A 56,939-nucleotide genomic window follows, 5' to 3' on the forward strand; every position below is an offset into this window, starting at 1 on the left:
GCGCAGCAACACCTCGGTGAATTTGTCGTTTTTCATATTTCCCAGGGCGCAGATGGTGTCCTGGCCTGCGGAATCCTGGACGGTTCCCCACGGCAATTCGAGACCGCGCGAGGCGAGCATGGCTTGCACCGCGTCATAGCGTGGACGCCCGTCGAGCAGGTTGAAATAATCCTGCTCGGTGTAACTGGCCACGCCCGGGATTTGCTCAAAATAGGCAGTGAAAAGTTCTTGCCAGGCTCTGCGATGCAGCAGCGCCGTTGGTGTAATCACACCATCCAGATCAAAGAGGACGGCTTTGTAATCACGATGTCGGTACTCAGGTCGATAAGCGTTCACGATCGAAATCCTTCGAAAGGGGAGCAAATTACTAGCCGTAGTCCATACGGTAGCAACTGAACGCGTTTGCATCGACATACTACGATAAGAACGTGGCACAGTGGATAGATTTGTTCAACAGCGATAACTGGCGTGAGTCGACCGCCGAATGGATCGACGCGGCCTGCGAGGCCTACGGCATCCAGCGCACCTCGGGTCCTGACTTCTGGCCTGCCCAATTGCACCAGATCCAGGCATCGGTGCGAACCGACGCCGCGGACCTGATTTTCAGCGCCAACGCCCCGGGACTAGCCGCTGAAGCTGCCACCACCGTGGTGGCCGGACAGCTTTTGCCTGACCGCGTGGTGATGCCGCTGGCGGTGGATCGCCGCGCTGGCTACATGCTGAGCCCAGACTTCGGGCATACCATGGCGGACCTCGGGGATTCCGTGGAAAACTGGGAGCTGGCGCTGGCCTCGCTGGGTTCCTTGCAAGTGGCATTGATGGGTAGTGAAGACCAGTTCTTCGATGCCGGTGTCACCGTCGTTGACCCCCAGTTCCTGCCCGAACAGTTCGAGCAGGCGCTGATGATGCACGTTTCCCTGCCAGCAGAACACCCGCTGCACATCGACGGCGCGCAGGCCGATCATCTAGCTGCGCATATCGACGAGCTGATCAAAGCCAGCGCCGCCCTGCATCAGGGTACGGTTCCGCTGAGCCTGGAGCACGGAAACTTTGACCTCTCCCAGGTTGTCGTGCCGGCGGAAGCTGGCATCCACGGTCGAATTTTGAATCTTTCCTCGGCTCACTGGGCCCACCCCTTTTCTTCGCTGAACAACGCCTTGGCGGCCATGACCGAAGCCTGGAATTGTGAGACCAGTGATGAGCGGGTCATGCAGGTGCTTTTCGCATATCTGGATCAATTTGCCGCCTATGGTTCACCTGACGAGCTCTATGACCTGATCAATCCAGCCTGCCTGGTAGCTCCGCTCTCCCAGCATGAAACATGGTTGCGCTTGCTGCTGGATGCCGATGACGAGCACTTGCGCGAAAACGCGCCGAATGTCTTGAGCACATTGGATCTTCAGTAGCATTAACGACGCATGGGCCCCTGAAGGGGCCCATGCGTTCGTTTGCTACTGGGCTACTGCGGCTTCGATTTCCTTGAACGCGTTTTGCGCGGCGTCTTGAACGCTCTGGCGGTCAAAGAAGACTTCCATTTCGTATCGATAAAGGATGTCTTGAACAGCACTGAATCCCATCGGAGGAATTGCTTCGGTTCCTTGCAGCTCCGGCTCCAGACTGGTCACGAACTCAGCTGAAGCAGTTTCGATCGAGTCCAGATCGGCAACAACCTTCTCACGGACATCGAGATTCGCTGGCAAGCCCCGGTCCATCTGGTTAAGCGCACCAGCTTCTGGCGAATTCACCATGAAGTCGATGAACTTCTTGACCTCGTCCGGGTGCTTGCTGCCACCGTAGCCGGACATCATCATTGAAGACTTGTACCACAGGCCGTTGTCTTCAGCCTTGCCGGTGCTGCTGGGCAAGCGTAATGGAACCAGATCAGATCCAACTGCTGCTGACAATCCACCCAGCTGGTTGCTCCACCACATGCCGAAGGCTGCAGTTCCAGTGCCAGTCATGGAACGGTCAGGCCCGGCGTTCTGGTTTTCCGCCAGGACCGAAGCCTCAGGGTAGGATCCACCGCTCAAGAGGTCCCTGTGGTGCTGGAAGTACCCGGTGAGATCTTCTGCAGTGAACCCCAAAGCTCCGTCGTTGCCGGTCAGATGCTTCCCGTCCTGCCTCAACCAGGTCTGCAATCCCGCAGGCTCGTTGGGAGCTTCGGCACCGTATTTTCCATCGAGTTTTTCGCTGACGGTTTCAGTGATTTTCCGATAGTCGTCCCAAGTCCAGGTCTTGTCATCTGGAACTTCGAGTCCGGCCTCTTCGAGGACTTTGGGGTTGGCTGTCAGCGTGAATGAATTGATACCCGTAGTAATTCCGACAAGGCCATCGTCGGTGGTCCCGTTTTGGATGGACACCTCTTCGAACTTGGAGACGTCCACGCCGGTCAGGTCAAGCAGTGCGCCGCGGTCTGCATATTCGCGAAGGTACTTATCGTCCATCTGGATGACGTCGGGGGCATCATTGGAGGCAACCTGAGTGGCCAGCTTGTCCCAGTAGCCGCTCCAATCGGAGTATTCGCCCTGCACGTCGATATCCGGATTCTCGGCCTCGAAAGCTTCGATGATCTTATTAGTTGCTTGGGCCCGCGCATCGGAACCCCACCAGGAAAATCGAAGTACCGTCTTGCCGTCTGCGCTTTCGGCACCTCCGTTGCCACCACACCCGGTCAACGCCAGAGCAGCAACCGCGGCAACGGCTACGGACTTGCTCAGACGTGCACCGAACTTCTTTCGACTTTTTCTCGAGTTGTCCTGCTGATCCATGGGGCTCCTCCTTGAGTGGGCCGGTAAGTGCGAGGTTTCTCGACTGACCATCATTGCCAGTCTTTCGGAAAGCGCTTCCCAAACAATCTAAGTGTGACTCCAGTCACGAGTCAAGAGGAGGGTGCAAATCAGTCGATAACATTTGAACATGGCGTGATGCATGTTCGGTATCACCCTTTTGCAGAGCGCAGTTCGGAGGATTCGCGCAGAATAGGTGTCCCGGTAACCACCATTTTGCGGGCTTCGCCATGGCTGAGGACCATTTCTCCGGCCCATCGGCCGATTTCTTCCAACGGCAATCGAGCAGTGCTAACTGTTGGAGTGACGTCCTCAAGGGTCGGAATATCATCAAAACCCGCCACGGCGATGTCTTCGGGGACCTGGAGCCCTCTCTCCCGGATCGCGCGCATGGCCCCCAGGGCCATTACATCAGAAACGCAAAAAACGCATATCTGGCCCGACACGCCTGGCTTTCGGTCCCCCAGATAATCACTCATGGCCATGTAGGCGCCTTCGCGCGAAAACGCTCCGTGAATAACATCGACGGCCGATAGGCCAGTACGCTTCAGCTTGGCAAGGAAGCCCTGCGCACGATGGCGAGAGGTCAGCAGGTTTTCGTCGCCAGCGAGAATAACAAACTTGCGATGACCCGCTCTAATAAGTTCTCCTGCAAGATGCTCCGAGGTGGTCCGATTATCCACCTGAATGCCTCCGGTACTAGCCAGCGGCTGGCCAATGACCACAACCTGGCCGCCGTTGTCTTGATAATTTTCGATTAGCTTCAGCAATCCATCGTCTTCAGATTCGCCGCGGGATCCGGAAAGAATAATTGCGTCCGTCCTTTGCGACATGAACGCCCTCACGGCCTCAATTTCTCGCTCCGGTTCAGAATCGGTACTTGCCAAGAGCAACTGCGTGCCGCTATCCCCCAATCCACGCTGGACACCACGAGCAATTGTTGAGAAATACGGGTCCGCGATATCACGGACCACCAAACCAACGAGCTTCGTTGTTGCGCGGGCAAGCGCTTGCGCTTGGGCGTTGGGAAAGTAGCCGAGTTTCTCCGCAGCCGCGCGGACCTTGTCGGAAATTTCGGCAGCGGGCTTACGTGCGGAACCGTTGAGCACGCGCGAAGCGGTTGCCAATGAAACTCCGGCCTCATTAGCGACGTCAGTTAGTCGAATAGCCATCTGAAATCCTTTTCGTCCACTACAAGCTGGGACAAGCTTATCTTTCAAATACCGTGATGGTTGACACCCCAATTCTGCATCACTATCGTGGAAAGCGCATTCCCAAGATTTTTTCCTTTTACTTCAGCCGAGGAGCATCTCGTGACAGATACCAAAGTTCTCCGAATTGCCATGAACGGCATTACCGGCCGCATGGGCTACCGGCAGCACCTGCTGCGTTCGATTTTGCCCATTCGCGATCAAGGCGGCATCACGCTTGCCGATGGTTCCAAGCTCACCGTCGAGCCGTTCCTCGTTGGCCGCAATGAAGACAAGCTGCGCGAGCTCGCGCAGAAACACCAAGTAGAGCACTACACCACGGATCTGGACTCACTGATCGACGATCCAAGCATCGATATCATCTTTGATGCATCAATGACCTCATTGAGGTACAGCACCCTCTCGAAGGCCATCTCATCCGGAAAGCACATCTTCACTGAAAAGCCGACCGCTGAAACCTTGAGCGACGCCATCGACCTAGCCCGGCAGGCCAAGGCCAAGGGAATTACCGCTGGCGTGGTCCACGACAAGCTCTACCTCCCCGGACTGGTCAAGCTACGACGTCTGGTCGATGAAGGATTCTTCGGAAGAATCCTCTCCCTCCGCGGAGAGTTCGGCTACTGGGTTTTTGAAGGCGAAATCCAGGAAGCCCAGCGCCCTTCATGGAACTACCGCCTCGCGGACGGTGGATCCATGACCACCGACATGTACTGCCACTGGAACTATGTGCTGGAAGGAATCATCGGCCAAGTCAAGACCGTGACATCAACAACGGCCACCCACATTCCAACCCGCTGGGACGAGCACGGTGAACCGTATGCCGCCACCGCAGACGACGCTGCCTATGGAATTTTTGAACTTGAAACACCGCAGGGTGATCCCGTCATTGCGCAGATCAACTCCTCCTGGGCGGTACGTGTATACCGTGATGAGCTGGTTGAATTCCAGATTGATGGAACCCACGGATCGGCTGTGGCAGGGCTGAACAAGTGCGTGGCGCAGCAACGCGCACACACCCCTAAACCAGTATGGAACCCCGATCTGCCAGTTACCGAGTCCTTCCGTGACCAGTGGCTGGAAGTCCCGGCCAACGCGGATCTGGACAATGGCTTCAAACTACAGTGGGAAGACTTCCTCGCAGACGTCGCTGCAGGAAGGGAACACAAGTACGGCCTGCTTTCGGCGGCCCGCGGAGTACAGCTGGCAACTCTGGGTCTGCAGTCCGCTGCCGAGCGCCGGACCCTGGATATTCCGGAGATCACGCTATGAGCGGGAACAGCTTCCCGGAACTCAGCCTGATCGATGAGCACGGGCAGTCTTTCACCTATAAGATGCAGGGTCCCGGAGACTTCCGTCGTCCGAACGCCCCGATATCCTCACGCAAGGTCTATGCTGCAGCCCACGTGATTCCGCACATGGGAGCAGACAATACACCGGGTTCATTAGCGGTAGTCGACTGGGACGCTACCTTGGCCTATCGTCACGAGCTCTGGTCCTATGGGCTGGGTGTTGCCGATGCAATGGATACCGCACAGCGCGGCATGGGATTGGACTATGCCGCCACTTGCGAACTAATTAATCGGTCGGCACAAGAGGCAGCGACGGTCATCTCGGAGAACCGGTACCCTGCCCTCACTGGACTGACGGTTCGCGACATAGTCGCCTGCGGTGTGGGAACCGATCAGCTGACTGCATCGGCAGTTGAATCCGGCCAGTTGCAGCTGGTCATTGACGCCTACCTCGAAATGCTGCACCTGGTAGAAGACTCTGGAGCTAAATCCATCTTGATGTGCTCGCGTGCCTTGGCCAAGGCCGCGCGCACTCCCGAAGATTACGTTCAGGTTTATGGCACCTTGTTGGAAGCAGCGAAAGAACCGGTCATCCTCCATTGGCTAGGCGAGATGTTTGATCCCCAGCTGGCCGGCTACTGGGGAACCAGCGACATTGCCGAAGCAACCTCGGTATTTCAGTCCATCTTGAAGAAATACTCGGAAAAGATTGATGGTGTCAAGGTTTCCCTGCTCAATGCGGAACACGAGAAGCAACTTCGTGCGGCTCTCCCTTCCGGGGTCAGGCTTTATACCGGAGACGACTTCAACTATCCAGAACTCATTGATGGTGATGGCGAGCTTCATTCGGATGCCTTGTTGGGAATATTTGCGGCTATTTACCCTGCAGCATCGACAGCACTGCAAGCATTCGATGCCGCAGATTCCACACGGGGACGCACCATCTTGGACTCCACCCGAGAGCTGGGACTGCATATCTTCAGCGCCCCAACCTTCTACTACAAGACTGGAATCGCCTTCCTCTCCTGGCTCAACGGTCATCAGAGCGGCTTCCAGATGGTTGGCGGCTTGCAAGCCGGTCGCTCGGTACCTCACCTGATCCGCACCTTCGTATTAGCCGACTCCGCCGGCCTGCTACTGAACCCAGAGCTAGCTGCCGAACGCATGAAACAGCTCCTCGCTGTTTGCGGCGTCCAGGCGTCTACCCAAACATTGACAGGAGTGTCATGAGCTTCGAACTGTCGCTGAACACCGGCACCACCCCCAACCTCAACCTGCAGCAAGCTGTCGAAGCTGCCGCACAGGCCGGGTTAACCCATATCGGTCCCTGGCGCCACCTGATTGAACAAGCTGGTGGGGCACAACGCGCCGCAGCCATTATCAAGGAAGGCGGGCTCAAAGCCAGCACCCTCTGCCGTGGCGGGTTCCTCACGGCAACATCAAAACAAGCGCAGAAGGAAGCCTTCGAATCCAACCGGAAAGCCATCGAAGAAGCAGCCACGATAGATGCACCAAACCTGATCATGGTCGTTGGTGGCTTGCCTTCGGCAGCCCACATTCTCGGAGGCAGCGGGGATCCAAGCGATAAGGATATCGTCGGGGCGCGCGACCGAGTCGCCCGCGCGCTAGATCAGCTGGTTCCACTCGCAATGGACTACGGAGTATGCCTGGTTCTTGAAGCACTGCACCCGATGTATGCCGTTGACCGGGCCGTGTTATCGACTCTGGGCCAGGCATTGGACTTGGCCACTGCGCATCCCTCCGAAGCAGTAGGTGTTGTCGTTGACACGTTCCACGTTTTCTGGGATCCACAATTGCAGCAGCAGATCCAGCGTGCCGGCCACGAACGCCGCTTGGTCAGTTATCAAATCTGCGACTTCAACCTGCCCATAGCCAGCAATGCCTTGCAATCGCGCGGAATGATGGGTGACGGACACATTGATTTCGCGGCCATATCCAGGTGGGTCGCCAAAGCCGGGTATCGCGGTCCGGTTGAAGTTGAAATTTTTAACGATGAGATCAACGGACAGGCCGCGGATCTGACCCTTGGCACCATGTCTGAACGCTACAAGTCGCTAGTCTTGCCGCATCTTGAAGTAGCTGCAGGCATCCAGCAGGCCAGCGCCATAAACTGATCTGACCTCGACGATTCCAAGAAGGACACCATGAACCAGCAAACCACCGCAACGGCTGCCCACGACGACCGTACTGCTTCGCCGTCAACAGCGCCAGCGGTGGTGCTGGTTGGCCTCAATGGTTTCGGGCGGCAGCATCTGACGAACATCCAACGACTAGTCGACGAGAACAAGATCAGTTTCCTCGCCGGGATCGACCCCAAGGATCCGGGCAGCCAGATTCGCGGGGAAAACACGCGAATCTTCAACACCTTCGAAGAGTTTCTTGAGTCGAGGCTGAAGCCAAACATCATCATTATTTCGACTCCAATAAGCACCCATGCAGATTTGGCCATGAAAGCCTTGGCAACCGGAGCCGACCTGTATCTGGAAAAGCCGCCGACGGCCACCTTGGAACAGTACGAGACGCTGCTCAGCGCCGCGCAAGCGGCTGGAGTCAATGTCCAGGTAGGGTTCCAAGCTTTGGGTTCCCTGGCGCTCAAGGCGGTGGAGGAGCTCTTCGAGGCTGAGGCAGAAAATTCTCCCATTGGCGCCCTGCGTGCGGTGGGAGCCAGCGGAAATTGGCTGCGCACCACGGGCTACTACAATCGTTCGCCCTGGGCTGGGCACCGGCAACTCAACGGAGTTGAAATCGCAGACGGTGTGGTTACGAACCCGCTGGCCCATGCCGTAGCCAGCGCACTCCGGATTGCCGGGGCAGAGCGCTCTGGCGACGTGGTCTCAGTAACCACGGATTTGTATCATGCCCACCAAATCGAAGCGGACGACACGTCAGTGGTGAAGGTGCAAACGAACACCGGCATTCCGCTCACTGCCGCTTTGACTGTCTGCGCGAAGGAGCAGCAGGATCCCTGGATCACCATCTATGGGACCGAAGGTTCAGCCATCCTGTACTACACCCGCGATGAGCTGGTCATTCGCCCCAATCCTGAATTTGGCGGCCCTGAGACATCCCAGACTTTCAACCGCGTGAACCTGCTGGAAAATCTTGTGGATGTCCGTAGTGGAACCGCGCCCCAACTGCTCAGCTCGCTGGAATCTGCCGGAGCCTTCATGCGGGTTCTCGAGGAAATTCGCACCGGTTCCGAACCAGCTGGCATCCATGAAGAACAAGTGATCCCGGCCGGTGAAGGCGAGGAATTTCACCCTGTCATCCCGAATATCGAGCATTTCATCGATCGTTCCGTGGCCGCGCAGTCTGACTTCTCCTCACTCGGCGCTCCGTGGGCGGCCAAACCGGAGTCCAGTGGAAAATTCACACTGGAGAATCCATCCACCGGGCAGAAACTAACCGTTGCGAGGCTGCGCACCGGCCAGGATATTTCCGTCACCAACTCGCCGCGGCCATTCCTTGATGAAGTCAAGACAATGGGTGGAGTGCACATCAGCGATCAGCAACCGCTGGACCACACCTGGCATCTGGGGGTGGGAGTGGCACTGCAAGACGTCAATGGAAATAACTTCTGGGGCGGACGAACCTATACGCGTGCCGACTCGCGCTACGTGTGGCGCCAAGACCATGGGCACATCCGGACTGTCACGAATTCGTTTGCCCCCAGCGGAGATTCCCTCAGCTCCCGTCTGGAGTGGGTAAGCCATCAGCAGCACGTCTTGCTGGACGAACAACGCACAGTAGATTTCCATGCTTTCACCCACCAATCCACTGGGGCCAAGGGTTGGATCATGGATTTCACCTTCAGCCTTTCAGCACGCGACGAATCAGTTTCCATCGGCTCGCCAGGATCTAATGGCCGGCTCAATGGCGGATATGGCGGTTTTTTCTGGAGACTGCCCAAGGCGAATAACGCGGACATCTTTACCGAGACGGCGGCAGGCGAAGAACAGGTCCACGGCACGCGCAGTCCTTGGCTAGCGTTCGCCGCGTCATTTTCGTCAGATGCGGTCAGCTTGGCTCAACGAGATACAGGACATGGCGAGGCTACGCTCATCTTCTGCAGCGGCGATGGCGACCCGTGGTTTGTCCGCAGCTCTGGTTATCCAGGCGTGGGAAGCTCTTTGGCATGGGATGCTCCATGCATATTGGAGCCCAGAGCCTCGCTGGCTCGCCACGTCCGCGTTCTGGTGGCTGATGGCCGCTGGAGCGGGCCAGCAGCCTCGGCGATTGCCCAGGAATTCAGTTCAGATCATCAGGAAGATGGAACATGCCCACAGCCTTAACAAGCGAGTACACGAAAAAGCATACTCAGCTCATGGAAATCGTCCGGGCGCGGGGTGCGCAAGCGGTGTTGCTCTCCACGCCCGCCTCGCTAGCGTGGCTCCTCGGTGGCGCGCGCACGCATGTTTCACTTGCAGCGCCTCCCGTCGCCCGGGTTTTGATTCACGCTGAAGGCTGCGAGCTTGCTACTTCAATCAGCGAAGCGCAACGGCTGCAGGACGAAGAACTCAATGATCAGAATCCGGTGAATCTGCACGTCACCAATTGGTACGAGCCGCTGGACGAGATCAGTGCCTGGTTCCCCGAAGCCGCAGAATGGAAGATTCTCGCAGAGTCCGAGCTCGGCCCGGAGCTCCGTGCCATGCGCACGGCCTTAACTGCAACAGAAGTGGACCGCTACCGCCAGCTGTGCCAGGACACTGCCTCAGTGATGACCGAGGTTTTGTCCGCCGCTTCCAGCGATGACACCGAATTTGAGGTCGCGGCCAAGCTTGCTGCCGGTGCCATGACGCTGGGGGGAGAAGTGCTGGTGGCTCTGGTGAGCGGTTCCACCCGCGCCGAATACCGGCATCCACTACCGACAAAGGCACCGCTGGGCCGCAAGGCCATGGCGGTGCTATGCGTAAGGCGGAACGGACTGATTGCCAATCTCACGCGCTGGGTTCGTTTCGAGCCGCCCACAGAGCAAGAAATCGCCGGGGAAAATGACATTCTTGGCGTCGAGGCAGACATTATTTCCGGCATCGTGGAAGACAGGGCCCTCGGTGAACTGCTGCCTATCATCCAGCAAGCCTATCCAGATCACGGTTTTGACGAGCTGGAGTGGACGCGACACCATCAGGGCGGAATTGCCGGGTTCAACGGCCGGGATCCACGTCTGGCTCCCGGAGCAACAGACCGATTCCAGGCAAACCAGGTCTTCGCGTTCAACCCGAGCGCACAACGCAATGGGCAGACTTTTAAAGTCGAGGACACCATGCTGTTGACTGAATCCGGTGCCATCGAAGTTCTTAGCGTGGACCCTCATTGGCCAACGACTGTGGTCAACGGATTGCCCCGGCCCCGGGTACTACAACGATAAAAGAGCCTGGAAAAATTCGTGGGTGAGGGGAATTCGATTCCCCTCACCCACCAGTTTTCTCTGTGCGAAGGCCCTAGACCTTGGCTTTGAGCTCGGATCTCCAGCTTCTCTTCGGTTCCCAACCGATCACTTCGCGTGCTTTATCAATGCTGAAGGCGGGGCTATCTCCGGTCAGGCCTGTAGCCAGCGACGCGAGCTCCGGGTAGATCTCTGGAATGATCTCCGAGAGTGGTCGAGTAGCCATGGCGTCCTTGGCTCCCACGAAGAACACCGCACCATTGTCCACGCGGTCAAATCGCTCGAGCAGCAGCAGCAGAAAGTCTGCAACGTCGCGGGCATCTACATAATTGAATAACGCCGGTGCTGATAGCTTCGGATCCCGCAAACGCTCAGCTACCGTGTGACCCTGCTGGGTCGGTGATCCGTCCCATTCTTCTTCCGCAATCACAAAGCAGGGACGGAACGAAGCAAATTTGACCGGGCTCTCCGGCCCCATCTTGGCGGCGAACATGGCCGCGATCTGTTCAGCGACATACTTGGACAATCCGTAGGCATGCCACGGCCGCGGTGTTTCGTTTTCGTCCAGCGGGAGCTTTTCCGGAACCCAGCCACCGGGTGATCCGTAGCCCATGATCGATGGGCTGGAGGCCAGGACCACACGCGTCGCGCCAGACTCCACAGCGGCCGAGGTGACGTTGTGCGCGATAGTCGCATTGGTCCGAAGCAGAACTTCTTCCGGAGCCATAAATGGTACGGCCATGGCAGCTAGCGAGACGACGGCCTGAGGAGAAATTTCTTTGAATGCTGTGTGCGTGGCTTCGGCATTCATCAGGTCGATGCTGCGATAGTCAACGCCGGCCACTGGTTCTTCGGGTAGCCCTCGGTCCAGTGAAACGACATCGTGTCCTGCAGCCGCGAAACCTTCGACAACCGCCCGTCCCAACCGGCCAGAACCTCCGGTAATAATAACTTTCTCACTCATGAATTCAATTACACCTGAACCTGTTCAGCTGACGACAAATTAACACCAAGTCCGGCGTGTGCTACATCCATTGACTCGCCGGTTTCCAAAGATTTGTTCCCGCAGATTCCCACGGCGATAGCACGCACTCCGTCCAAGAATCCGGCCTGTCGCGAGTAGGCATCAACTTGGCGGCCTTCGAAGAGTTCTTGAAGCAGCAGCTTGTCACCTCCACCATGCGATCCTTCCGAATTGATAATCGGAATTTCTTGCGCTTCCTGCCAATGTCGCTGCACTACAAGTCGCTCACCTTTGGAGCGCACTTTGCTGCTCTGGCCATCGTCGCTGTAGGACGGATCGACGGGACGCCCACCCGAAGCCGGCAGGACTGCTGCCCGTTCGACAACATCCAGTTCAAGCCGGCCTTCGGTTCCGTTAATAGCCACTCGATATCCTTCCCAAGGGCTGTGCGCATTAAGCGAATAGGAGAGAATTGGCCCCTTCTCGTACTGAACGGTCAGGCTCAGATTATCCTCAATGGAAATTTGCCCATTAAAAACGCCTTGATCTCTCCGGTAGCCATCAAAATGCTCATTGGCCAAATACAGTTTTTCCAACCGTTCATCGCTGCGCAGATCAAGGTCAAAAGGTTCTTGGTCACTGAGATCATGAGTACCTCGTTCGTGCGTTTCAAAGCCCCTGGCCGCAGCATTTTTTGGCCCGTAGAATTTCAGTCCGCCAGCGGCGAAGACGCTGTGCGGCGAGTCTTCGAGCCACCAGTTAACGAGGTCAAAGTGATGACTTGATTTATGGATCAGCAGCCCGCCGGAATTCTCTTTGAGTCGGTGCCAGCGGCGGAAGTAGTCCGCGCCGTGAACAGTATCGAGCATCCAACTGAAGTCGATGGATGTCACCCGACCAATTAGTCCCTCGTCAATGGCTTTTTTCAAGGCCGTGTTTCTCGGAGAGTAGCGATAGTTAAAGGCCACAATCACTTCGCGTCCAGTATCGGCCACGGCCTGTGCGATGCGGGCGGTGCTCTCAGCATCGATGGTCAACGGCTTTTCCACGATGACGTCGGCTCCGGCATACATGGAGGTGCAAATCAGTGAAGCATGGGTATAGTCCGGTGTCGTGATGATAACCCGGTCGATGGAGTTTTCCTGGATGAAGGGCTCCAGGTCTTCGGGGTCGAAGGAGCCTAGGCGTTCTCCAAAGGTCTGCTCGACAACATCTTGGTAGTACTCGATGCGCCCCGGGTTCGTATCCGCCAAGGCGACCAATTCAGCGACGCCGTTGTGATCTCCGAGCATGGAAGTGATGTACATTTCGCATCTGTTTCCGGCGCCGATCAATACGTAGCGCGTGCGCTTGGTTGTTTCCATGTGTTTACTCCTTAGCTATGAACCGCAGTGATTGCGTAGGTATCAAACATGCCAATGGCCCGGGCTCTGAAGCTCCGGGCCATTGGCATCTGTTTATTTGATGCCGGTCGTGGCGATGCCCTTGACCAGATACTTCTGGCCGAAAAGGAAGGCCAGGAAGACCGGGATGAGGGTAATGATCGACATGGCGAAAAGTGCACCCCAGTTGGATTCACCTGTGGAGTCGATGAACGCGTTCAATGCCACCTGCACGGTGTAATTGCTCGGGTTCGTCAGGTAGATCAGAGAGGTGAAGAAGTCGCTCCAGGTCCAGATGAAGGTGAAGATCGCTGTCGTGGCCAATGCTGGAACCATGAGCGGCAAGATCACCTGCAGGAAGATCCGGGGATGCCCCGCGCCATCGATACGGGCAGCTTCGTCCATATCCTTGGGAATACCGCGAATGAACTGGATCATGAGGAAAATGAAGAACCCGTCGGTTGCCAACAGCTTCGGGACAATAATCGGCCAGAAGGTGTTGACCCACCCGATCTGCGAGAACATCACGTACTGGGGCACGATGATCACGTGGATCGGAAGCATGATCGTCATGAGCATGAGCACGAACATGATTTTCTTGAACTTGAATTCAAGCCGGGCAAACGCGTATGCCGCCATGGAACATGAGACCAAGTTTCCGATAATGCAGCCAAGGACCAGGACGGCCGAGTTCAGCAGGTACTTGCTGAACGGCTCGGACAAGGCATCCCACCCGTTGGGGTAGTTGTTCCAGTCCACCTGCGAAATGACAAGGCCTGCTTCACGGAAAATCAAATCATTGGGCCGGAAGGAACTTGCTACCATCCACAGCAGCGGGTAGATCATCACACCCGCCGCCAGAATCAATAAGGCGTGCTTCAGCACTGAACGCCATGGTGTACGCATCTTGGGTTTGTGCCCCTTGACCCTGCGGCCCTTGGCGTCGGTTCCACCGGCTGGTGGTTTCTGGCCTAGCATCTTCTCCTCGTCGAGAATATGGCCTTGCTTTGCCTGGTCAAGATCCCCAGACCTCGGCACCGAAGTTTGATTAGTCATCGTAGAACACCCAATACTTTGAAACGAAGAAGTTCACGGCAGTGAAAGCTCCGACTATGAGGACCAGAAGCCAGGCCATTGCCGAGGCATATCCCATGTCGAATTGCTTGAAGCCTTGCTGATACAGATACAGAGTGAAGAACATCGTGGAGTCAGCCGGTCCACCCGAACCATTGGAAACGATGAAGGCTTGGGTGAAGTTCTGGAATGCACCGATGATCTGCAACACGAGGTTGAAGAAGATGATCGGGCTAATCATTGGAAGTGTAATGCTGCGGAACTGTCGCCATTTGGTGGCCCCGTCAATTGACGCGGCTTCGTAGTACATCGCGGGTACCTGGCGCAGGCCTGCCAAGAAGATCACCATCGGTGAACCGAAAGTCCAGACATTGAGCAGGATCAGGCTTCCAAGAGAAGTATTGGGATCGGAAATCCAGCCAATACCTTGAATTCCTACAAGGTCCAGCATCTGGTTGACCAGACCGGTGGTTCCGAAGATCTGCTTCCATAGCACTGCGATAGCTACGGACGAACCGAGCATTGAAGGCAAGTAGAAAACGGATCGGTAGAACGAGAGTCCGCGCATTCCCCTGTCGAGCAGGATGGCGACGCCGAGTGCTACTGCCAGCTGCAGCGGTACGCCAATCAAGACGTAAGTGAAGGTCACTCGTAGTGAGTTGTGAAGTCGCTGGTCATCAAGCATCCGCTGGATGTTGTCAAAACCGGTAAACTCCGGTGATTGCAACAGGTTGTAATCCGTAAAGGCGAGGTACAGCGACATCGCCATCGGCCCCAGGGTGACCAGGAAGAGCCCTATCGTCCACGGGATGAGGAAGATATGAGCTGCCTTGTTGTCTTTTGCAGAAACCTTCCGACCCTTGGTCTTATTTAGGCTTTGCAACTCGGCAATGGCACTCACTGGCCATCACCTCCTTTCAACAGAACGCTAAGGTGCCCCTTGCGAATCGGGACCGACATGACTGACTCCTTGCTTCGAAAAATGCTTCGCCAAAATGCTTTGGAATGCGCTTTCCAATCTCTATTCCACAACGCTAAACTAAAGACCAACGTGAGGTCAACCACATTCCCAAGATGACTAGCCGAAGGCTCGTTGGCATCCTTGATGCCAGCCCGCAAACCCAATATGCACTCTTGGAGTGCATCCGAAGTTCATAGAAGGATTCATAAATTGCCACAAGTCAGAGACGGTTTTAAAGACGCCATTGAGTCCATAGAACTGTATCTAGTTTCACTGCCATTTGACGCGGCGCGTCGCGAAACCGAAGATTCCAATGCGGAATCAATCGATGCTTTCAATGCATCATCAAGAACCTTCACCCAGATGGAATCCTTGATCGTAAAAATAACCACGGTCCAGGGACTTGTTGGCTGGGGGGAAGGGTTCGGGCACAAGGCCAATCCAGCCACGTGGGCAGCGCTTGAGCATATCGTAGCTCCTTTCTTCTTAGGTCGAACCACCGAGTTGGACCAATGCCTACCCGCTGCGGAATACGCCTTTCATGCATTCGGACGCACCGGGCCAATCCACTACGCGCTGTCCGCTATTGATATCGCCCTATGGGATATCGCGTCGAAGCAAGCCGGCAAGTCCCTCCGCGAATTCATTGATGCCGATGCCCGCCATGAGATCAACGCCTACGCATCGCTGGTTCATTATGCAGAGGACCCGACAGAAGTTTCCTTCCATCTCTCTCGCGCCATGTCCCGGGGGTTCAAGGCGTTCAAGTTGCACGAATCGTTGAAACCAGCCATTCAGGCAGCGCGGCAAACCGTCGGGGAATACCCGTTGATGGTCGACGTGAACTGCAAATGGCGATTGCCGGAAGCCCGTACGGCTTTTGAACAGCTTTCCGACATGAATCTTCTATGGATCGAAGAGCCCGTATTTCCTCCAGATGATTCGCAGTCCCTGCAAGAGCTGAATTCCGAATTCAGCAATGTTTCAGGCGGCGAGAACCACTCGGGAGTCCACGGTCTGATCAATGACATGGAACGCGGAGCAATCGAGTTTGCACAACCGAGCATTGGCAAAATCGGTGGCGTCAGCGCAATGCTGCAAGTGCGAGAGGCCGGCAAGAGACTTAACGCCCACGTCATTCCCCATTGTTTCTATTACGGTCCAGCTCTTCTGGCCAGTGCCCAAATCATTGCCCTAGATCCTACGGTGCGCCTGCAGGACGGCCAAGCACGTCCAGAGCTGGAAGTCCCCTTCTTGAACTGGGAAAAGCAACTGCATCCTTGGCATGCACCGCATCAAGACCTTCTTAACGACGACGGCACCTTGCCCTTGCCAACGGCTCCAGGAATCGGCTTCGAGCCAGATACCGAAATAATGAGCCAGCATACGATCAAGTACTGCTCCCTCGGAACGGCCGAATAGGCCCTCGAACAGCACTAGCTGGGCAAGATTTCGTGAAGTGCATGAAATCGTTTTCATCCGCTGCGTCAGGATCCAAGCACCTTCATCAACAGCTCCGCGTCATCGCTCATGATGGCATCAACATTCTGGTCAACGAGCAGCCTCATGGTTGGCTCATCGTTAATCACCCAAACGTGCACCTGCGCACCAGCACGCTGGACGGCCTTAGTGAAACGACGCGTAGCCACCGGCAGCCATGCCTGCTTGAAGGGCACCTGCACCGCCCAGAAGTCTTTAACCAGCCTCTGGGGAACCCAACCGAAAAGGTGGGCGCAGAGCCAAATGAGGATGATTTCGCGTTGCCCCGGCGAGCGCCTGATGGGTGCCGAGAGCAGGTGGCACACCGCGTGGCTGCGGGCGCTGGAGAATGAAGCCAGAGCGATTTGCTGATGTGCCCCGCGCCGCTCGATCAACTCGGCCAGCGGGCCAATGACTTGCTCGTCTTTGACATCGAGGTTCACGATCCGCGCTTGCGGAACAGCATCCAGCAGTTCATCCAGCGTGCACAACGGTTGTCCCCCGGCGGTGATCTGCGCGAGCTCTTCATCGGTGCGCTCGCCAAATTTACCCGTGGCATCGGTAATCCGATCCAGCGTCTCATCGTGGAATAGGTAGACGGTGCCATCGGCCGAGGCGTGCACATCGGATTCCAAATGGGCTACTCCCAGTTCCACTGCGCGCTGGAAGGCAAGGAGCGTATTCTCTTCATCGGACCGGCGCACCCCGCGGTGCGTGAATGCGTAGGTCATTTTAGTAAGTCCTCGATGACTTGGGCGACACCGTCTTCAGCCAATGGCGGTGCGCAATAGCGGGCGGTTGCCAGCGTCGTGGGATGCCCCGAGGCCATGGCGTAGCCGTGGCCGGCAAATTCGAGCATCTGGATGTCATTGGGCATATCCCCGAAAGCCATGACTTCAGACGGGTCGATGTCCAGGCGCTGGCAGTATTCATTCAGGGTCCTGGCCTTGTGGATGTCCACGTGGGCCATCTCCAGCAGGGACACGTCAAAGGCGGAGTGGGTGATGGAAACTAGGTGGCTGAGCTGGGGCCTGACTGCGGCATAGAAGTCGTCAATGGCCAGGTGCTGGGAGCGAGCAAGGAATTTGACGATGCCTTCCTGGTCAATGGCATCCGAAGACAGATCCAGCATGTCCTGCACACCAAAATTATGATGGCGATCGGCGAAGCCCTCGCCAAGATGCAGGCCCTTGGTGGTTTCAGCGGCAAAGGCCGCTTCGGGTTCGATCTGCGAAATAATCGCGGCCGCTTCCCGGGCCTTGGCTGCGCTCAGTGTCCGGGACCAGATCACCTCGTCTTGTTCCAGGTCGTAGAGCACCGCGCCGTTGGAACAGATCACGGTCCCCAGGCCGCCGAATGCTTCGATGATCGGGGTAAGCCAGCGAAAGGGCCTGCCGGTCACGAAAACGATCTGGATCCCGGCCTTCCGGGCGTCCAAGAAGGCCTGCCGGGTGCGTGGAGAAATCTTGCCATCGGGGGCGACGATGGTCCCGTCCAGGTCTGAGGCGATCAGCTTGATCACCTAGAGCTCCTCGCGCCGCGGCGGGTTGGCGCCGGCCCGCTGAACGGTCACGGCAGCCGCTTTGGCCGCAAATTCAAGGGCTTGGGAAAGTTCGCTGATCTGCAGCTGGCCAAGCTTTTTGCGGTGGGCAGCACCAATCATGCCGTGCTCGGCAAGCCAGCACAGCAGGGCCGCGGTAAAGGTGTCGCCGGCGCCCACCGTGTCGGTGACTTCTACGGAGGGCGCAATGAACTCGGCGTCCCCGGCACGCACCACGCCCCAGGAACCACGCGATCCGGCGGTGGAGACGACAATGGCCGGCCCCATATCCAGCCAGGCACGGGCCGACTCCTGGACCGAACGCATCGGGTACATCCACTTCAGGTCGATTCCCGAAACCCGAACGACATCGGCCTGGCCGACGAAGCGTTCCACCTCGGCCACCGTCTGGGCGTGATTGGTAACCAGGGACGGGCGCAGGTTCGGGTCATAGCTGATGGTTGCGTGGGTGCGGGCTGCAGACAGCAGCGGCAGCAACTCCTCGGGACTGAACAAGGTGGCGATAGAGCCGGTATGCACCAGCTCGACATCCTGCGGCAGTTCCGGTCCAATGGTCGGCATCTGCCAGTAGGCATTGAAGGCGAAGGCCGCGCCGCCGGCGGGGTCAAGGATGCCGTGGGCGATGACCGTCGCCTCTTCGTCGGCGCCGCCGAGGTATTTGACGTTGTTGCTCTTGAGGTATTCCTCGATCTTCCGGCCCTTGTCATCGGCGCCCCACCGCGAGATCAAGGTTCCGGGGTAACCCAGGCGGGCCAGTGACACCGCGACGTTCAGCGGGCTGCCGCCAACAAATTCCTGGGCTGGGGCGATGCCCGAAGCCAGGACGTCAACGAGGGCTTCACCGATCACGGTCGGGTTCATGCTGCTCCTTATTAATAGTGCAGGGGTGACAGGGCGCGCACGCAGGCGGCCCATTGGCTGCTGCGCGGGTCAATCCAAGTGTAATGATCGCCCTGGAACATCGCGAAGCGGTAGTCCTGTCCGAGTGCCGCCGCCTTCTGGACTGCGCGCCGGGCAATTCTCGAAGGAACGTCGGCATCGTCCCGACCATGAAAGATTACGACACGGGCGGGCATCGGCCATAATTCCACCGGATTGTAGGTGGCCAGCGGCGCGCCGTCCAGCAACAGGTCCACCGCCGAGTCGCTGAGCGCCAGCTTGCGCGCATATTCCAGATCCAGCAACCCGGCCTGGCTGATGATCTGGGTGACGCGCGAATCATTGGCAGCCAGCACGCAGGCCAGCTGGGCCCCGGCCGAGTGGCCGATCAGCGTAATCGGCCCTTCCTCCTTGATCAGCCCCAAGGCCAGACGGGCGTCGGCGAGCATCGCCGCCGCGCTGCCGGGCCCCCGCCGGTATTCCAGGTTGTAGGCCGGTATCCCCCGTGCGGCCAGGTCCCGGGCCAGCGGAACACCCAGTTGCGCCGTGTACTTCTCGCGCCAGTACCCGCCATGGATGATCATCACCGCACCGGCAGCCGTGCTCTGCTCGGGATCGAAAAACTGCAGGTGCTGGTCAGGGTGCGCCCCGTAGTGCATCACTAGTTGCCGGGAAAGTTCGGCGATCGCTTTTCAACGAAGGCGGCCCGGCCCTCCACCGAGTCATTGGTGGTGAAGGCACGCTGGAAGGAGTCCGCTTCAACCAGCAGGGCATCGTGGGTGTTCAGTGCATCCATCGCCACCAGCGCGGTTTTGGCGTTGGCCACAGCGGTGGGCGAAACAGCGGCGATCTCTTCAATGGCGGCCACGGCCTGGTCGATCAGTTCGCTGGCAGGCACCACCCGGTTGGCCAAGCCGATGCGCAATGCCTCGGCGGACTTGATCCGGCGCCCGGTGAAGATCAGCTCGCGGGCCATGGCACTGCCCACCCGGCGCGGAAGACGCACGGATCCGCCAAAGCCGGGCACCAGGCCCAGGTTGACTTCAGGCTGGCCGAAGCTGGCATTCTCCGACGCGTAGATGAAGTCGCAAGCCAGAGCGATTTCGCAGCCGCCGCCGAGGGCAAAGCCGTTGACCGCGGCGACCACCGGAACCTGCAGGGATTCCAGGCGCTCGGTCACCGAATGCATTTGCCGCCCGTAGGCCAGGGCCTGTTGTGCGTCCATGGCATTCATCTGCACGATATTCGCTCCGGCCACAAAGGACTTCTCCCCGGCACCGGTGATGATCACGCCGCGGTACTCGAATCCGGTGGTTTCGAACCAGTCGACAAAGGCTTCCAGGTCGTTGACTACCTCCTGGGCCAAGGCATTGAGCGACTTCGGCTGGTTGATGGTCAGGATCAAGGCAGGGCCACGCGAGGACAGCGCGAGCGTATCGAATTGCTTCATGGCTTCACTCTACCCATGCCCGCGGGCCGGTTCTAGCGTTTCTTGCGCCCCTTGGATCCGCCGGGCTTGCCTGGTTTGCCGCCATTGCTGCGCGCCTGCTTCTTGGCCAGCTCCTTTTGGCGCTTGGCCGCGGTCTGGGATTTGAGCTTGGCTTCGAACTTCGCCTTGTCGTTGACGCGCTTGGCCTTCTGCTCGTGGTTGCGCACCGAAGCCTGGCGGGAGGAATTTGCGCTGCGCCCGCGCACGATCCCGATGAATTCCTCGAGCAAGGCGGTGTCTTCCATGGCTGCAGGCCATGCGATGCCCACCTGCGTTGGCGTGCCGCCTTCCACAAAGCGGGAAATGACATCCTTGCGGGCAAAAAGCCGGGCAATGCTCTGTGGCACGCGCAGGACCTGGGCGCCCGAGGCCACCACTTCCATGGCAACGCCGATGCCGCCTACCGCTTCGGGATAGTCGGCGATATCCAGCTGCGCGAAACCCGCGACCACCTCGGCGGGGATGGATTCGTCGTAGTATTCGGCCTCGTGGTCCTTGGCCGCGCAGACCACTTCGAGTTCCTCGTAGAGCGGGATCACGTGGCGGGTTTGGTCCTTGGGTGATTCCCCGTGGTAGCGCACGAACACCGCGTCGGCCCGATCCTCGGCCAGCAGATCAAGAATCTCGCCGTCATCCTGGCGCCAAGCTTGGAGCTCAACCTTCGGATAGCGCTCCTTGAAGCGATCCATCCATTTGCCGGGGGTGACGCCGGTGGCGTAGGCGATTCGAAGAGTTTGCACGGGTTAAGCCTACGCTGTGCGGGGTTAAATGCTGCAGGCGGGTACCGATGAACGGTACCCGCCTTGTCAGCGCAAGCGCTTTGGCTTACTTGTCGGTCTTCACAACCAGTACGTCGCATGGTGCCGAGTGGGCTACCGAGGAAGCTACGGAACCGAGCACGCGGCCCAGGCCCTTCATGCCCACGTTACCGACGACAATCATCGAGGCCTTGCGGTCCTCAGCGTCGGAGATCAGCACGTCGCCTGGCTTTCCGTGGCCTGCTGCGGCGGTGATCTTAACGCCTGGGACGCTGTTCTTCACGTCGTTGGCAACACGCTGGGCCAGCTTGCGAGCCTGCTCTGCGTCGTCCAGGATCCAGGTGTCGGAACCGATGGAAACGACTTCGGTGTTGTCCGAGGCGTGAGCGGTGACGACCACCAATTCAGCGTCGAGCTTCAGTGCCAGTTCCGCGGCACGGCGAGCTGCGCGCTGTGCGGTTTCCGAACCGTCGACACCTACGATGATGGTTTCTGACATATTGCTCTCCTTATTTAGTAAGTGATGCTATTAAGTGATGTATAACACTTTATGGCCTTGAGGCCACTTTATCCTGTAAAAAGCCGACGGCGCGTTCCCAAGCGATAACTGCCTGCTCAGGGTCGTAATTTCCGGCGGTATTTTCGTCATTGTGGAAGGCATGCTTGGCGTCGTAGAAGTAGTACTTCACGTTGGCGCCGGATTGCTTGCGGATTTGCTCCTCCTGGGCGCGGGCCTGCTCAGGCGGGTACATTTCATCAAAGTTGGCGTAGTGGCCCTGGATCTCGGCACGGATTCCGGAGAAATCATTGGGCACACCCTGGCCGACACCGTAGAACGGAACGGCCGCCGCGATTTTTTCGCCCTGCTGCGCGGCGAGCTGCAAGACGAATCCGCCACCCATGCAGAATCCGATCACGCCGAGCTTCTCGCTGGTGACATGCTCGTTGGCCAGCAGGTAATCCACGGCTCCAGCCAGAAGCTGGGCACCCTTCGCTTCGGGAAGATCGGCCATCATCTGCCCTGCTTCTTCACCGTCGTGGGTGATGGATCCGCCGTACAGATCCGGTGCGAGGGCTACAAAGCCGAGGGCAGCGAGTCGGTCCGCGATATCCCGGATATGGTCAGTCAGGCCCCACCATTCCTGGATCACGATAACCCCGGGGCCCTTTCCGGAGTCAGGCACCGCCAGGTAGCCGTGTGCTTGCGCACCCGAGGATGGGAACGTCACGTTCTGGTGCGGGGTTTTTCCTGCCATTACGCCTCCTGATCTTCGTGTGATCCCAGTTTATGCAGGTCTGAGCCTAATTGGCATTGATGTGCCCCACATTAGCCAGAAGTTGTTCTACTTCCCGGCTGTGACTTCGCCGATGCGCTGCAGCGCGTCGGTCACAAGACCCCAGAATCCGTCGTGGTCCAGGTCCACGGCCACCGAGGTGTTGCACTGTTCACCGGCTGGAGCGCGGAAGTCGGTGACCGTCATGCCAAGGGTCAGATCCCCGCGAAGTTCCACGTTGACCGGCGCCTTCACGGTGCGCACGATCTGCGGGTCGATCACGTAGGCCACCGCGCAGGGATCGTGGACTGGTGGTGCGTCAAAGCCTTGGTGGTCGCGGTAGGCCCGGGCGAAGAAGTCCATCAGTTCGCGCACGAATTTGGCCGGTCCGGTACCGATCCTCTCGATGCTCTGCACGACCTCGGCGGTGGCCAGCGCCTGGTGGGTCAGATCCAGTCCAACCATGACCACGGGCCAGTCTTCGTTGAAGACGATGTGCGCGGCTTCCGGGTCCACCTTGATGTTGAATTCGGCCACGGCGCTCCAATTGCCGGTATGGTAGCCGCCGCCCATCAGCACCACTTCGCGCACCCGGGAGACGATCCGCGGTTCCTTGCGCACGGCGAGCGCAATGTTGGTCAGTGCCCCGGTTGGAACCAGGGTAATCTCCCCTGGTTCGTGGCTCATGACCAGGTCGATGATGACGTCCACCGCGTGGCGGGGGTCCAGTTCAATGGCCGATTCCGGTTGTTCCGGTCCGTCCATGCCCGAGTCACCATGGACCGCTGCGGCGGTTTCCACCTCGCGCACCAGCGGCCGGGCACAGCCGGCGGCAAAAGGGATCCCGCTAATGCCGGCGATGGTTCCCACGGCGAGCGCGTTGGCGGTGACCTTCTCCAGGGTCTGGTTTCCTGCGACGGTGGTGACGGCCAGCAAATCGATGGCGGGGCTTCCGTGGGCCAGGATCATGGCAACCGCATCATCATGCCCTGGATCGCAGTCCAGAATGATCTTGCGGGGCTTTTCACTGTCCTGGGCCATGATGCCCTCCTTATTTTCCGCCGGCGGGCGGCCGGTCATTGATCACGATGCGAAGTACTTCATCCTAGGCAATTCTTTCCTGTTCTCCGAGTTGCGTCAAGCGCTTAACTTGTGAGTTGGTCCGGCGGATGTGCGACTACGATGGAGCCATGACGATTGCTGAGAAGACCGGAAATCACCGCGAACCACGCCGGGTCACCGCAGCCATGGTGGCAGCGCATGCAGGCGTGTCCACGGCAACGGTCTCCCTGGTCGCCAACGGAAAATCCTCCGGACGAGTCTCCGCCAAGAATGAGCAGCGCGTGCGCGAGGCCATCCGAGAACTCGGCTACGTTGTCGACAGCATCGGCAGTTCACTGGCCAAGGGCGTCAGCTCCCTGGTTGTCTTGGTGGCCCCGGATATTTCCAACCCGTTCTTCGCCAAGGTCATCGCCGGTGTTCGCTCGGTGCTGGCCAGCGACTACCAGCTGATGCTCTCGGTCACCGATGCCGGCGTCTCCCCCAGCGCCAGCGAAACCCGCAAAATACTGGGCCTTCGTCCGGCTGGTTTACTAGTGCACGCGCCGAGCCAGGAATTCCTTGAGGAAATTGGCGGCAACCTGCCCATGGTCGCCCTTGATGCCCCTGGCATTAGCGCGAAATTCCCGGCCGTCAATATGGATGTGGCCCAAGGAGCCCGCGATGTGGTGGCGCATTTTGCCGCGCAGGGGCACACCCGGGCCGCGTACTTGGATGCAATCACCGGAACGGAGACGCTCGCGGTGCGCCGGGAAGCATTCCTCCAGGCAGCTGGGGACTTCGGCATCGAGGTCTTGCCCAGTTCGGTCGCCAGCTCCATGATCGATGTCACGGCCGCATCCGCCGCCTTCAGCGAGCACTGGCCATCATGGAAAAAGGCTGGGGTCACGGCGCTGGGTTGCGCCACCGACAACCACGCCTTCGGCGTGCTCCACGCTGCCCGCACGCTTCAGATTCGCATCCCGCAGCAGCTGGCCGTGGCAGGCTTTGACGACCTGCCCTACTCGGCCACGTCCAACCCCGCCATTACCTCGGTGCAGCTCAACGCCCAGGAAGGCGGGCGCTTGGCGGCCCTGAAGCTGCGCTCCTTGCTCGAGGGCAAGAGCCCAGAACCGCTGCAGAGCATGCTGCCCAGTTCCCTGGTCGTACGCGGTTCCACTGTGATCGATGGGGACCGCTAGCTCCCGGTCACCGCTGGGACGAATTACTCGACGAGCTTCCCGCTCTTGGCCAGGTCCGGGTTGGTGCACGAGGACAGGTCAAAACAGCAAGGACGGCGCTTGCCATCGCGCAGCTTGGAGATGCTGACCTCAACGCGACGCTGGCGAGTATCGGGATTCTTGGTGGAACCTACCCAGCGAACCCATTCCCACCGAGCCATCGGGGTCAATCCAACCCAGGTCGAATCCAGGTCGCTGGCCTCCTCCAGAGCTTCGGCGAGGTCAGAGGGCACCGTGGTTTCGGGCCAGCTGGAACTTGGCTGAACTAATAGCTGGAACTGCTGCCCCGGTTCGCCCTCGAGTGCTGGCGCTTGATCCGCTTCGAGATCCAGCCAGTGTCCGCGACGCCCGTCGGGATCAATCACTACGGTGCTCCCGGCAAAGTCCCCGAGAAGATCGAGAGCCACTTGACCCCTGCTCGAGAGCAGGTCGCTGGATTCTTGTTCAAGGCGAAGGATCCGATGCCCGTTGACCAGATCAAGAGTTCCGCGAATGTCGAATGGTTCTTTGGACGCTGCCACGATGCACTACCTTTCAATTCATCATTGGAAGTCTAGTCCAGTCGCCGAATTCTGGCACGGGCCCAAGACGCACGGCATAAGCAAAGTTCCGATGCTTGCCTTGCCGGCGCCCGGTGGCTGAACAGGCCAAGCCGCAATCGATATCCAAGCCTTGAAAAGGCCATCGAAGCCTTGGCTGCAAGAGCTCAAAAGGTGCCGATCCCTTGATCGAGAGCGGAATCACCCAGGCAATTTTTCGAGATCCCAGCGCCGCGTTCGAACGCAGGGCGATTCACGATGGATTACTCGGTGAAACCTCGACGGAAGGGGACCGTCATGAAGTTTCCGGCTCGCCGTCGGAAATTGTTATCAGAACGATGCCAAACGGCTTAGGGCAATGAAAAAAATAACCCCTGACCTGAACTTTCGTTCATTTCAGAGGTTATTTTCATTTTGTGCGCGAGGGGGGACTTGAACCCCCACGACCTTGCGATCACTGGCACCTGAAGCCAGCGCGTCTACCAATTCCGCCACTCGCGCATATCTAGTTTTTGTTGCTTCGTGCTTTTGCAACAAGAAATAGCTTACACACACATTTTCAGTTCACCTAATCGATGCCCGCTTATGTGGCCAGAGACACAGGCTTTACCACCTGACCTCTGTATCGTTGAGACCTCTCAGCATGGACCACCCAAGGATTTTTCGGCATTTCCACAGCTGAAAACAGTAAGATCGAATATGAAGTTCTGTGTTCACTGCTTTTCAGCATGAATGCGAGACGCTAAGACAAACAATGAACCCTTAAGGAAGGAGCACGAATAATGGGCTTTCTCGACAATGTCGAACGCGGCTTAGAGAAGGTCGTCACAAGCTTCTTTCGTGGAACCAGCACCGCAGACCTCAAGCCAGTTGAACTGACTACCGCTCTGCGCAATGAAATGGACCGCGGGATTCTGCCGATCAGCGAAGGGCGCAGCCTTGCTCCGAACGACTTTGTCGTCTCGTTGAGCACCAAAGACTTCGAAACCGCTAAAAGTTGGGGACGAGCTGTCGTCAATGAAATGGCCAAGGTCACCGCGGAACACGCCACCAGCCAGGACTACTCGGTTCAGGGCGATGTCATGATCCACTTCGTCTCCAAGCAAGACTTTAAGCCTGGCGAAATGGAAATCAACGGCTCCGTCAAGGAGACCAGTTCCCACGTTGTTGCTTCGGCACCGGTGAAGACGCCCATGGCCAAGCCCGTTGAGCAGGCGTCACCGCGCACCGTCGCGCAGCCACGCCCCAACGTGCGGCCAATCAACGAGATCCCCAAGGCGCCAACCCAGAAGCAGGCCATCCTCGAGGTCGCGGGACAGCGTTTCGCGCTGAATCACCACTCGGTTGTTTTGGGCCGTTCGGCGAGCACCGATATCCCGGTAGATGACTCAGGCGTTTCACGACAGCACATCCGCGTTGAAACGCGCGGCAAGACGAACTTTGTGGTCTCCGATTTGGGTTCAACCAACGGAACCTACGTAGACGGCAAAAAGATTTCTGCTGAAACCCCTATTTTTGACGGATCGGTCATCACCATCGGACAGACAAAAATAGTCTTTCGGCTTATCACCTCGACTAACGGAGGCCGCGTATGAACGACCTGGTTCTAAGCCTGTTTCGACTGGGCTTCCTGGTACTCATCTGGCTGCTCGTCTTGAGCGTTGTCGGATCGATGCGCCGTGATTTGGCTGTCGGATCACGAGCCCGCACGGGCAAGCCCAGCGCACGAGAACTGAAAAAGAACCCTGAGCTGGCAGAACCAGAAGCTCCGGCGCGCAAGGCCGCAACTTCTCTGGCTATTGTCGAAGGCCCCTTGGCCGGCAACAGCATCCCGCTGAGCGGTCAGCCGATCATGTTCGGCCGCGCGCAGGATGCCACTGTGGTGCTGGATGACGACTACGCCTCGGGGCGCCACGCTCGGCTCTTCCCACAGGGATCACGCTGGTTCATCGAGGATTTGGGCTCCACCAACGGAACCTTTGTCGGAGACAGCCAGCTCACTCGCGCGCAACCAGTTGAGCCAGGCCAGCGGATCCGCATCGGGAAGACAGTCCTGGAATTGAAGTCCTAGCCTATGGCCCTCAAACTCAAATTTGCCGCGAAGTCTGACGTCGGACGGATTCGCAAGAAAAACGACGATTCCGCCTACGCCGGTGAATACCTGGCCGTGCTCGCAGATGGCATGGGTGGCCATGTCGGTGGCGACGTTGCTTCCGCGTCCACCGTCTTGGATCTGGTGCATCTGGATCATGCAGACATTGCCGATCCGCAAAACGCACTGCCCGATGAAATCCAGGCCGCAAATCTGGTATTGAATGAACTCGTGGGTGCCAACCCGAAGCTTTCGGGCATGGGCACCACCGTGACGTCCCTGTTGCTTTCCGGCAGTACCTTGCACATGGCCCACATCGGCGACTCGCGGGCCTACCGGCTTAAGCACGGCAACTTTGAGCAGATCAGCCGCGACCACACGTTCGTGCAGCGCCTGGTTGACGAAGGCCGAATCAAGCCGGCAGAAGCCGAAGTCCATCCGCATAAAAACGTGCTCCTGCGCGTGCTCGGTGATTCAGATGCCTCGCCCGAACTCGATGTCCAGCAAATTGACGCCGAGCCCGGCGAACGCTGGATGCTGTGTTCCGATGGCCTCACCGACGCTGTTCCGCTGCCCATCATTGAGCAGATCATCCGCAATACCGCGGACATGGATGAAGCCGTTAATGACCTGGTGGCCATCACCTTGAAAAACGGTGCACCGGATAATGTCACGGTCGTGATGTTCGAAGTCGTCGAGGATACCGCTGATGAATTCAGCGAGCCTTCCGTGCAGGAACCGGCCCCGGACACCGCCCAGCTCGCCATTGCCGCTGAGGGCGATGTCGAAGCCAGCGCCTCGCTGCTTCGCCACGAGATTTCGCAGCGTCCACACCTGCTGGTCGGAGCGGCGCAACTCGCCACGCAGACCGGCCAGATTCCGGTGGTCACCCAGCACACCGGCGAACGCCGCGCGGCTGCCCTGCTCACCCACCGTTCACCGGCTGCTGGCCAGATACTTGATCCATTGGAGAGCCCCACCGCTCACCGTCGCTGGATGATGCCGATCCTGCTCACCCTGGCAGCCTTCCTCGTGGTGGCCCTGGCCGTCTGGGGCTACATGTGGACGCAAACCCAATACTTTGTTGGCACCGTGGATAACAAGGTCGCCATCTACAAGGGTGTTCCGCAGGAACTTGGACCGATTTCGCTTTCCGAGGTCGATACCGTGAGCAAGGTTCCGCTGGAATCGCTGCCGGATTACTCGCGCCAGCGAGTGGAAGCAACCATTTCGGCGGATAACCGCGAGCATGCCCAAATGATCATCCAGGAACTGCTGGTCACCGCGAAGCAAAATTGTCCGGTAACAGTTCCCGGATCAAAAGATTCACCAAGTAGCAACCAAACCCAGCTGCCAGCCTACTGTCAGGAGATCATGCAATGACCGAAGTGCAAACCGCTCCGGTACCACGGCGCAATCTCGAGCTGCTGCTGCTTGTCTTGGCCCTCTGCGTCGGCAGTGCGGCGTTCTTCCTGGTGGGTAGCACCACCGAGGATGTCGACAATACCGACTTCTATATCCAGATGAGCATCATGGCGGTGCTCGCCCTGTCTGTTCACGTGCTGCTGCGCATCTTCGCTAAATATGCTGATCCTGTAATACTTCCGATCACGGTGGCCTTGAACTCCCTCGGACTATCCATGATTCACCGTATTGACCTGGCAAAGGGTACATCCCAGTCGGCCCGGCAACTACTCTGGACGGCTATCGCCATCGTCATCGCCGCGGCAGTCCTCTGGGTCATCAAAGACCACAGGATCCTGCGCCGATTCACTTATATAGCTCTCCTGTTATCCATCGTGCTGCTCTTGCTGCCGCTGATTCCAGGCTTGGGCGTCACCATCAACGGTGCCCGTATTTGGATCCGCATGGGAATGTTCTCGCTGCAGCCTGGCGAGCTCGCGAAGATCTCGCTATCGGTCTTCTTTGCCGGATACCTCTCCTCGAACCGCGACCTGATCCTGCTGGCCGGGCGTAAATTCGGACCGCTGCAGCTGCCTCGTCTGCGGGATATGGCGCCTATGGTCATCGCTTGGCTGTTGTCCATCGGTGTTCTGGTGGTTCAGCGCGACCTGGGATCAGCAATCCTGTTCTTCGGCCTGTTCATCGTGATGGTTTACGTGGCTACCGCCCGCATCTCCTGGGTATTGATCGGCATGCTCATGGTTGTCGCCGGTGGCATTGTCGCTGGCTTGACCATGAGCCACGTGACCCGGCGCCTAGATGTGTGGCTCAACGCCTTCGACCCGACCATCTACCAGGCCACCGGCGGAAGCATGCAGATCGTCGAGGGCCTGTTCGGCATGGCCGATGGCGGACTATTCGGCACCGGTCTGGGCGCCGGCTCCCCCTACCGGGTGCCGCTGGCCAATTCGGACATGATCATCGCCTCCTTCGGCGAAGAAATCGGCCTGATCGGCGTAACCGCAATTATCCTGCTGTACATGTTGCTGGTTTCCCGCGGCCTGCGTGCAGCCCTCGGTTCCCGCGACACCTTTGGCAAGCTGCTGGCCGCCGGCCTGTCCTTCACCTTGGGACTGCAGTGTGTAGTCATCATCGGTGGAGTCACCCGCCTGATTCCACTGACCGGCTTGGCGACGCCATTCATGGCGGCTGGCGGGTCTTCACTGCTGGCCAACTGGATCATCATCGCCCTCCTGCTCTTGATTTCGCACAATTCACGCCGGCCGAAGTCCGGCGTCTCAGGACCTACCGATGAAATTGCAACACCAAGCAAAGCCCCAACGACCAGCACCAAGGTGGTGAAGAGCAAGTGAATCAGGCCATTAAGCGAGTTTGGGTTGCACTGACCCTGCTCTTTGTCATCTGCCTTGGCGGTTTGAGCTACATCCAGTTCTTCGACGCCGACCAGCTCACGGACAACGCGCTGAACAAGCGCCAGCTGTACCGCGAATTCGATTTGCCTCGCGGCGCCATCCTGGTTGACGGCAAGCCGATCGCCGAGTCGGTGCCTACCGACGATGGCCAATTCGAATACCAGCGCAAGTACACCGATCCGGAAACCTATGCGCACCTGACCGGCTACTACTCGCTGGCCAGCGGCACCACCCAGCTGGAGTCTTCGCTCAACGATTGGCTGACCGGAACCAGCTCGGACCTGCTCTATGACCGCATGCTGGCTATGTTCACCGGCAAGAAGTCCGAAGGCGCCTCGGTAGAGCTGACCATCGATGGCGCGCTGCAGAAGACCGCCTTCAACGCCATCCCCGATGGCGTGAAGGCAACCATTATTGTCACCGATCCAAAGACCGGCGACATTCTGGCAATGGCTTCCAAACCGAGCTACGACACCAACGACTTGGCGGTCCATTCGACATCCAAGGCTGCTCAGAACCTCAAGAAGGTCAGCGATATTGAAGGCCTGAGCCCGTATCGGAACCCGGCTATCAACAACCTGAGCTTCCCTGGTTCTTCGTTCAAGATCCTCAGCACGGTCGCCGCCCTGGAATCCGGCAAGTACGACCTGGATACCGTGATCAATAATCCGGTATCGGTGAACTACCCGAATTCCACCACGCCGATGAATAACTTTGGCGAAGGCATCTGCGCCCGTGAACCGCGCGCCCGCTTGGCCTTCATCTTCGCCCAGAGCTGCAACACTCCATTTATGGAAATCAGCCAGACTGTGGGCAAGGAAGAGTTCGCCGACGTGGCCGAGCGCTTCGGCTATGGCCAGCAACTGAGCATTCCGCAGAACGTGGTGCCAAGCAAGTTCCCCATCGAAGAAGCCGATGCCGGTGATTTGGCCCGCATGGCTATTGGCCAGGGCGATAACCAAGTCACCCCGCTGCAAATGAATATGGCTGCCATGGCCATCGCCAATAAGGGCGTGATCATGAAGCCGAACATGATCGACAAGGTCATCGCCCCGGATCTTCGCGTTATCGAAGAGCCGAAGCCAGAGAAATTCTCCACGGCCACCAGCCCGGAGATCGCCGAGCAGCTCGCCGGCCTGATGGAAGGTCCGGTGAAGAACGGCACGGCCATGAATGCCGCTGTCCCGGGTGTGGACTTCCGCGCCAAGACCGGTACGGCGCAGCTGCGATCGGAAGACGGCGTCGCCTACGTGAACTCGTGGATGACCGGCTTCGCCCCGGCAGATGACCCTCAGGTGGCCATTACGGTCACCTTGCAAGACGTAGATTACAACACTGGTCACAACACGACCGGTGCACTGATGAAGACGATGTTAAAGGCGGTGTTCAACAAGTGAGGCCAGTAACCGGCACCACCTTGGGCGGTCGTTACAAGCTGACCGACCGCATTGCGATCGGTGGCATGGGCGAAGTTTGGAAAGCTCGCGACCAGGTCCTTGGGCGCCTTGTGGCGATCAAGATCCTCAAGGAGGAATACACCGACAACGAGAGCTTCTTGACGCGCTTCCGCGTTGAGGCCCGCCATACCGCCCTGCTCAACCACCCGGGCATCGCCGGCGTCTTCGACTACGGCGAAGAGCAAGGCTCTGCCTACCTGGTCATGGAACTAGTTCCCGGCCCGCCGCTGTCCACCATCATCGAGCGTGAACGCAAGCTCGAAGTCGCCCGCACCCTCTCGCTGATCGCGCAGACCGCTCGAGCGCTGGCTGCAGCCCACGAGCACGGCCTGGTGCACCGCGACGTGAAGCCGGGCAATATCCTGGTCATGCCGTCGGGCGTTGTGAAGATTACCGACTTCGGCATCGCCCGCCTGGCCGACCAGGTACCCTTGACCGCCACCGGACAGGTGATGGGCACCGCCCAATACCTGGCTCCTGAGCAGGCAACCGGGCAGAACGCGACCGGCAGCTCCGATATTTACGCCCTGGGCGTCATCGGCTACGAATGCCTGGCCGGACGACGTCCGTTCACCGGTGAATCGCAGATCGCGATCGCCCTGGCACAGGTCAACGATGCTCCCCCCGCCTTGCCGGACACCATCCCAGCACCGGTGCGCCAGCTGATCATGTCGATGCTGGCCAAGAACCCTGCGGATCGCCCAAAGGACGCCACCGCGCTGGCCAAGGCCGCCGACGCCCTGCGCGCCGGAGATACCAACACCGCCACCCTGGCGGTCCCGGGCATGCTCGCCACCGGTATTTCCGAGGACGCGACGCAGGCGCTGAACCTGGATGATGACGCCACCCGCGCCATGACCCGCCAGGATTCTGCCCCGACGATGACCAATGCCATGCCGACCGTTGTGGAACCTGCGGCTGCAGCCAGCGGTTTCTCGGCGGCCAGCAATCAGGGCGCCACCGGCTTTGACGATGAGGATGCCGACGCCCAGGATCCTGCACCGCAGGAATCCAAGCGGAGCCCCTGGCTGATCCCATTGATCGTGATTATCGCCTTGGCTGTAGTCATTGCGCTGCTGGCCTGGTTGATTCCTGCCATGAGCAGCAACAACGACGATCGCCCAACCGCGACGTTGACCGAAAGCAGCACCGAATCTGCCGAGTCCACCGAACCGACCGAGGAGACGACCGAGCCCTCCGAGGAGACCACCGCGGCATCCGAAACTTCGCAGTCCCCCTCGGAAAGCCCAAGCGAGAGCCCTGAGTATGTCCAGGTGTCCTCCTCGCTGATCGGCCAGGATATCGACACGGTCACCCAGCAGCTCGAAAGCCAGGGCCTGAAGGTTGATGCGGTGCCGCAGGAAACCGATCAGGCCGATCCGCGCGAAGTGATCTCGCTGAACCCGACGGGCAACGTCGAAGTTGGCGAAACCGTCACCGTCACCTACGCCATGGCTCCGGAAACTGTCGAGGTTCCCAAGGTCACCGGCATGAGCTTCGAAGCTGCCCAGAAGCGGATTCAGGATGCCGGCCTGGCAGCGGCGAAGGGCGATGAACGCAGCGACTCCTCGGTTGCCGGCACCGTCCTGTCCCAGGACGTATCGGCAGGCAGCGAAGTTGAGCCTGGCACCACCGTCACCCTGGACCTCTCCACCGGCCCCGAAGAGGAGCCTGAAGAGTCTTCAACCCCAACGGCAACACCTACCGCATCGCCGACCGCCACGGAATCGGACCAGAGCACAGCACCATGAGCGAAGTTGAAGAATTGCCGCCTGGCTTGCCGCGGATGATCAGCGACCGATATGAGATTGAATCGCTCATCGGCCGCGGTGGCATGGCGGATGTCTACCTGGCACTGGACCATGTGCTTTCGCGCAAGGTCGCAGTCAAGGTGTTGCGCCCGGACACGGCCAGCAATCCCATGGTGGTCAACCGCTTCCGGCGCGAAGCGAAGGCAGTCGCGGCGCTAAGCCATCCAAATATCGTTGCCGTGTACGACACCGGTGAGCTTCCAGCCTCCGAACAGCAGCACGAGCGCCTGCCCTTCATGGTCATGGAGTATGTCACCGGGAAAACCCTCAAGCAGGTCATTTCCCAGGACGCCATTGACGCCGAATTTGCCGTAAAAGTCACCCGCGGCGTGTGCGAGGCACTGGATCATTCGCACGCGAATAATGTGGTGCACCGCGATGTAAAGCCTGCGAATGTCATGGTCACCGACGCCGGGCATGTGAAGCTGATGGACTTCGGCATCGCCAGGGCGCTGGACAACTCCGCCACGATGACGCAGACCGCCGCCGTGGTGGGCACCGCGCAGTACTTCTCCCCCGAGCAAGCCCGTGGCGAGCAAGTGGATTTCCGTTCCGATATCTACTCGGCCGGATGCCTGTTTTACGAGCTGATGACCGGCAGGCCACCGTTCACCGGGGATTCTCCGGTCTCCGTGGCCTACCAGCACGTCGGCGAGATCCCACCGGCCCCGAGCGAGGTCGCGCAGGACGTGGATCCGATCTTCGACCCGATAGTGGCCAAGGTGCTCTCCAAGGAACGCGATGACCGTTTCCAGTGCGCTGGAGCCTTCGCAACGGCCTTAGAGAACGCCCTGAACGGGATCGAATTCCATGAGGACCAGTCCACGCCAGCAACCTACACCTTGCCAATTTATGGCAATCACGACTCCACCGAATCTGGTTTTGCCGCCCAGGCGGCACCCATGACCACGGAGCATCCGGTCTTCACGACCCACGATGAACCGGTGGAAACCACACGCCATCGGACCAACCGCGGCCTGATTGTCCTGTTGTCGCTGGTCGCCCTGCTTGCTGTGGCGATTGCCAGCTTCCTGGTGATTCGTTCAATCCAGGCCGATGCCGAAAAGCGTGCGCCGGTAGCCATTCCCGATGTCAAGAACCTGTCCGAGGACGACGCCAGCAGCCTGCTGCGCGATGCGACCTTCAACGTGCGCGTTGAGCGCGAGTTCAATGAAGACGTGGATGAGGACAAGGCCACGCGCACCGATCCTTCCTCTGGCACCCAAGTGGCCAAGGAATCCACGGTGACTCTGTACATCTCGGAGGGATCGGAACAGCGGACTATTCCCAAGGACCTCGCCAATCAGTCCGAAACGGCCGCTCGAGATGCCTTGCGCCAAGCAGGACTCGAAGTCGGTGAAGTCACCCGCGAGAATTCGGCAACCATTCCGACTGACTGGGTCATTGGCACCAGCCCGGAGCTTGGCGCCAAGGTCAAAGCAGGTTCCGAGGTTGACCTGATCCTCTCGACCGGAAAGGTGCAAGTTCCCGATGTCTCTGAAATGAGCCGGGACGAGGCCCAGAAGGCGCTTGAAGCAGAAGATGTTGGACTCAAGGCCCAGTTTGTCGAGGTCGAATCCGATGAATATGAAGCGGGAACGCTGTTCACGCAGTCGCCGGAGGCTTCCGAGGAAGCTGCTCCAGGGGACCTGGTAAAGATCTCCGTGGCTATTCCCGTACCGGAGCCAACTCCGTCTGAGACCCCGACTCCCAGCCCATCCGAGAACGAAAATTCGGATGATTCAGAAAGCGAATCACCGGGCGGGACTGCTTCGCCATCGCCGAGGGAGACGCAGCGAGGAAAATTGCCCCCACCGGCCAAACCCGGTGAGGGCAATTAATCAGCTGTCGATTATTCGCCGCTAAAAAGCGGGCTCAGGGTGGCTGCCTTCGCGGCGGCCCCCTGCAACCCCAGGAATTCCAACCAGTTGCCCAGCATCTGATACCCCTGCTCGGTCAAGACCGACTCCGGATGATACTGCAACCCCCACAGCGGGGCTTCCCGGTGGGCCAGGGCCATGATGACTCCCCCAGCCGTCTGGGCGATGATTTCCAGCTCTTCCGGGATGCTCTCGCGCACTGCAGCCAAGGAATGGTACCGGGTCGCGGTAAACGGATTGGCAACGTTGTTGAACACCGGGTGGTTCTCGTGATTAACCAGTGAGGTCTTGCCATGCATCAGTTCTTCAGCATGGGTCACCGTTCCGCCATAGGCCTCGGCCAACGCCTGATGCCCAAGGCAGACGCCCAGCATCGGCTTGCTCTGCTGTCCGCACCACTTGATCAGATCAATGCTGACACCGGCGCCGGCTGGATCTCCGGGGCCCGGTGAAATCAATACACCGTCGTATTCGGCAGCCAGCTCGATGGCTTCCTGGACGGTCAAGTCATCGTTGCGATGAACAGTGGTCTCGGCGCCCAATTCCTGGAGATAGCCCACGAGGGTATAGACAAAGCTGTCGTAATTGTCGATCACTAAAATCTTGGTGCTGCTCACGAGGTACTCTGGCCAATCGTTGAATCGGTAAAGGGGCTGATGTACTGGTTCAGCCATGGGAAAACGTACACCATCAGTAATAGCACGATGGCGGCAATGAGAATCAATGCTTCAAAAATGCGGAGCCATAGTGGACCGGGAAGGTTTCTGAAAATCCAGGCGTACATTTATTCCTCCTAGCTCGTTGCTTCGATAACCATGTCGCGGATTTCCTTGGGCGGGCCAGCATCCAAGGGCCGCCAATCCGTCAGCTCGGAGTATGCGATCATGCGCTGCTGGGTCGTGTACTTCGGGTGGCAGGTGGTCATGGTCAGGATCGATTTTGTTGGTTCCACTCCCCATTGATGCGGGGTCGGCAAAAGGACATCACCGTTGGAAGGAGCGACGATTTCTGTGGCGTACCAGGTGTAGGTGTAATACCCCTCGGACGTTTGAAGATAGATCTTGTCGCCCTCTTGGAGCTTGTCGATGTCCCAGAACACTTGTCCATGGGTTTGGCGGTGGGCGGCAACCGCGAAGTTGCCCAGCTCTCCGGGCTGCTGGGTTGACGGGTAATGCCCGATACCCAGGTTGTCGATCACCCGGTCCTCAACGCCGTTTGTCACCGGGTGGTGCGATCCATGGCTGCCAAAGCGCGGGAAGTACATGATCCCGAAAGTCTCCCCCGGCGCAATTTTTGTAACAGGTGCTGGACCATAGTCTTTTTCTTCCGCTGGCTCATCAGAATCAGGAATCACCACATCGCCGAGTTCCTGCACAAGCCCCTGCGTCGCCTGCTGCTGGGCTTGGGCGGAGTCGATATTGGTCCACCACAGCTCCCACGCTACGTAGAGCATCAAGATGATGCCCAAGGTAATGAACAGCTCGCCAAGGAATCCAACGACAACGTTTCCCGCAGACCTAGGCCGGCGTTCCATGCGTCGACCTTGCACTGTGGCGGATCTGTTCACAGCTCTCAAGCTCCTTAGGGCATTCGTATATAACGATCTGTCAATGCACGCGTGCTGATGCGGGCCAAAACCCCGGAGTTCTCACGGGTTGCGGCTAGTATGGAAGCTACGTAGGAATGCAGCAAGCAGTTCTCAGCATTCTTGTACCCAAGCCTACCGGGAAGACGTTAATGTCTCCCACATTTACTACATTAAGCAGATGAAGCCGAGGGAGCATTCGAGTGCCGGAGTCAAAGCCACGACGCAAGAACACAACGCAAGACCGAGCCGAGCGCCAAAGCGCCCACGCTATCGATAAGCCAATGCCGGGCTGGTATAAGCCGGTCATGTTTGGCCTCATGCTCATAGGCCTGCTCTGGATCATCGTCTACTACATTTCCCAGACCCTATTTCCAATCCCCAACATTGGCGGCTGGAACATCGTGATCGGCTTCGGCATCGCGATGGTCGGATTCTTCATGACAACAGGCTGGAAATAGCATGTTCGCCGGTCCCCGAAGGGGCCGGCGAATTTTGCTTAAGGGATTTTTCCCTAGTGGCTAACGGCCTTGAGGCCAATAACGCAGCCAACAAGCCCCAGGATGAAGACCACCTTCAGAAGCGAGAAAGCTTCTTGGCCCGTGGCCATGGAATAGATCACCGCGAGCGAGGCTCCGATTCCCACCCAAATCGCGTAGGCGGTACCCACCGGAATTTCCTTCATCGCGTAGGCCAGACCGGCCATGGATACGATCAGCCCAGCAATGAAGATGATGGTGGGAACAACCTTTGAGAGACCCTCGCTCATCCCCAAAGCGACAGCCCACACGGCCTCGAAAACGCCAGAAATTATAAGTACGGCCCAGTACATGCCAGATTTCCCCTCTGGCCGTCTTGTCGCGCTCCGGGTACGGCTCCCTCGTCCGGGTTCAGGCATTCATGGCCTGCAACAAGCTCAGGTTATCAAATGCAGGCCGCTATGACGGGCCGCTGTGACCAGGATGCCATCGATCTTGTTGAGTACGTCGGAGTCAACGGCCCAACGCTGTAAATACAACGGAACATCCACGAACCATTGCTCGTGTAGCACCTGGACCCCGGCTGCCTGGGGCAACTGCAATTCCGGAATCATCCCCCATCCCATGCCCGCTTTGATGGCGCTGACATATTTTAGAGAATCCGGAATATGGTGCACTGCGGCCGTTGGACGGCTTCCGGCACCAGCGGCCCGCTCGAGCATGTCATATTGCAGCGGGTCCTCGCGGTCAAAAACCACCATCGGGGTTTTCACCAGTTGCTCGGGGACTCTTTGGGACAGATACCGGTCGATGATGCGCGGTGAAGCTGCCGCCCTATAGCGCATAGCGCCGAGTTTTTTGCTGACACATCCTTGCAGGGCATCGGCCGTTGCTGTGACCACTGCGCTGACTCGACCGGTGCGCAGAAGTTCCAGTCCCCTGTTTTCATCGGCGCGCAGAATCTCTATTGATAGATCGTCAATCTCGGCCAGCTCTTCGAAGATCGGATTAAACCAGGTGGACAGCGAGTCGGAGTTAACCCCGAGGGCTATGGACAGAGGTTTGCCTGCTGACAGTTCACGGGCAAATTCTGCGCTGAGCAGCGACATTTGCCGCGCATAACGCAGCACCTTATATCCCTGTTCAGTCGGAACGACGGGGCGACTCCTGACAACAAGAATTGCGCCAACTCGATTTTCAAGGGCCTTGATCCTCTGGCTGACAGCAGAAGGAGTAATCCCCAAATCTATGGATGCGTCCTCAAAGCTTCCGGCATCAACGATGGCCAAAAGGGTCTCGAGATGTTCAATGTCGATATTCACATTAGGAACTCTAATCTAGATTCATAAAGTTAAGTTCGACTAAGGACATTGAATCTCATACGGTTTCCCCATGACCGCAACTTCTTTTTTCTTCGGACTCAGCACCGGCTTATCGCTGATTGTGGCAATCGGTGCGCAAAATGCCTTCGTGCTTCGCCAGGGCATCCGGAAAGAACATGTCTTCATCACTGCCCTTATCTGCTCCCTGTCGGACGCGGCCCTGATATTCGCTGGGGTTAACGGTATGGGCGTCCTGGTTGAACGCGTTCCCTGGCTGCTGCTCGTCGCTAGAATTGGCGGTTTCATATTTCTTGCGAGCTACGCGCTATTCGCCTTCCGCAGATCGTTCAAACCTGATTCCCTCAAGATCTCCGGCCGCGCACAGGCAACAACCGTGCTGTCGGCCATAGGAACCACGCTGGCACTCACCTGGCTCAATCCACACGTGTATATCGACACGGTCCTGCTACTGGGTTCCGTTGCCGTTGCACAGGGCTCCGGCTCTGCCTGGTTTGCTTCTGGAGCTATCACTGCAAGCTTCCTCTGGTTTTTTGCGCTGGCCTACGCGGCTCGGTTCCTCGCCCCGGTTTTCGCCAGGCCCAAGGCATGGCGGTTTCTTGATTTCATCATCGGCATCTTCATGCTGGTCTTCGCAGCCCTGTTGATTTGGCCAGTTTTCACCTCGTAATCCACAAGCACAGGATGTTATCCACACGGGTTGTGCACAAGTTTCACCAACGGTTGTTCACAAACTTATCCACAGGTGGGGATATCAATGTGCGAATTGAGAATATTTACTTGAAACATCAGGTCAGGTGTTGCTTGAGGGCATCAAATGACAAGCGTGTAAGTTATTAACATTGTGGATTCCAGCTGTGGACAAAGGTCATTATCCGCCTGCTATCAACACTCCCATTGCTATCGGTTAAACTTTCGAATCCGTAGTTATTAACAAGCTACCAGTTCGTATATGCACTATCTACAGGGGTTGTTTAAAAGTTATCCACAACTGGGGACAAGGTTGTGAGTATTGGGCAACATTGCTGGAATGCCCTTGAATTCCCGGGCTGTCAGGCCTGTTAATAACTCCATGTGCCAGCAAGTTACACAGATGTAAGTTATTAACAATGTGGATAATCTGTGTGGATAACGACAAGAGCCGTTTTCGAACGATTAACCTGTGAACTTTACTGCCTGTGCTGCGAAATACACGGCGCCTAAAAGCAGTATTGAAAGACCGGACAGAAGCAGCAACTGTGTTCTGGCTCGTTGTGGATTACTTTTCGGTATCAAAACAATGCAGCACGCGGCAAGGATGCCTGTGATCGCTCCGCCCAAGTGGCCCTGCCAGGAGATTCCGGAAACAACAAAGCCCAAGACAATGTTCAGGACCAGAATGATGCCCATTTGCCGCAGCGCCTGCTTATTTGAGCGGTAGACGACAAAGGTAGCGAGGAATAATCCGGCCAAAGCCCCAGAGGCACCCAAGGTGGCACTCAACGGCGCACTGAGCAACAAGATGCCAAGAGATCCACCGAAAGCACTAATCAAGTACAGCCATGTAAAACGCAGCCTGCCAAGCTTGGGCTCGAGCAAGGTACCGAAGATATAGATGCCATACATGTTCATGCCCAGATGCAGGAATGATCCCATGGAGTGCGCGAAGGCGCTCGTGATCAATCTCCACGGCTCATAGGCCGCTATGGCTGGTGCCAGGACCAATGAATTGGTGAATCCCGGAATAACCCACTGCAGAATATAGACGAAGACGTTCAGCCCAATCACCGCGTAGGTTATGACCGGGGCACCCGCCCGAAGCCTGCCGCCAAATTCGGTTTTCTGCTGGGGGAGGCTCCTATTGGCTTGGGCAACGCATTCAACGCACTGCACTCCCACTGGAGCGGAAACCTGGCATTCAGGACAGATTGGACGCTCGCATCGGTTGCAAGACACATAGGACACCGTGTGGGGGTGTCGATAACACGTCGGAGTTGCTTGGCCCTGGGGATTACCCTGCCCGTAGGACATCGTTACCTGCCTTGTGTAGTGGGATCGTGCTTAAAGTTCAAGGCCCCGACAACACCACTGGGTGGATCGTCGGGGCCTCGCGGTATTGCGTCGGTGAATTACAGGGTCTCGATATCGACCGAGTTGATGACGATGTCTTCCAGTGGCTTGTCACGGCCATCGGTTGCTACAGCGTTCAGTGCGTCAACTACCTTGCGGGAGTCTGCATCGACAACTTCACCGAAGATGGTGTGCTTGCCCTGCAGCCAGGTGGTTGGAACAGTGGTGATGAAGAACTGCGAGCCGTTGGTTCCGCGGCCCATGCGGATGCCCGCGTTGGCCATGGCCAGCTTGTAAGGCTCGTTGAAGTTCAGTTCTGGGTGGATCTCATCATCGAACTGGTAGCCCGGACCGCCGAAGCCCTGGCCCAGTGGGTCGCCACCCTGAATCATGAAGTCAGAAATGATGCGGTGGAAGATGGTTCCGCTGTACAGCGGGGTGTTGGTCTTTTGGTCACCGGACTCTGGGTGTACCCACTCCTGCTCACCGGTCGACAGGCCGACGAAGTTCTTTACGGTCTTAGGTGCATGGTTGCCGAAGAGATCGACAACGATATCGCCCAAAGTAGTGTGAATCGTGGCTTTATGAGTTGCGTTTGCGGTCATGCCTACATTCTTCCATGATCAAGGCGTGAGCCGCTAAATGCTGACGTACGCGTTGAGTGAAAATTTAGAACAATCTCTGATGGCTGCCTGGCTAACACTGGCCTGTGGCGCTGTAACTGCATAGGCTTGAGCTGTCGGATAGCGAGATCCTGTTTCAGTCTGGAGCAATGCATGAGCAAGAAGAGCAAAGTAGGAAAAGTACTAGCCGTAGGCTTTATTGCCGGAATCGTCGCGCTGCTGGTGGCTGTTTGGAAGGCCTCAAAACCCATTGAGGATCCATGGGAAAACGAACCTGCGCCGGCACAGCCCCAGCAGCCTGTCGAGTCTCGCGAAGCAAGCGTAGAAGAAATCCGCGAGATCATTGAAGATGACAAATAAAATCTAGTTACTCACGAGTTTTCGGTTGGGCTTGTCCTCGTATCACGAGGGCAAGCCCAACGAGTATCACCAGAAGGCCGGCATAGGTAGCCATGGATACCACCTGTCCCAGGAACAGCGCCGCCAACAAAGCGGCTCCTGGGATCTCCAAAAGAATCAGTGTTGAAACCGTCAGCGGTCCAAGCACGTTAAGCAGATGATTCATTGCCGTATGCCCAAAGATCTGTGCGCATAAGGTCAGCAAGATGATGCCCAGCCAACCGTGGGCACCGAATCCCCAGATCGGCATGCCCGTGGCAAAACAAAGAATCAGCAGAGCGAGAGCGGTAATCGCGTAGCAGCTCGAGGCATAGGTTGCTGTCGCCATCGTCCGCCGAGCTACTGATCCGGCCAAGGTGTAAACCGCCGCCAGCACACCGCCCGCTAGGGCCAGCACGTCGCCGAGCAACGCCTCTGAACTCAGGCCCATATCGAATCCGGTAATCAGAATGGCGCCGCCAAGCGAGACGGCCATGCCAATGAAAACCTTGGTGCGATACTGCACGCCGCGCATCACTTGGAACACTGCAATCCAAACACCTTGGATACACACTAATGCGGTGCCGGCAGCGACGCTGGTAAGCCTCATCGAGTACATGAAGCACACAAAGTGCAACGCTAAGGCAAGACCTGCAATGCCCGTGAAAACCCACTCGCGTTTGGTCATTGCCAGATAAACGCGCGAGTTTTTTCGAAGCGCCGGAACACTCAGCACTGCGGCTGCCGCGCCATTGCGCCAGAAAGCCATGGACAGCACCGGAACACCAGGGAACGCGGCAATAATTGGCCCGGAAGCCGAGATTCCAATGATCCCGACCAGGGCAAGTAGTAACGTCACTGATTTAGATTACCGGTGCTTTGCTCCAAGACAGTCCTACGGCTCCAGGAGGAAGGTTCAGGGACGCGATTCTTGCACGAATCAAGATATTCCAAAATTGAAATATACCGATTCTTCCCCTGCATTTCAGACTATTAGATCTTTTTCCGGCGCCAATAAGCAGCGATCATCGCTCCGGACAAGTTATGCCACACGGAGAATACTGCAGCTGGCAATGCCGCCTCTGGAGTGAAATATTGCTTGGCCAAACCGCCCGCCAATCCAGAATTCTGCATGCCAACTTCAATAGCTATCGTGCGCCGTGCGTCCTCTGGAACGCGCATCAGCACACCAATTCCATATCCGAGCATCAGGCCCAACCCGTTGTGCAGAATGACCGCAAGCAAAACCAGCAATCCGGCAGTCAGAATGGCCTGCGCGCTGCCGGCAACAATAATCGTCACTACGAAGGTAATGGCTATGACTGAGATCCACGGCAGGATACCGGTCACCTTGAGTACAAGCCGGTTTAACAGCATACGTAGCACCAGGCCCAGGACCACGGGAATCAGCACAATCTGAACAACACTGACGGCCATGGAACCGGCATCGACGGGCATGTACTGGCCCGCCAGCCACAGGGCCAACAGGGGAGTGAGCGCCGGTGCGATCAAGGTCGAAACCGAGGTCATCGCCACTGACAGGGCAACATTGCCTCGAGCCAGATAGGAGACGACATTTGACGCGGTTCCGCCCGGTGCGCAACCCACCAGAATCAGGCCGGCAGCGAGCGCAGGATCGAGATGCAGCACCTTGGCAACGAGCCATCCCATGGACGGCATCACGACAAACTGGGCCACCACGCCGCCAAGTACCGGCAACGGGTTCTTAACCACTAGTGCAAAGTCTGGCAGGGTCAGCGTCAAGCCCATGCAGAACATAATCACCATCAGCAGGGGACTGATCCATCCGGCAAAGCCGACAAATGTCTGGGGGAGCAGCATGCCGCACAGCCCGCCGAGCAGGATCAGCGCTGGAAAGAACAGCACCGCAATGCGCGAGTCTTTATCAGTCTTTGCGGTGCCAGCTGCGTCGCGGACCACGCCCGAATTATCATTCAACATCTACGGTATCTTGCCACTAATTGAGGTTTACCAAAAATAGGAAGACAGATGTTAATGCACTGACCCAGTCATATTAACTTTCTTGTCATTGTCGATCCCCATGCTGAGACTGTGAAGGTTGCAATCGTTGCTGAATCGTTCCTTCCCCACTTCAATGGGGTTACCAATTCTATTCTCAAGACGCTGGACCACTTGGCGCTCACCGGGCACGAGGCAGTGGTCATCACGCCTGCGGGTTCCTTGGCCAGTGAGCTGGCAGGTCACGGTGTTCCTCGGCAGTACAAGGGCTTCGCAATCCATACGGTGCCATCCATGCCCCTGGCCAACTACCCGGAAGTCCGAGTGGCAACCACCAGTGTTACCCGCTTGCGAAAGATCCTGGCGCGTGAACGCGTAGACGTGGTCCATCTGGCCAGCCCATTTATTCTGGGGTGGCAGGGATTGCGCGCAGCCCAGGAACTGAATTTGCCCACTGTGGCGCTCTACCAAACCGAAGTTCCCAGCTATGCCGAGCGCTACAAGATGCCCTGGCTGACCCAGCGCCTCTGGGACCATGTCCGCGCCATCCATACCGCTGCGGACCTGTCACTGGTTCCCAGCACTTTTTCGTACCGCCAGCTGCAGGATCTGGGCATTGATCGCTTGAGGATCTCAGGCAGGGGAGTGGATACGGCCCAATTCACCCCGCGACGTCGAAACGAGCAATTCAGGCAGGCAGTGGCTCCCAATGGCGAGGTAGTCATCGGCTATGCAGGGCGCCTCGCTGCAGAGAAGCAGGTCGCCGATCTGAAGGCCTTGGCGGAGCTGAAGAACACCAGACTCGTCATCGTAGGTTCTGGGCCGCTAGAGGGTGAGCTGCGGGCTTTGCTGCCCTCCGCGCACTTCACTGGATTCCTCTCCGGCGAACGCCTAGCTGAAGTCATGGCCTCCATGGATGTTTTTGTCCATCCAGGCGCCTCAGAGACCTTCTGCCAGACCATCCAGGAAGCCATGGCCTGCGGAGTTCCCGTGGTCGCTGTGGGCCGTGGCGGACCGCTGGACCTGGTTGATTCCTCGCGCACCGGCTGGCTGTACCAGCCGGGAAATCTAAGTGAGCTGCGCAGCCGGGTCAGCGACTTGGTCTACGACGATGCCAAACGCCTTGCTTTTGCCAGTGCCGCCTTGAGCAGCGTGCAGGACCGTTCATGGTTCAGCATTGGCGAGCAGCTGCTGGATCACTACCAGCACGTGCGGATGGCTCGAATTAGCCGCTAATCGGCGCAGATGACCCGGAAATGGAGAAAGGACGGAAAGCAGAAGCTTTCCGTCCTTTTTCTGTGGAGCCTAGGAGAATCGAACTCCTGACATTCTGCTTGCAAAGCAGACGCTCTACCAACTGAGCTAAGGCCCCGTATTTATTTATCTGGTGTTCCACACCGACCAATCCAAAAGGATCAATCAAAAAGAATTAGCGGAAAGCTGATGCTTTCCGCCACTCTCTTTTGTGGAGCCTAGGAGAATCGAACTCCTGACATTCTGCTTGCAAAGCAGACGCTCTACCAACTGAGCTAAGGCCCCAAAAGCTTTAGGAAACTTGATCGGCTACCTGATGCCAGGTTTCCTTTGTTTCCGAAGAAGCCTTCGCTTTCTTGACCAAGACTACCGCAGCAGCCGCAATCGTTGCGAGAACCAGGAACTTTTTCATTACTTCCTCTTTCTCTCCAGCAAGGTTTCCGTGGGCGTACCAAGACTTGAACTTGGGACCTCTTCGTTATCAGCGAAGCGCTCTAACCGCCTGAGCTATACGCCCTTGCTTTTGTTTGTTCCCTTTGGAACGAAATAAAACTCTACCGGGGATTTCCAGAAGATACAAATCGAGCCCGGGTGTCATGCATCACAACACGAAACCCGGGCTCGACTAGGGGTGTTTCTAGTCGTCAGTGAGGGTCACACCGATGCCGCCAACCAGCGATGCGGCAATGTTGTACAGCACCGCACCCAGCATGGAGACGATGGAAATAACCACGACATTCACCACGGCAATGATTGTCGCGTAGGAGGCCACCTGTCCCAGGGACATGCTCTGGCGCAGGTCGAAGCCGCCTTCAGCCATGGCGTCGCGAATCAGCGTGTTGAATGCGTCAAACGTACCCATCAGGTCCAGCAGGGCCCAGATGCCCACAGCAGCGACTACGGTGATGACACCGAAGGCTACCGAGAGCAGGAAGGCCAGTTTCAGTACCGAGAAGGGCTCAACCTTGGAAACCAGCAGGCGTGCCTTGCGGACCTTGGCCTTGGGCGCCGGGCGAACCAGGCGCTCCTGGCCGTTGGCCGGACGCTGGGCGGCCGGGCGGGCGCCTGCAGGACGAGCCTGGCCGGCAGCTGGCTTGGCGCCTGCTGCGGCTGGGCGGCTGCCGGTGCCAGTTGGTGCCGGACGCTTTACCTGGGTAGGTCGCGGCGCTTCGCTCTTCGGGGCACTGCCGCTGGGGCGTGGCGTCGAGGGCGTGCTCATGCGTTACCTCCGTTAGTGGTGTCATCTTCCTGGGCGTCCGATTCGGTTTCCGGCGCGGTGGATGACTGATCGATCGTGTTTTCTGCGTCCAACGTTACGGCATCTTCCTCCAAGTTCTCTTCGAGCTCGGTCTCCGAGTTCTTGGCAACCGCAATAATGTTGTCCTTCTTATCCGGCTTGGCGAAGATGACGCCCATGGTGTCGCGGCCCTTGGCAGGAACCTGCGCCGCGGCCGAGCGGACCACCTTGCCCGAGCCCATGACCACGAGGACCTCATCGGTCTCGTCGACGATCATCGCGCCCACCAGCTCGCCGCGTTCCTCGTTGAGCTTGGCCACCTTAATGCCCAAGCCACCACGGGATTGCACGCGGTATTCGGCAACTTCGGTGCGCTTGGCATAGCCCTCGTTGGTCACCGTGAACACGAAGGAATCCTCGCGGACCACGTCGGCGGCCAGCAGCTCGTCGCCCTCGCGGAACTTCATGCCGGTCACGCCGCTGGTCGCGCGGCCCATCGGGCGCAGCGCGGTGTCGGTGGCGGTGAAGCGCACCGACTGCCCCTTGCGCGAGACGAGCATCACATCATCTGATTCGCTGACCAGCTGCGCGGAGACCAGTTCGTCGTCGTCGCGCAGGTTGATGGCGATCACCCCGGCGGTGCGGTTGGTGTCGTAATCCTCAAGGCGGGTCTTCTTCACCAGGCCGTTGCGGGTGGCCAGCATCAGGTAGGCAGCGTCCTGGTAGGTGCGCAGATCCAGCACCTGGGCGATGTGCTCATCGGGCTGGAAGGCCATCACGTTCGCCACGTGCTGGCCCTTGGCGTCGCGGCCGGCTTCGGCCAGCTCGTAGCACTTGGTGCGGTACACGCGGCCGTGGTTGGTGAAGAACAGCAGCCAGTTGTGCGTGGAGGTGACGAAGAAGTGCTCCACCACGTCGTCCCCGCGCAGGTTCGCGCCCTTGATGCCCTTGCCGCCGCGGGCCTGCGAGCGGTAGTTGTCGATGCGGGTGCGCTTGACGTAGCCGCCGCGGGTGATGGTGACGACCATTTCCTCTTCGGGAATCAGGTCCTCGACGCTCATGTCGCCGTCGTAGCCCATGAGGATCTTGGTGCGGCGGTCATCGCCGTGCTTGTCCACGATCTCGCCGAGTTCTTCGGCGACGATTTCGCGCTGGCGGGCAGGGGAGGCGATGATGGCCTGGAATTCGGCGATCATGCGCTCGAGCTCCGCGTGGCGATCCTGGATCTTCTGGCGCTCGAGGGCGGCCAGGCGGCGCAGCTGCATATCCAGGATGGCGCGGGCCTGGTCCTCGTCGATGCTCAGCAGCTCCATCAGCCCGTCGCGGGCCGCCTCGGTGGTGGCCGAACGGCGGATCAGCGCGATGACCTCGTCAAGAGCGTCCAGCGCCTTGAGCAGGCCGCGCAGGATGTGGGCCTCTTCTTCGGCCTTCTTCAGGCGGAACTGGGTGCGGCGCACGATCACTTCGATCTGGTGGGTCACCCAGTGGCGGATGAACCCATCCAGCGGCAGGGTGCGCGGCACCCCGTCGACGATCGCGAGCATGTTCGCCGAGAAGTTGGTCTGCAGCTCGGTGTGCTTGTACAGGTTGTTCAGCACCACCTTGGCCACGGCATCGCGCTTGAGCACGATGACCAGGCGCTGGCCGGTGCGGCCCGAGGTCTCGTCGCGCATGTCGGCGATGCCGGCGATCTTGCCGTCGCGGACCAGCTCGGCGATCTTCACCGCGAGGTTGTCCGGGTTGGCCATGTACGGCAGCTCGGTGACCACCAGGCAGGTGCGGCCCTGGATTTCCTCCACGTTGACGACCGCGCGCATGGTGATCGAGCCGCGGCCGGTGCGGTAGGCATCGGCGATGCCCTTGGTGCCCAGGATCATCGCGCCGGATGGGAAGTCAGGGCCCTTCACGCGCAGCATCAGCTCGGCGAGCAGCTCCTCGCGGGTGGCTTCCGGGTTCTTCAGGTACCACTGCACGCCCTCGGCCACTTCGCGCAGGTTGTGCGGCGGAATGTTGGTGGCCATGCCCACGGCGATGCCCGAGGAGCCGTTGACCAGAAGGTTCGGGAAGCGCGCCGGCAGAACGGTGGGTTCCTGGTTCTTGCCGTCGTAGTTGTCTTGGAAATCAACGGTGTTCTCGTTGATGTCGCGGACCATTTCCATGGCCAGCGGGGCCATCTTGGTTTCGGTGTAACGCTGGGCGGCAGCGCCATCGTTGCCCGGGGAGCCGAAGTTGCCCTGGCCCAGGGCCAGCGGGTAGCGCATGACCCAGTCCTGGATCAGGCGGACCAGGGCATCGTAGATCGCGGTGTCGCCGTGCGGGTGGTACTGGCCCATGACTTCGCCGACCACGCGGGCGCACTTGTTGTAGGCGCGCTCGGGGCGGTAGCCGCCGTCGAACATCGCGTACAGCACGCGGCGGTGCACGGGCTTGAGTCCATCGCGCACGTCGGGCAGCGCGCGGCCGACGATGACGGCCATGGCGTAGTCCAGGTAGGACCGCTGCATTTCGGTCTGCAGGTCGATCTGGTCGATGCGCCCGCCGTCATGGACCGGCTCGAGGACCTCTCCGTCCATGGGTTCGTTCTCAGGGGTTTGCTCGTCGCTCAATTTTTTCCCTTACAAGTCAAAAAGTCTTCGGTGGATGATCTTTCGGCGCGGCCGATCAGATATCCAGGAAGCGCACGTCCTTGGCGTTCTGCTGGATGAAGTTGCGGCGGGACTCTACGTCCTCGCCCATCAGCACGGAGAACACCTCGTCTGCGGCTGCGGCGTCATCCATGGTGACCTGACGCAGCGTGCGGTGCTCCGGATCCATGGTGGTGTCCCACAATTCCGAGTAGTCCATCTCGCCCAGGCCCTTGTAGCGCTGGATGCCGTTGTCCTTGGGCAGGCGCTTGTTGGCGGCCTGCCCGGCCAGCAGCGAGTCATCGCGTTCCTTGTCGGAGAACACGTAGTCGTGCGGGGCGTTGGACCACTTGATGCGGTACAGCGGAGGAGCGGCCAGGAAGACGTAGCCGTGCTCGATCAGCGGGCGCATGAAGCGGAAGATCAGGGTCAGCAGCAAGGTGGTGATGTGCTGGCCGTCGACGTCCGCATCGGCCATCAGCACGATCTTGTGGTAGCGCAGCTTGGCCATGTCGAACTCTTCGCCGATGCCGGTGCCGAAGGCGGTGATCATCGCCTGCACCTCGGCATTGCCCAGCGCGCGGTCCAGGCGGGCACGCTCCACGTTCAGGATCTTGCCGCGCAGCGGCAGGATGGCCTGGGTGTGCGGGTCGCGTCCGCGCTTGGCCGAGCCGCCTGCGGAGTCGCCCTCCACGATGAACACCTCGCACTCGACGGGATTCTTCGAGGAGCAGTCCGAGAGCTTGCCGGGCATGCCGAAGGATTCCATCGGCGACTTGCGGCGGGCGTTGTCGCGGGCCTTGCGCGCGGCCATGCGGGCCTGCGAGGCCAGCTGTGCCTTGCGGATGATGTCGCGCGCCACGTTCGGATTGCGCTCGAACCAGTCGCTGAGCTCTTCGTTGACCACGCCCTGGACGAATCCGCGGGCGATCGAGTTGCCCAGTTTGGTCTTGGTCTGGCCTTCGAACTGCGGCTCGGAGAGCTTGACCGAAATGACTGCGGTCAACCCTTCGCGGGCGTCCTCGCCGGTGAGGTTGTCGTCCTTTTCGCGCAGGATCTTGTTATCGCGTGCGTAGCGGTTGAGCAGGCCGGTCAGGGCCGCACGGAAGCCTTCTTCGTGGGTTCCGCCCTCATGGGTGTTGATGGTGTTCGCGTAGGTGTGCACGGATTCGGCGTAGGCGCTGGTCCACTGCATGGCGATTTCCACGCTGATGCCCCGGGCCGCATCCTCGGATTCGAAGGCGATAACCTCGTCGTGGACCAGTTCGATCTTCTTGGCGGCGTTCAGGTGCTTGACGTAATCCAGCAGGCCGTCCTTGTACAGGTAGTCCACGGTTCGCGGCTTGACTACCTGGTTTTCGATCTCTTCTTCGACTTCGGCTTCAGGTTCGGCGTTTTCGGGAATGCGCTCGTCGGTCAGCGTGATCCGCAGGCCCTTGTTCAGGAAGGCCATCTGCTGGAAGCGGGCCCGCAGCGTTTCGAAGTCGAATTCGGTGGTCTCGAAGATCTCCGGATCCGGGTAGAAGGTCTGGCTGGTCCCGGTGAGCTCGGTTTCCTCGCCCTGGGTCAGCGGACTGGTGGTGACGCCGCCGTTGCCGAAGCTGATGCGCCATGCGTGGCCCTGGCGGCGCACGACAGTGTCCACCCGGCGCGAGAGCGCGTTAACCACGGAAATGCCCACGCCGTGCAGGCCGCCGGACACGGCATAGCCGCCGCCGCCGAACTTGCCGCCGGCGTGCAGGATGGTCATGACTACCTCAACGGTGGGCTTGCCCTCGGTGGGGTGCACATCCACGGGGATCCCTCGGCCGTTGTCTTCACAACGCACGCCGCCATCGGCCTGCAGGGTGACGTTGATGGTGTCGCAGTATCCCGCCAATGCCTCATCGACGGAGTTGTCGACAACTTCGTAAACCAAGTGGTGCAGGCCGCGAGGGCCAGTGGAACCGATGTACATGCCCGGACGTTTGCGTACCGCTTCGAGTCCTTCGAGGACGGTAATATCCTGGGCGCCATAGGTATGTTCGACTTTGGAAGTCATCGATTCCGCGGGAACCTGGCTTTCTGCCGGATCCTGCGGTGAAGCATTTTCAGTAGACACGGGTGCTACGAACTCCTCGAATTTGGCGCGCGATCACTTTCGGCACTCAGTGCAGCATCTCCGGTGATCATGGTCTGGAGGGGCATCGCCACAGGGCTTAACCCGCGGCAACGCCATTTCACTACCTCTAATTCTACCGCGTAGAGCAAAATAATCGGTGCTACTGTGGCCTAAATCAGCCACATAAAGCTAGCAATTGACCATCTGAGCCAGTTTCGGAGCTCAAGTGAGGGGGGATCCACCCTCCGGGTCCGTTAGTGCGCCATGTGCCGTATCAGCAATTTTCACCCATAGGTGTCTCGAGGGCCACGACCGGCCACCGAACGCATCCCATGGCGCCAGGAAGGCGCATTCGGACCGAGCACCTTGAGCACGGTGACGATCCCGGGCCCCAGTTCTGCATCGAATTTCTTCAGAATATCGTGGCTGAGTAGGCGCATTTGCGCAGCGCGTGCGGTCGTATCGCAGCGCATCACCACTACCGTATCCTCAAAAGACTCCGGTTTGCAGTGCTTTGCATTGTCTTCGCCGATGATGTCAGCCCATCGACCAAGCACCGACCCAACGGCGACCTGTGTATTCCAGCCGCGGGATTTGGACAAGCGCGAAACGACTTCGCCAATAGCGCGCGGGTCGCGAATTGCGCCCTCGGAAGATTCCGGTTTTTCCGCAGCGAATCCGCGACGGGCAGCTTGGCGTTTGCGGACCTTTTCCATTCGCGCCGCGTCAACGCGTCGATCGCCGCGTTCTTCGGCGAGCTTGCGCATCCGGTTCAGCAATGCCGTGGCAGCGTCGATTTCCGGATCAAAACGATGTTCGTCTCGTTCTTCGGGTTCACGCATCGACGACCTGGCCAGGGGATACCTGGAAGAAATGTCCCTTCAGGGCTTCGGGAACATCTTCGGCAACTGCGGCGGTGACCAGGACCTGCTCGGCTCCGGCAACGATATGCGCCAGCCGGTCTCGGCGAGTGGTGTCGAGTTCGGCAAAAACGTCGTCCAGGATCAAGATGGGTCCAGAACCTGGGCGTGGATCATCGTCGCCGAAGACGCGATAGGCAGCAAGCCGCAGGGCCAGGGCAAAGGACCAGGTTTCGCCATGGGATGCATAGCCTTTGGCCGGAGTCGGGCCAAGAATCAAGGCAAGATCATCACGATGCGGGCCAAACAGCGAGATGCCCCGGTCAAGTTCGCGGCTGCGGTTTGCCTCAATGGCATTGAGCAGGAGCTCTTGAATTTCTTCCTGGTTCAGATCCTCGAGCGAAGCGGCGGGAACGCTGTTCTCGTCGGTTTCGCTCTCCAAGGACGATCGGTAGATTGCCCTTGCGTCTTTGGCGCCGTCGGCAAGGTCGGCATACGCCGCCTGCATATATGGCCTAATCAGCGTAAGAACATCGAGACGTCCACGAATAAGCCGCGCACCGCAGGTCGCCAGCTGCAAGTCCCAGGCCCTCAGCGTGTTTTCCTGCGATGAACTGAGCTTGGATTTTCCTCGAATCGACTTCAGCAGCGCGTTGCGCTGCTTCACGATGCGTTCGTAGTCGCTTTTGGTTCCGGCTTCTACTGGATGCAATGCAACAAGAAGTTCGTCCAGGAACTTGCGCCGATGCGAAGGGTCGCCTTTGACCAGCGACAAGTCCTCCGGGGCAAATAAAACGGTTCTAACCAAGCCGAGAATCTCGCGTGCCCGCACGGGATTGGCGCGGTTGATCCTGGCCCGGTTGAGCTTGCCGCTGGTGATCTCGACTTCTAGCGTTGTGGTTTGGCTTCCGCGATGCACGGTGCCTCGGATGAGCGCCCGTTCCGCACCAAAATTCAGCAGGGGAGCATCGTTGCTGACTCGGTGGGAAGCCAAGTTAGCCAGATAGCCGATGGATTCAACGATGTTGGTTTTGCCAACACCGTTGGGGCCAATGAGCACGTTGATGCCAGGAGCCAGGTGCACGTCGGCCTGCGCATACGAGCGGAAACTCGTGAGTGAAAGCTGCGATATATACACCGAGGTCCTGACAGAAACGAGGTGGTGGATGAAAAATCATCCACCACGCAATTGGGCTAGTTCGAGTTTGGCAAGCGTACCGGCATCACGAGGTAGCGGTACTGATCCTGATCGGCTTCATCCAGCTTTTTCTGACCCGTGAGCATGGCTGGCTTGGGCGCGCTGGTGAAGGAGAAGCGCACGAAGTCAGTGGTGAACGAGTTCAAGCCTTCAGAAAGGAAGGTCGGGTTGAAGGCAACCACAATGTCCTCGCCGCGCAAGGAAGCAACAATGGCTTCTTCAGCCTGGGCATCCTCGCCGGTCCCGGCGTCCAAGGTCAGCTGGCCATCAGTGAATGCCATGCGTACCGGAGTATTGCGTTCGGCAACAACTGATACACGGCGTACTGCTTCCATGAGCTCGCTGGTGCGAACCGTTGCATGAATTGGGGTGTCGCTTGGGAACAGCGAGCGAATCTTCGGGTATTCGCCATTGATCAGCAACGATGTGGTGCGGCGGTTGGAGCTTTCGAAGCCAACCATGTCGCCCTTTTCGCTGATGGCCAGCTTCAGTTCGCCAGCGCCCGAGAGGGTCTTGGCAACTTCGCTCAGAGTCTTGGCCTTGATCAAGAACGAGGTGGAGATCTCCGACGTATTTGGAGTCCAGTTCAGTTCACGTAGCGCCAAGCGGTAACGGTCAGTAGCCAGGAAAGTGATCAGATCATTTTCAATCTCAACCTTGATGCCGGTAAGCACTGGAAGAGTGTCATCCTTGGAAGCTGCAACGATGACCTGGGCAACAGCAGCAGAGAAAGCCTGGCCATCAATGGTGCCAGCAATTGCTGGAAGATCCGGCAACGTAGGGTATTCATCAACTGGCATGGTGGCCAGGTGGAAGCGCGAGCGGCCACAGGTCAATGAAATCTTTGAACCCTCGGTTTCCAAGGTCACCGTGGAATTTGGCAATGAGCGGGTGATCTCAGCCAAGAGCTTGCCTGAGACCAGGATCGAGCCTTGCTCAGAGATATCTGCAGGAATCTCGATATGCGAAGAAATCTCATAATCAAAACCCTCTAGGCGAACTAGGCCTTCGTGGGTGGTGATCAAAATGCCAGCCAGTACTGGTGAGGGTGGGCGTTGTGCCAGGGACCGTGCGGTCCAGGATACGGCTTCTGCCAATACATCCTTTTCAACGCTGAACTTCACGAAAAATCCGCCTTTCGGACACCCTTGAGTCTTAAGTCAGGCCAAGAAGGTTGTTCCCTCGCCAAGTTCTTAAGCATAGAGCAGGTAGTTGCACGTTTTCTCCATCTAATCTTGCCACGTCCTGCAGATGCAAAGGCAGCCCTCAATTTCATCTGTTGATGAGAGAGCTGCGAGGGCAAATTTTGAACAGGTTTGGTTTGCGAGTCAGGAGTGGACTCGTTATTTGGATGAATAAGTGTTTAAAGGAGGAGTGTTAATAACCCCTGTTGATACTGTGGATAAGCCCTGAATCCCCAGACCTGACGGCGATTGTGCATGTGAACAATCTGTGGTTGAAGCTGACACTGAGTTCCAAGGTCTTGTTGAAACTCAGTTCCACGATTTTTAACGTCCACATGGGTAGCCACCTTTATCCGCAGGTAGTCACCAGATCGTCCACAGATTTATCCACACCTGTGGTTTCTTGTTATTCAGTGTTCCCGCTGGCTCTGCTTGATGCGGTTCGTTAGCTCGGTGACTTGGTTAAAGATGGCTCGGCGCTCCGCCATAAGCTCTCGGATCTTGCGATCTGCGTGAATCACGGTCGTGTGGTCACGCCCGCCAAGCTCGGCACCGATCTTTGGCAAAGACATGTCGGTAAGCTCACGCAGCAGATACATGGCGATCTGACGAGCAGTAACCAAAGTACGAGTTCGAGACTTGCTGTTCAGCTCATCAATGGACAGCCCAAAGTACTCGGCTGTTTGCTTGATAATCGTCGACGGGGTGATTTCCTGGGCTCCGTCTTCACTGATCAAGTCCTTGAGCACGGTTTCGGCCAGGGCAAGGTCAACAGACTGATTATTCAACGAAGCGAATGCGGTGACTCGAATCAAGGCACCTTCAAGCTCGCGGATGTTCGTGGAGATGCGCGAAGCGATGTACTCCATCACGTCACCTGGAGCCGAGAGATTTTCTGCATCGGCCTTCTTGCGCAGAATCGCAATACGCGTCTCGAGCTCTGGTGGCTGAATATCAGTGAGCAAACCCCACTCGAAACGAGAACGCATGCGGTCCTCAAAGCCCTGCAGCTGCTTTGGCGGCAGATCAGAGGTGATCACAACCTGCTTGTTGTGGTTATGCAGCGCATTGAAGGTATGGAAGAACTCTTCCTGGGTAGCGTCCTTGTTGGCCAGGAACTGAATATCGTCAATGAGCAAGATGTCGACGTTGCGATAAGTCTGCTTGAAGCTTGCACCCTCATCATCACGAATGGAGTTGATGAAGTCGTTGGTGAACTCTTCTGAATTGACGTAGCGAACGCGGATGCCCTTGTAGAGGTGTCGTGCGTAATGGCCAATGGCGTGGAGCAGGTGAGTCTTGCCCAACCCGGAATCACCGTAGATAAACAGCGGGTTGTAGGCCTTGGCCGGTGCTTCGGCAACGGCAACTGCCGCGGCATGCGCGAAACGGTTCGAGGAGCCAATCACGAAGGTATCGAATATGTACTTCGGGTTCAGGCGGCCGAACTCTTGAGAGTTCGATGGGGGAGTCGGCTGCGGTGCCGGCTGCGGTCGCGGGCCCGGAGGTTCGGTCACCGCCGGAGCGACTGGTGCCGGCGCATTGGCTTCAGGGACTTCTTCATCCATTTCATCCGACAGCGACAGATCAACGCTGACGGCACATCGAATGTCGTCCTGGAATACCTCGCGTAGTGCTTCATCCAGCGGTTCGCGCAGCTGGGTCTGCAAAATGTCGCGGGTCAGGTCATTGGGAACTGCCACGAGCAGAGTCGTGCCAATCAGACCTTGGGGCTTCGCCAGCGATACAAAGGCACGGTAGCGCGCCTTGACTCGATCATCGTCTTCGATCTTTCGAATTACCTGGCGCCAGGAGCTACCAATGCTATTGGTCTCGTCGCTGCTCACTAAGGGCGCCCCACTCTCGTCAAAATGCAATGTTAGTCACACGAATCCTGTTTCCAGGGCTCGAAAACGACGTTTTTTGGACGACGTCTCCATTGATTCTATCCATCATCCACACAGTTATGCACAGCCAGGTGGAAAAAGTTGACCCTAAGGGTGTGGAAAACGGGTTTTCCCTTGAAAATGTGCGTTTTAAGCTTCGAGATGACTAGCACTTTCATGTAAACATGTGAATTTTCTTTCCTTCTCCACAGAAGTAATCCACAACTTTGGGGTAGATTATTCACAGGTCATCATTTCTGATCCGGCTTGTTGGTGGTAGTTCCGCGCCAATTTGACCTACGGCGCGCATTTTTCTATTGTTGTTCAGTCCTGTGTGCTTCATTTTGCGACTTGCTCATTTTCGAAGAGCCCGCAAATAACGCGCACTTTATAAAAAATTACGAGCGTCAACCTGTTGTTATCGAGTTAACTGGTCAACGGGAAGAACGCATCATCTAGATCGTCTTGGAGTGTCACCGTGAGCAAGCGGACTTTTCAGCCTAACAACCGTCGTCGTTCGAAGAAGCACGGTTTCCGTCTTCGTATGCGTACCCGTGCAGGTCGTGCCATCCTTTCGGCACGTCGTGGCAAGGGCCGCACCGAACTCTCAGCATAAATTTGCTAATCAGCTGTTGGCTTCATGATTTCAACGAGCTCAACTAAAGAGCTGGTCCAAAAAACATGTTGCCAAAGAATCAGCGACTGCGCCTAGCGCAGGACCTTACAGCCACAGTACGTTCCGGCGTCCG

Annotated in this window: 55 protein-coding genes, 4 tRNA genes and 1 riboswitch (2 of these 60 running past the window's edge); of the genes, 21 read left to right on the plus strand and 38 right to left on the minus strand. The window is 58.1% G+C overall.

The genetic code is table 11. From position 1 onward, the window contains the following. Positions 1 to 336, minus strand: the 5' portion of a protein-coding gene (locus tag ACT7DV_RS05280) for a beta-phosphoglucomutase family hydrolase (protein WP_444661204.1). Its footprint begins 2,853 nt before the window's first position; 336 of the gene's 3,189 nt are visible here — the first part of the coding sequence; it begins with the start codon at positions 334 to 336; its stop codon lies off the left edge, out of view. Positions 337 to 428: 92 nt separating this feature from the next. Between ACT7DV_RS05280 and ACT7DV_RS05285 the strand changes: the two genes are divergently transcribed. Further along, complete coding sequence (locus ACT7DV_RS05285) at positions 429 to 1,406, plus strand: hypothetical protein (RefSeq protein ID WP_444661205.1); 978 nt, start codon at positions 429 to 431, stop codon at positions 1,404 to 1,406. A 45-nt stretch (positions 1,407 to 1,451) separates the two neighbouring features. On the opposite strand, the gene ACT7DV_RS05290 is transcribed toward ACT7DV_RS05285, so the two are convergent. Further along, positions 1,452 to 2,768: an ABC transporter substrate-binding protein gene (locus ACT7DV_RS05290; protein ID WP_444661206.1), complete on the minus strand. Its 1,317-nt coding sequence runs from the start codon at positions 2,766 to 2,768 to the stop codon at positions 1,452 to 1,454. Between the two features lie 170 nt (positions 2,769 to 2,938). Further along, positions 2,939 to 3,958 (minus strand): LacI family DNA-binding transcriptional regulator, encoded by a 1,020-nt coding sequence (locus tag ACT7DV_RS05295; protein ID WP_444661207.1) that lies wholly within the window; start codon positions 3,956 to 3,958, stop codon positions 2,939 to 2,941. Positions 3,959 to 4,129: 171 nt separating this feature from the next. Here ACT7DV_RS05295 and ACT7DV_RS05300 point away from each other — a divergent pair, with 171 nt between their 5' ends. The 5 genes from ACT7DV_RS05300 to ACT7DV_RS05320 are packed head-to-tail and all read left to right on the plus strand — an operon-like array spanning position 4,130 to position 10,678. After that, positions 4,130 to 5,266, plus strand: coding sequence for a Gfo/Idh/MocA family protein (locus ACT7DV_RS05300; protein ID WP_444664780.1), 1,137 nt, complete (start codon positions 4,130 to 4,132; stop codon positions 5,264 to 5,266). Beyond that, a complete protein-coding gene (locus ACT7DV_RS05305) occupies positions 5,263 to 6,516 on the plus strand; it encodes a dihydrodipicolinate synthase family protein (RefSeq protein WP_444661208.1) in 1,254 nt (417 codons plus the stop codon). Before ACT7DV_RS05300 ends, ACT7DV_RS05305 begins: the two co-directional genes overlap by 4 nt. Beyond that, positions 6,513 to 7,421, plus strand: a complete 909-nt coding sequence (locus ACT7DV_RS05310; RefSeq protein WP_444661209.1) for a sugar phosphate isomerase/epimerase family protein — start codon at positions 6,513 to 6,515, stop codon at positions 7,419 to 7,421. Before ACT7DV_RS05305 ends, ACT7DV_RS05310 begins: the two co-directional genes overlap by 4 nt. Before the next feature lie 30 nt (positions 7,422 to 7,451). Continuing rightward, positions 7,452 to 9,599: a DUF6807 family protein gene (locus ACT7DV_RS05315; protein WP_444661210.1), complete on the plus strand. Its 2,148-nt coding sequence runs from the start codon at positions 7,452 to 7,454 to the stop codon at positions 9,597 to 9,599. Between the two features lie 32 nt (positions 9,600 to 9,631). Then, on the plus strand, positions 9,632 to 10,678 hold the full coding sequence (locus ACT7DV_RS05320; protein ID WP_444661211.1) for a M24 family metallopeptidase: 1,047 nt from the start codon (positions 9,632 to 9,634) through the stop codon (positions 10,676 to 10,678). A gap of 73 nt (positions 10,679 to 10,751) precedes the next feature. Here ACT7DV_RS05320 and ACT7DV_RS05325 read toward each other — a convergent pair whose 3' ends face one another. The 4 genes from ACT7DV_RS05325 to ACT7DV_RS05340 all read right to left on the minus strand — a co-directional run bounded on the left by ACT7DV_RS05325 (position 10,752) and on the right by ACT7DV_RS05340 (position 15,017). Continuing rightward, complete coding sequence (locus ACT7DV_RS05325) at positions 10,752 to 11,660, minus strand: NAD-dependent epimerase/dehydratase family protein (protein ID WP_444661212.1); 909 nt, start codon at positions 11,658 to 11,660, stop codon at positions 10,752 to 10,754. Positions 11,661 to 11,668: 8 nt separating this feature from the next. Next, a complete protein-coding gene (locus ACT7DV_RS05330; RefSeq protein ID WP_444661213.1) occupies positions 11,669 to 13,024 on the minus strand; it encodes a Gfo/Idh/MocA family protein in 1,356 nt (451 codons plus the stop codon). 93 nt (positions 13,025 to 13,117) lie between these two features. Then, positions 13,118 to 14,098 (minus strand): carbohydrate ABC transporter permease, encoded by a 981-nt coding sequence (locus tag ACT7DV_RS05335; RefSeq protein ID WP_444661214.1) that lies wholly within the window; start codon positions 14,096 to 14,098, stop codon positions 13,118 to 13,120. Continuing rightward, on the minus strand, positions 14,091 to 15,017 hold the full coding sequence (locus tag ACT7DV_RS05340; protein WP_444661215.1) for a carbohydrate ABC transporter permease: 927 nt from the start codon (positions 15,015 to 15,017) through the stop codon (positions 14,091 to 14,093). The genes ACT7DV_RS05335 and ACT7DV_RS05340 overlap by 8 nt, the downstream gene beginning before the upstream one ends. Before the next feature lie 204 nt (positions 15,018 to 15,221). Here ACT7DV_RS05340 and ACT7DV_RS05345 point away from each other — a divergent pair, with 204 nt between their 5' ends. After that, entirely contained in the window at positions 15,222 to 16,499 is a 1,278-nt protein-coding gene (locus tag ACT7DV_RS05345; RefSeq protein ID WP_444664782.1) for a mandelate racemase/muconate lactonizing enzyme family protein, read from the plus strand. A 65-nt stretch (positions 16,500 to 16,564) separates the two neighbouring features. On the opposite strand, the gene ACT7DV_RS05350 is transcribed toward ACT7DV_RS05345, so the two are convergent. The 9 genes from ACT7DV_RS05350 to uriH form a co-directional block, all read right to left on the minus strand. Continuing rightward, on the minus strand, positions 16,565 to 17,287 hold the full coding sequence (locus ACT7DV_RS05350; RefSeq protein ID WP_444661216.1) for a glycerophosphodiester phosphodiesterase family protein: 723 nt from the start codon (positions 17,285 to 17,287) through the stop codon (positions 16,565 to 16,567). Beyond that, positions 17,284 to 18,078 carry an HAD family hydrolase gene (locus ACT7DV_RS05355; RefSeq protein WP_444661217.1) on the minus strand — a complete coding sequence of 265 codons (795 nt, stop codon included), beginning with the start codon at positions 18,076 to 18,078 and terminating at the stop codon, positions 17,284 to 17,286. The genes ACT7DV_RS05350 and ACT7DV_RS05355 overlap by 4 nt, the downstream gene beginning before the upstream one ends. Beyond that, positions 18,079 to 18,978, minus strand: coding sequence for a PfkB family carbohydrate kinase (locus tag ACT7DV_RS05360; protein WP_195182040.1), 900 nt, complete (start codon positions 18,976 to 18,978; stop codon positions 18,079 to 18,081). It lies immediately after the preceding gene. 11 nt (positions 18,979 to 18,989) lie between these two features. Beyond that, positions 18,990 to 19,658 carry an alpha/beta hydrolase gene (locus ACT7DV_RS05365; RefSeq protein ID WP_444661218.1) on the minus strand — a complete coding sequence of 223 codons (669 nt, stop codon included), beginning with the start codon at positions 19,656 to 19,658 and terminating at the stop codon, positions 18,990 to 18,992. Continuing rightward, complete coding sequence (locus tag ACT7DV_RS05370) at positions 19,658 to 20,446, minus strand: enoyl-CoA hydratase/isomerase family protein (RefSeq protein ID WP_444661219.1); 789 nt, start codon at positions 20,444 to 20,446, stop codon at positions 19,658 to 19,660. Before ACT7DV_RS05370 ends, ACT7DV_RS05365 begins: the two co-directional genes overlap by 1 nt. A gap of 32 nt (positions 20,447 to 20,478) precedes the next feature. Next, entirely contained in the window at positions 20,479 to 21,225 is a 747-nt protein-coding gene (locus ACT7DV_RS05375) for a LysR family transcriptional regulator substrate-binding protein (RefSeq protein WP_444661220.1), read from the minus strand. Between the two features lie 85 nt (positions 21,226 to 21,310). Further along, a complete protein-coding gene (locus ACT7DV_RS05380) occupies positions 21,311 to 21,742 on the minus strand; it encodes a universal stress protein (RefSeq protein WP_444661221.1) in 432 nt (143 codons plus the stop codon). Positions 21,743 to 21,791: 49 nt separating this feature from the next. Next, entirely contained in the window at positions 21,792 to 22,499 is a 708-nt protein-coding gene (locus ACT7DV_RS05385; RefSeq protein WP_444661222.1) for a dienelactone hydrolase family protein, read from the minus strand. Positions 22,500 to 22,586: 87 nt separating this feature from the next. Then, positions 22,587 to 23,558 carry a uridine-preferring nucleoside hydrolase UriH gene (gene uriH / locus ACT7DV_RS05390; protein WP_444661223.1) on the minus strand — a complete coding sequence of 324 codons (972 nt, stop codon included), beginning with the start codon at positions 23,556 to 23,558 and terminating at the stop codon, positions 22,587 to 22,589. 149 nt (positions 23,559 to 23,707) lie between these two features. Here uriH and ACT7DV_RS05395 point away from each other — a divergent pair, with 149 nt between their 5' ends. Beyond that, positions 23,708 to 24,757, plus strand: a complete 1,050-nt coding sequence (locus ACT7DV_RS05395) for a LacI family DNA-binding transcriptional regulator (RefSeq protein WP_444661224.1) — start codon at positions 23,708 to 23,710, stop codon at positions 24,755 to 24,757. 23 nt (positions 24,758 to 24,780) lie between these two features. Here ACT7DV_RS05395 and ACT7DV_RS05400 read toward each other — a convergent pair whose 3' ends face one another. Next, a complete protein-coding gene (locus tag ACT7DV_RS05400; RefSeq protein ID WP_444661225.1) occupies positions 24,781 to 25,317 on the minus strand; it encodes a YdeI/OmpD-associated family protein in 537 nt (178 codons plus the stop codon). 435 nt (positions 25,318 to 25,752) lie between these two features. Next, positions 25,753 to 25,836, minus strand: a tRNA-Leu gene (locus ACT7DV_RS05405). A gap of 281 nt (positions 25,837 to 26,117) precedes the next feature. Here ACT7DV_RS05405 and ACT7DV_RS05410 point away from each other — a divergent pair. From ACT7DV_RS05410 to pknB, 7 genes are read left to right on the plus strand one after another with little or no spacing between them, the layout of a single operon-like run. Then, positions 26,118 to 26,930, plus strand: coding sequence for an FhaA domain-containing protein (locus ACT7DV_RS05410; RefSeq protein WP_060700158.1), 813 nt, complete (start codon positions 26,118 to 26,120; stop codon positions 26,928 to 26,930). Further along, complete coding sequence (locus ACT7DV_RS05415; RefSeq protein WP_444661226.1) at positions 26,927 to 27,406, plus strand: FHA domain-containing protein FhaB/FipA; 480 nt, start codon at positions 26,927 to 26,929, stop codon at positions 27,404 to 27,406. The genes ACT7DV_RS05410 and ACT7DV_RS05415 overlap by 4 nt, the downstream gene beginning before the upstream one ends. Before the next feature lie 3 nt (positions 27,407 to 27,409). Further along, positions 27,410 to 28,810: a PP2C family protein-serine/threonine phosphatase gene (locus ACT7DV_RS05420; RefSeq protein ID WP_444661227.1), complete on the plus strand. Its 1,401-nt coding sequence runs from the start codon at positions 27,410 to 27,412 to the stop codon at positions 28,808 to 28,810. Continuing rightward, on the plus strand, positions 28,807 to 30,204 hold the full coding sequence (locus ACT7DV_RS05425) for an FtsW/RodA/SpoVE family cell cycle protein (RefSeq protein ID WP_444661228.1): 1,398 nt from the start codon (positions 28,807 to 28,809) through the stop codon (positions 30,202 to 30,204). The genes ACT7DV_RS05420 and ACT7DV_RS05425 overlap by 4 nt, the downstream gene beginning before the upstream one ends. Continuing rightward, positions 30,201 to 31,661: a peptidoglycan D,D-transpeptidase FtsI family protein gene (locus ACT7DV_RS05430; RefSeq protein WP_444661229.1), complete on the plus strand. Its 1,461-nt coding sequence runs from the start codon at positions 30,201 to 30,203 to the stop codon at positions 31,659 to 31,661. Before ACT7DV_RS05425 ends, ACT7DV_RS05430 begins: the two co-directional genes overlap by 4 nt. Continuing rightward, on the plus strand, positions 31,658 to 33,472 hold the full coding sequence (locus tag ACT7DV_RS05435) for a protein kinase domain-containing protein (protein WP_444661230.1): 1,815 nt from the start codon (positions 31,658 to 31,660) through the stop codon (positions 33,470 to 33,472). Before ACT7DV_RS05430 ends, ACT7DV_RS05435 begins: the two co-directional genes overlap by 4 nt. Next, complete coding sequence (pknB, locus tag ACT7DV_RS05440) at positions 33,469 to 35,373, plus strand: Stk1 family PASTA domain-containing Ser/Thr kinase (RefSeq protein ID WP_444661231.1); 1,905 nt, start codon at positions 33,469 to 33,471, stop codon at positions 35,371 to 35,373. Before ACT7DV_RS05435 ends, pknB begins: the two co-directional genes overlap by 4 nt. 11 nt (positions 35,374 to 35,384) lie before the next feature. Here the strand turns inward: pknB and ACT7DV_RS05445 are convergent, their stop codons facing one another. Genes ACT7DV_RS05445 through ACT7DV_RS05455 form a run of 3 tightly spaced genes read right to left on the minus strand, consistent with a single transcriptional unit; the run spans position 35,385 to position 36,979 of the window. Then, positions 35,385 to 36,029, minus strand: a complete 645-nt coding sequence (locus tag ACT7DV_RS05445) for an anthranilate synthase component II (RefSeq protein ID WP_444661232.1) — start codon at positions 36,027 to 36,029, stop codon at positions 35,385 to 35,387. Next, positions 36,026 to 36,196, minus strand: coding sequence for a hypothetical protein (locus ACT7DV_RS05450; RefSeq protein WP_022874476.1), 171 nt, complete (start codon positions 36,194 to 36,196; stop codon positions 36,026 to 36,028). Before ACT7DV_RS05450 ends, ACT7DV_RS05445 begins: the two co-directional genes overlap by 4 nt. 9 nt (positions 36,197 to 36,205) lie before the next feature. Further along, on the minus strand, positions 36,206 to 36,979 hold the full coding sequence (locus ACT7DV_RS05455; RefSeq protein ID WP_444661233.1) for a class E sortase: 774 nt from the start codon (positions 36,977 to 36,979) through the stop codon (positions 36,206 to 36,208). 221 nt (positions 36,980 to 37,200) lie between these two features. On the opposite strand from ACT7DV_RS05455, the gene ACT7DV_RS05460 reads away from it, so the two are divergent. Continuing rightward, positions 37,201 to 37,458, plus strand: coding sequence for a cell division protein CrgA (locus ACT7DV_RS05460; RefSeq protein WP_444661234.1), 258 nt, complete (start codon positions 37,201 to 37,203; stop codon positions 37,456 to 37,458). A gap of 53 nt (positions 37,459 to 37,511) precedes the next feature. On the opposite strand, the gene ACT7DV_RS05465 is transcribed toward ACT7DV_RS05460, so the two are convergent. Together ACT7DV_RS05465 and ACT7DV_RS05470 are read right to left on the minus strand one after the other, a co-directional pair. After that, positions 37,512 to 37,829 carry a DMT family transporter gene (locus ACT7DV_RS05465; protein ID WP_444661235.1) on the minus strand — a complete coding sequence of 106 codons (318 nt, stop codon included), beginning with the start codon at positions 37,827 to 37,829 and terminating at the stop codon, positions 37,512 to 37,514. Between the two features lie 13 nt (positions 37,830 to 37,842). Further along, positions 37,843 to 37,909: riboswitch (guanidine-III (ykkC-III) riboswitch) on the minus strand. Between the two features lie 4 nt (positions 37,910 to 37,913). Continuing rightward, positions 37,914 to 38,798 (minus strand): ArgP/LysG family DNA-binding transcriptional regulator, encoded by an 885-nt coding sequence (locus ACT7DV_RS05470; protein ID WP_444661236.1) that lies wholly within the window; start codon positions 38,796 to 38,798, stop codon positions 37,914 to 37,916. A gap of 70 nt (positions 38,799 to 38,868) precedes the next feature. On the opposite strand from ACT7DV_RS05470, the gene ACT7DV_RS05475 reads away from it, so the two are divergent. Then, complete coding sequence (locus tag ACT7DV_RS05475) at positions 38,869 to 39,486, plus strand: LysE/ArgO family amino acid transporter (protein WP_444661237.1); 618 nt, start codon at positions 38,869 to 38,871, stop codon at positions 39,484 to 39,486. Positions 39,487 to 39,971: 485 nt separating this feature from the next. On the opposite strand, the gene ACT7DV_RS05480 is transcribed toward ACT7DV_RS05475, so the two are convergent. Together ACT7DV_RS05480 and ACT7DV_RS05485 are read right to left on the minus strand one after the other, a co-directional pair. After that, a complete protein-coding gene (locus ACT7DV_RS05480) occupies positions 39,972 to 40,694 on the minus strand; it encodes a rhomboid family intramembrane serine protease (protein WP_444661238.1) in 723 nt (240 codons plus the stop codon). Positions 40,695 to 40,924: 230 nt separating this feature from the next. Continuing rightward, positions 40,925 to 41,470, minus strand: coding sequence for a peptidylprolyl isomerase (locus ACT7DV_RS05485; protein ID WP_444661239.1), 546 nt, complete (start codon positions 41,468 to 41,470; stop codon positions 40,925 to 40,927). A gap of 171 nt (positions 41,471 to 41,641) precedes the next feature. Between ACT7DV_RS05485 and ACT7DV_RS05490 the strand changes: the two genes are divergently transcribed. Next, positions 41,642 to 41,848 (plus strand): hypothetical protein, encoded by a 207-nt coding sequence (locus ACT7DV_RS05490; protein ID WP_444661240.1) that lies wholly within the window; start codon positions 41,642 to 41,644, stop codon positions 41,846 to 41,848. 7 nt (positions 41,849 to 41,855) lie between these two features. Here the strand turns inward: ACT7DV_RS05490 and ACT7DV_RS05495 are convergent, their stop codons facing one another. Both ACT7DV_RS05495 and ACT7DV_RS05500 read right to left on the minus strand, forming a co-directional pair. Next, positions 41,856 to 42,725 (minus strand): DMT family transporter, encoded by an 870-nt coding sequence (locus tag ACT7DV_RS05495; protein WP_444661241.1) that lies wholly within the window; start codon positions 42,723 to 42,725, stop codon positions 41,856 to 41,858. Positions 42,726 to 42,859: 134 nt separating this feature from the next. Beyond that, entirely contained in the window at positions 42,860 to 43,828 is a 969-nt protein-coding gene (locus tag ACT7DV_RS05500) for a bile acid:sodium symporter family protein (protein WP_444661242.1), read from the minus strand. A 111-nt stretch (positions 43,829 to 43,939) separates the two neighbouring features. On the opposite strand from ACT7DV_RS05500, the gene ACT7DV_RS05505 reads away from it, so the two are divergent. After that, positions 43,940 to 45,082, plus strand: a complete 1,143-nt coding sequence (locus ACT7DV_RS05505; RefSeq protein ID WP_444661243.1) for a glycosyltransferase family 4 protein — start codon at positions 43,940 to 43,942, stop codon at positions 45,080 to 45,082. Between the two features lie 63 nt (positions 45,083 to 45,145). On the opposite strand, the gene ACT7DV_RS05510 is transcribed toward ACT7DV_RS05505, so the two are convergent. The 11 genes from ACT7DV_RS05510 to dnaA all read right to left on the minus strand — a co-directional run bounded on the left by ACT7DV_RS05510 (position 45,146) and on the right by dnaA (position 56,151). Next, a tRNA-Ala gene (locus tag ACT7DV_RS05510) sits at positions 45,146 to 45,218 on the minus strand. Between the two features lie 94 nt (positions 45,219 to 45,312). Continuing rightward, positions 45,313 to 45,385: transfer RNA gene (locus ACT7DV_RS05515), tRNA-Ala, on the minus strand. Between the two features lie 7 nt (positions 45,386 to 45,392). Then, complete coding sequence (locus tag ACT7DV_RS05520; protein ID WP_211200386.1) at positions 45,393 to 45,512, minus strand: DLW-39 family protein; 120 nt, start codon at positions 45,510 to 45,512, stop codon at positions 45,393 to 45,395. A gap of 31 nt (positions 45,513 to 45,543) precedes the next feature. Further along, positions 45,544 to 45,617: transfer RNA gene (locus ACT7DV_RS05525), tRNA-Ile, on the minus strand. A 120-nt stretch (positions 45,618 to 45,737) separates the two neighbouring features. After that, complete coding sequence (locus ACT7DV_RS05530; RefSeq protein ID WP_060700139.1) at positions 45,738 to 46,319, minus strand: DUF3566 domain-containing protein; 582 nt, start codon at positions 46,317 to 46,319, stop codon at positions 45,738 to 45,740. Next, positions 46,316 to 48,943, minus strand: a complete 2,628-nt coding sequence (gyrA, locus tag ACT7DV_RS05535) for a DNA gyrase subunit A (RefSeq protein WP_146277188.1) — start codon at positions 48,941 to 48,943, stop codon at positions 46,316 to 46,318. Before gyrA ends, ACT7DV_RS05530 begins: the two co-directional genes overlap by 4 nt. Before the next feature lie 55 nt (positions 48,944 to 48,998). Next, on the minus strand, positions 48,999 to 51,002 hold the full coding sequence (gene gyrB / locus ACT7DV_RS05540) for a DNA topoisomerase (ATP-hydrolyzing) subunit B (protein WP_206693736.1): 2,004 nt from the start codon (positions 51,000 to 51,002) through the stop codon (positions 48,999 to 49,001). A gap of 344 nt (positions 51,003 to 51,346) precedes the next feature. Further along, positions 51,347 to 51,904, minus strand: a complete 558-nt coding sequence (locus ACT7DV_RS05545) for a DUF721 domain-containing protein (protein ID WP_444661244.1) — start codon at positions 51,902 to 51,904, stop codon at positions 51,347 to 51,349. Continuing rightward, entirely contained in the window at positions 51,897 to 53,060 is a 1,164-nt protein-coding gene (gene recF, locus ACT7DV_RS05550; RefSeq protein ID WP_444661245.1) for a DNA replication/repair protein RecF, read from the minus strand. The genes ACT7DV_RS05545 and recF overlap by 8 nt, the downstream gene beginning before the upstream one ends. Positions 53,061 to 53,116: 56 nt before the next feature. Next, entirely contained in the window at positions 53,117 to 54,244 is a 1,128-nt protein-coding gene (gene dnaN, locus ACT7DV_RS05555) for a DNA polymerase III subunit beta (protein WP_060700134.1), read from the minus strand. 470 nt (positions 54,245 to 54,714) lie between these two features. After that, positions 54,715 to 56,151, minus strand: a complete 1,437-nt coding sequence (gene dnaA / locus ACT7DV_RS05560) for a chromosomal replication initiator protein DnaA (RefSeq protein WP_444661246.1) — start codon at positions 56,149 to 56,151, stop codon at positions 54,715 to 54,717. A gap of 517 nt (positions 56,152 to 56,668) precedes the next feature. On the opposite strand from dnaA, the gene rpmH reads away from it, so the two are divergent. Beyond that, entirely contained in the window at positions 56,669 to 56,806 is a 138-nt protein-coding gene (gene rpmH / locus ACT7DV_RS05565) for a 50S ribosomal protein L34 (RefSeq protein WP_075972541.1), read from the plus strand. A 65-nt stretch (positions 56,807 to 56,871) separates the two neighbouring features. Continuing rightward, a protein-coding gene (rnpA, locus tag ACT7DV_RS05570; RefSeq protein ID WP_075972540.1) for a ribonuclease P protein component crosses the window boundary here: on the plus strand, positions 56,872 to 56,939 show its 5' portion. It continues 286 nt past the right edge of the window; 68 of the gene's 354 nt are visible here — the first part of the coding sequence; it begins with the start codon at positions 56,872 to 56,874; the stop codon falls past the right edge of the window.

Origin of the sequence: Glutamicibacter sp. TV12E (assembly GCF_052441935.1) — a bacterium.
Taxonomy (GTDB): domain Bacteria; phylum Actinomycetota; class Actinomycetes; order Actinomycetales; family Micrococcaceae; genus Glutamicibacter.

Excerpts from the sequence above, each read along its gene's own strand:
- ACT7DV_RS05290 (WP_444661206.1), bottom strand. The coding sequence starts at position 2,768 with ATGGATCAGCAGGACAACTCGAGAAAAAGTCGAAAGAAGTTCGGTGCA.
- ACT7DV_RS05295 (WP_444661207.1), bottom strand. The coding sequence starts at position 3,958 with ATGGCTATTCGACTAACTGACGTCGCTAATGAGGCCGGAGTTTCATTG.
- ACT7DV_RS05300 (WP_444664780.1), top strand. The coding sequence starts at position 4,130 with ATGAACGGCATTACCGGCCGCATGGGCTACCGGCAGCACCTGCTGCGT.
- ACT7DV_RS05305 (WP_444661208.1), top strand. The coding sequence starts at position 5,263 with ATGAGCGGGAACAGCTTCCCGGAACTCAGCCTGATCGATGAGCACGGG.
- ACT7DV_RS05310 (WP_444661209.1), top strand. The coding sequence starts at position 6,513 with ATGAGCTTCGAACTGTCGCTGAACACCGGCACCACCCCCAACCTCAAC.
- ACT7DV_RS05315 (WP_444661210.1), top strand. The coding sequence starts at position 7,452 with ATGAACCAGCAAACCACCGCAACGGCTGCCCACGACGACCGTACTGCT.
- ACT7DV_RS05320 (WP_444661211.1), top strand. The coding sequence starts at position 9,632 with ATGGAAATCGTCCGGGCGCGGGGTGCGCAAGCGGTGTTGCTCTCCACG.
- ACT7DV_RS05325 (WP_444661212.1), bottom strand. The coding sequence starts at position 11,660 with ATGAGTGAGAAAGTTATTATTACCGGAGGTTCTGGCCGGTTGGGACGG.
- ACT7DV_RS05330 (WP_444661213.1), bottom strand. The coding sequence starts at position 13,024 with ATGGAAACAACCAAGCGCACGCGCTACGTATTGATCGGCGCCGGAAAC.
- ACT7DV_RS05335 (WP_444661214.1), bottom strand. The coding sequence starts at position 14,098 with ATGACTAATCAAACTTCGGTGCCGAGGTCTGGGGATCTTGACCAGGCA.
- ACT7DV_RS05345 (WP_444664782.1), top strand. The coding sequence starts at position 15,222 with ATGCCAGCCCGCAAACCCAATATGCACTCTTGGAGTGCATCCGAAGTT.
- ACT7DV_RS05350 (WP_444661216.1), bottom strand. The coding sequence starts at position 17,287 with ATGACCTACGCATTCACGCACCGCGGGGTGCGCCGGTCCGATGAAGAG.
- ACT7DV_RS05360 (WP_195182040.1), bottom strand. The coding sequence starts at position 18,978 with ATGAACCCGACCGTGATCGGTGAAGCCCTCGTTGACGTCCTGGCTTCG.
- ACT7DV_RS05370 (WP_444661219.1), bottom strand. The coding sequence starts at position 20,446 with ATGAAGCAATTCGATACGCTCGCGCTGTCCTCGCGTGGCCCTGCCTTG.
- ACT7DV_RS05380 (WP_444661221.1), bottom strand. The coding sequence starts at position 21,742 with ATGTCAGAAACCATCATCGTAGGTGTCGACGGTTCGGAAACCGCACAG.
- ACT7DV_RS05385 (WP_444661222.1), bottom strand. The coding sequence starts at position 22,499 with ATGGCAGGAAAAACCCCGCACCAGAACGTGACGTTCCCATCCTCGGGT.
- uriH (WP_444661223.1), bottom strand. The coding sequence starts at position 23,558 with ATGGCCCAGGACAGTGAAAAGCCCCGCAAGATCATTCTGGACTGCGAT.
- ACT7DV_RS05395 (WP_444661224.1), top strand. The coding sequence starts at position 23,708 with ATGACGATTGCTGAGAAGACCGGAAATCACCGCGAACCACGCCGGGTC.
- ACT7DV_RS05410 (WP_060700158.1), top strand. The coding sequence starts at position 26,118 with ATGGGCTTTCTCGACAATGTCGAACGCGGCTTAGAGAAGGTCGTCACA.
- ACT7DV_RS05415 (WP_444661226.1), top strand. The coding sequence starts at position 26,927 with ATGAACGACCTGGTTCTAAGCCTGTTTCGACTGGGCTTCCTGGTACTC.
- ACT7DV_RS05420 (WP_444661227.1), top strand. The coding sequence starts at position 27,410 with ATGGCCCTCAAACTCAAATTTGCCGCGAAGTCTGACGTCGGACGGATT.
- ACT7DV_RS05425 (WP_444661228.1), top strand. The coding sequence starts at position 28,807 with ATGACCGAAGTGCAAACCGCTCCGGTACCACGGCGCAATCTCGAGCTG.
- pknB (WP_444661231.1), top strand. The coding sequence starts at position 33,469 with ATGAGCGAAGTTGAAGAATTGCCGCCTGGCTTGCCGCGGATGATCAGC.
- ACT7DV_RS05450 (WP_022874476.1), bottom strand. The coding sequence starts at position 36,196 with ATGTACGCCTGGATTTTCAGAAACCTTCCCGGTCCACTATGGCTCCGC.
- ACT7DV_RS05465 (WP_444661235.1), bottom strand. The coding sequence starts at position 37,829 with ATGTACTGGGCCGTACTTATAATTTCTGGCGTTTTCGAGGCCGTGTGG.
- ACT7DV_RS05475 (WP_444661237.1), top strand. The coding sequence starts at position 38,869 with ATGACCGCAACTTCTTTTTTCTTCGGACTCAGCACCGGCTTATCGCTG.
- ACT7DV_RS05485 (WP_444661239.1), bottom strand. The coding sequence starts at position 41,470 with ATGACCGCAAACGCAACTCATAAAGCCACGATTCACACTACTTTGGGC.
- ACT7DV_RS05490 (WP_444661240.1), top strand. The coding sequence starts at position 41,642 with ATGAGCAAGAAGAGCAAAGTAGGAAAAGTACTAGCCGTAGGCTTTATT.
- ACT7DV_RS05500 (WP_444661242.1), bottom strand. The coding sequence starts at position 43,828 with ATGTTGAATGATAATTCGGGCGTGGTCCGCGACGCAGCTGGCACCGCA.
- ACT7DV_RS05520 (WP_211200386.1), bottom strand. The coding sequence starts at position 45,512 with ATGAAAAAGTTCCTGGTTCTCGCAACGATTGCGGCTGCTGCGGTAGTC.
- ACT7DV_RS05530 (WP_060700139.1), bottom strand. The coding sequence starts at position 46,319 with ATGAGCACGCCCTCGACGCCACGCCCCAGCGGCAGTGCCCCGAAGAGC.
- gyrB (WP_206693736.1), bottom strand. The coding sequence starts at position 51,002 with ATGACTTCCAAAGTCGAACATACCTATGGCGCCCAGGATATTACCGTC.
- ACT7DV_RS05545 (WP_444661244.1), bottom strand. The coding sequence starts at position 51,904 with ATGCGTGAACCCGAAGAACGAGACGAACATCGTTTTGATCCGGAAATC.